We start from the raw sequence: 56607 nt of genomic DNA on the forward strand, positions 1-56607 counted from the left end.
GGAGCAAGGTGGGGGCGGGGGTGGAGGCGTTGATTCGGGGGGTGGGGGCGGTGCGGTAGGGGGCGCCTGCGGCGGGCGTGTTCCCCTACCCGCCCCTTCCCGAAACCGGGGCGCTACCCCGGACCCTGGGGAGGATGCCCTCAATCGCCGGGCGGGCTGGGGTTTGGTGGCGTTGCCCCGGGCCGTGGGGAGGATGCCCTCAATCGCCGGGCGGGCTGGGGTTTGGTGGCGTTGCCCCGGACCCGGGAAGGGTGCCCTCAATCGCCGGGCGGGCTGGGGTTTGGTGGCGTTGCCCCGGACCCGGGAAGGGTGCCCTCAATCGCCGGGCAGGCTGGATGTGGCCGCCTGGTCGGGTGGGTATGGCCGGCGGGTGGGGTGGGGTTTGGTGGCGTTGCCCCGGGTCCTGGGAAGGGTGCCCTCAATCGCCGGGCGGGCTGGGTTTGGCCGGGGCGGGCTGGGTATGGCCGGCGGGTGGGGTGGGGTTGGTGGCTCGGCCCGGGTCCCGGGGGAGGGTGCCCTCAATCGCCGGGCGGGCTGGATGTGGCCGCCTGGTCGGGTGGGGTGGGTTGGGGCATCGGGGCTGGGTTCCGATGGACGGTGTGGTGTGTAGCGGGGATGCTGCTCTTATGCCTGATGCCGAGCCGGGGAGCATTCGCGTTGCGTCGCCTGTCGGGCGTTGGGTCGTGCTGACCACGGTGCTCGGCTCCAGCATGGCGATGCTGGACTCCACGGTCATCAACGTCGCCCTGCCCCGCATCGGCGAGGACCTCGGTACCGATCTGGCTGCGTTGCAGTGGACCGTCAACGCGTACATGCTCACCCTCGCCGGGCTGATCCTGCTCGGTGGGGCGCTCGGGGACCGGTACGGGCGGCGGCGGGTCTTCGTCGTCGGGGTCGTGTGGTTCGCGCTCGCCTCGCTGCTGTGCGGGGTGGCGCCGAACGCCGCGGTGCTGATCGCCGCACGGGCCCTCCAGGGCGTCGGCGGGGCGCTGCTCACCCCCGGATCGCTGGCCCTCATCCAGGCGAGCTTCCACCCGGACGACCGGGCCCGCGCCGTCGGCCTGTGGTCGGGGCTCGGCGGGGTCGGTGCCGCTGTCGGGCCCTTCGTCGGCGGCTGGCTCGTCGACGGGCCCGGCTGGCGATGGGTGTTCCTGCTCAATCTGCCGCTCGCCGCGATCTGTGTGCCCGTCGCGCTGCGTCACGTACCGGAGTCCCGGGACCCGGCGGCGCACGGCCGGTTCGATGTCCTGGGGGCCGTGCTCGGGGCGCTCGCGCTCGCCGGGGTGACCTATGCGCTGATCGAGGCGCCGGGGCGCGGTGCGTCGCCGCTCGTCATCGGCTCGGCCGTGGCCGGGGTGCTGCTCGGCGTGGCGTTCGTGCAGGTGGAGCGGCGGCGGCCGGATCCGATGCTGCCGCCGTCGATCTTCAGGTCCCGGCTGTTCACCTCGGTCAACATCGTGACGCTCTGTGTGTACGCGGCTCTGGGTGGTTTCTTCTTCCTCTCCGCGATCCAGCTCCAGGTGGTCGCCGGGTACTCGGCGCTGGGCGCGGGCACCGCGCTGCTGCCCACCACCGTCCTGATGCTGCTGTTCTCCGCCTCGGCGGGGGACCTGGGGCGGCGCATCGGCCCCCGTATCCCGCTCACCGTCGGCCCGCTGCTGGCCGCCACCGGGATGCTGCTGATGCTGCGGGTGGGACCCGGGGCCTCGGTGACCTCGTACCTGAGCGACGTGCTGCCCGCCGTGCTGGTGCTCGGCCTGGGCCTGGTCACGCTCGTCGCGCCGCTCACCGCGACCGTCCTGGCCGCCGTGGACGCCGGGCGGGCGGGGCTGGCCAGCGGCATCAACAACGCGGCGGCCCGTGCCGCCGGGCTGATCGCGGTCGCCGCGCTGCCGCTGCTCGCGGGCATGGGACCGGAGGCGTACCGGGACGCGGGCGAGTTCGCCGCGACCTTCCGCCGGGCCATGCCGATGTGCGCCGGGCTGCTGGTGGCCGGCTCGGTGATCGCCTGCTGGACGGTGCGTACCCCGCCCGCGGCGGGCCGCGACACCCGGCCCGAGTGCGCCGTGCACTGCGGGGTCGCGGCGCCGCCCCTGGAGCCGGAGCACGAGCCGCACACACGTGCCGGAACGTGAACCGGGGTGCGGCCCCACCGGCTCCCCGTGCCAGGCACACTTGATCCCATGTCCATCCACGAGAACCTTCTCGGGGGCCCTGCCCCGACCCATCTGCCCGACGACCCCGAACCCCGCGAGCTGCTCGCGGGCGGTACGCCGCCCGCCGAGGTCGCGGCGAAGTACCCCACCTCGTCGCTGGCCTGGGCTCAGCTCGCCGACGAGGCGTTCGAGGGCGGCCGGGTCGTCGAGTCGTACGCGTACGCCCGTACCGGCTACCACCGCGGCCTCGACTCCCTGCGCCGCGCGGGCTGGAAGGGCCACGGCCCCGTCCCGTTCGAGCACGAGCCGAACCGCGGCTTCCTGCGCGCGCTGCACGCCCTCGCCCGCGCCGCCCAGGCGATCGGCGAGCAGGACGAGTACGAGCGCTGCTCGACGTTCCTGCGGGACTCCTCGCCGACCGCCGCCGACATCCTGGGCTGAGCCGCCCCCCGCTCGTACGCAGCACAGATCACCGGGCCCCGCGGGCCGCACCACCGCCCGCGGGGCCCGGTGCCGTCCCGGTGTTCCGCCCCCGCGGTGCGCCGGGAGGGCGGCCGGTTCCGGCGTACGCCCGACGTACGCCCGGCGCGCGCCAGGATTAGGATGCGAACAGGGGACCGGAGCTCCACCACCTCACGGAAGGGGCGGACCGCTACCCGGAAGCTCGTGTCGAGGAGACAGAAATGTCGACCAACCACCCCGACCCCGAAGCCACCGGTGCGCAGGCCCCGCACCTGGACTTCGCGGGAACGACTCCGTACGAGGACTATGTCCAGGCGGATGTCCTGACCCATCTCCAGCAGCTTCGCTCCGACGACCCCGGGGAAATGGTCTTCCTGGTCACCACCCAGGTCATGGAGCTGTGGTTCACCGTCATCGTCCATGAGTGGGAGACCGCGGCGCACGCCCTGCGCGAGGACCGCATACCGGTCGCCCGGGACGCACTGAAGCGCTCCCTGCGGGAACTGGAGGCGCTCAACGCCTCCTGGACGCCGCTCGCCGCACTCACCCCCGGCCAGTTCAACTCCTACCGCAGCGCGCTCGGCGAGGGCTCCGGCTTCCAGTCGGCGATGTACCGGCGGATGGAGTTCCTGCTCGGCGACAAGTCCGCGTCCATGCTCGTGCCGCACCGGGGCGCGCCCCGTGTCCACGCCGAGCTGGAGAAGGCGCTGGGCGAGCCCAGCCTGTACGACGAGGTTCTCGCCCTGCTCGCCCGGCGCGGCCACGCCGTGCCGCAGGACGTGCTCGGCCGGGACCTGACCCTGAAGTACGAGCCGTCCCCCGAGATCGAGGCCGTCTGGGCGGAGATCTACGGCGATCCGGAGCGGTACGACGACCTCGTCCGGCTCGGTGAGCTGATGACCGACGTCGGCGAACTGGTCTGGCGCTGGCGCAACGACCATCTCGTCGCCACCCGGCGGGCGATGGGCTCCAAGACCGGCACCGGCGGTTCCGCCGGAGTGGCCTGGCTGGAGAAGCGGGCCACGAAGAACGTGTTCCCCGAGCTGTGGACGGCGCGCAGCCATGTCTGACACCACCACGGCCACGACGGGACTCGCCGCGCGGGCCGCCGTGCTCGACGCAGCCGATGAACTCGCCTCCCGGCGCGCCCTGTTCACCCTCGACGACACCGTCTACCTGGACGGCAACTCACTGGGTGCGCTGCCGGCCCACGTACCCGCCCGCGTCCAGGACGTCCTCACCCGCCAGTGGGGCGAGCTGCGCATCCGGTCCTGGGACGAGAGCGGCTGGTGGACCGCGCCCGAACGGATCGGCGACCGGATCGCGCCGCTCGTCGGGGCCGCCGCCGGGCAGATCGTCGTCGGCGACTCGACCAGCGTGAACGTCTTCAAGGCGGTCGTCGCCGCGAGCCGGCTGGCGGCGGACGGACGCGACGAGATCCTTGTTGACGCGACGACGTTTCCCACGGACGGGTACATCGCCGAGTCCGCCGCCCGAATGACCGGCCACCGGATCGTCCCGGTCGCACCCGCCGAGGTGACGGAAGCGATGGGCCCCCGTACGGCCCTCGTCCTGCTCAACCACGTCGACTACCGCACCGGCAGGCTCCACGACCTCCCCGGGCTGACCGCCGCCGTGCACGCGGCGGGCGGCCTCGCGGTCTGGGACCTGTGCCACAGCGCGGGCGCCCTGCCGGTCGGCCTGGACGCGCACGGGGTGGACCTGGCCATCGGCTGCACGTACAAGTACCTGAACGGCGGCCCCGGTTCGCCCGCCTACCTGTACGTCGCCGAGCGTCATCAGGCCGCCTTCGACTCGCCCCTGCCGGGGTGGACGTCGCATGCGGACCCGTTCGCCATGACGCCGGGGTACGCCCCGGCGGACGGTGCGGTACGGGGCCGGGTCGGCACCCCGGACATCCTGTCCATGCTGGCGCTGGAGGCCTCGCTGGACGTGTGGGACGGGGTCTCCGTCGAGTCCGTACGGGCCAAGTCCCTCGCGCTGACGGACTTCTTCCTGGAGTGCGTCGCCGCGTATGTGCCGGACGGCCGGGTCGGCTCGGTCACCCCCCTCGCGCACGCGGAGCGCGGCAGCCAGGTCGCGCTGCGCTGCGCGGAGGCCGAGCCGGTGATGCGGGCGCTGATCGAGCGGGGCGTCGTCGGTGACCTGCGGCGGCCGGACGTCCTGCGGTTCGGGTTCACTCCGCTGTACGTGGGGTTCGCGGACGCGGAACGGGCCGCGCGCGTCCTGGCCGAGGTGCTGGCCGAGGTGCCGAAGGGGAAGTGAGGGGAAGCGGGCGGACCGGGCGGACGGGGGCGGTCCGGACGGCCCGCCCCCGACTGGTACCGTCCCCGCAGGTCACGCCAGTTGGGCACATGGCCCCGGCATAGGCCCGGCCACGCCGTGAGGGTGCACACTGGCGTCGGGACCACGCACTGGCACAGGCACACGCACTGGCACAGGCATTGGCACAGGCATTGGCATTGGACGGTTGGAGCAGCATGTCGGATTCTGCCGCGCGTGAGCGTGACGCCGCCGAGACCGAGTCGGCGTTCGCGCATCCGGTGGTCGCCCCCGATCGGTCCGCCGCCTACGGCAGCCACCCCGACCAGGTGATCGACTTCTTCGCGCCGCGCGACGGCCGGACCGGGGTGCCGCTCGTCGTCCTGTTCCACGGCGGGGCCTGGCGGGCCCCGTACGACCGGGCCCATGTGTCGCCGCTCGCGGACTTCCTGGCCCGGCGCGGCTTCGCCGTCGCCAACGTGGAGTACCGGCGCGGCAGCGAGATCCCGCAGCAGGGCGGTGCGGGGCCGGTCGCGGGCCGCTGGCCCGAGACGTTCGACGATGTCGCCGCCGCGATGGACGCCCTGCCGGTGCTGGCCGCCCGGGAACTGCCGCAGGCCGATCTGCGGCGGACCGTGGTGACCGGACACTCGGCGGGCGGCACCCTGGCGCTGTGGGCGGCGGCCCGGCACGAGCTTCCCGAAGGGTCGCCGTGGCGGCTGCCCTCGCCGCCGCCGCTGCGCGGGGTCGTCGCCCTGGCGCCGATCGCCGACTTCACGGCCGCCGTCGAGCTGGGGATCTGCTCCGGGGCCGTGGGGCAACTCCTGGGTGGGAAGGACGGGTTCGAGGGCCGTCGGGCGTTCAGCGATCCGGCCGCGCTGCTGCCGACCGGCATCGCGACGGCCGTGGTGCAGGGCACCGACGACCTGACCGTGCCGCAGGCGGTGTCGGAGGCGTTCGTCGACGCGGCGGCGAAGGCGGGCGAGATGGTGGGGCTGACCCTGCTGGAGGGCGTCGGCCACTTCCCGCTGATCGACCCCTCGGCGGACGCGTGCGCGGTGGTGGCGGAGGAGCTGGCCCAGCTGGCGTGGTGAGGGCGGGCGTGCGCGGGGGCGGTGTCGTGCTGCTGTGCGGTGGGGCGTGTGCGGGGCTCGCGGGGCGGTGTGCGGGGCTCGCGGCGGTGTGCGGGTGCGCCGTGCGGGGATGTGCGCCGGGCGCGCGGCTGCGCCTCGTAGTACTTGAGGGGGACGCTCCGGAATCCGTATCACTGCGGACGACCGGCGCCGCGCCGCCGCCTACCGTGGAGGCGTGACCCAGACCCAGACCCAGACGAAGACCAGAAGCCCGGAGCTGCGGGCCGTCAAGGGCGCGATAGCCGGCCTGCGACAGGACCTCTTCCACGACATCTTCGCCTACCGCCCGCTGGCCCCGCTGAGCGGCGAGGGGCGGTTCTTCCGGCTGGTGCCCTCACGGTTGCGGAAGCACGCCGTCTGGACCCCGCACGCCCTGGTACTGCTGGCCGCGTTCTTCACCGTGATGCTCGCGATCGGCACATGGCACCGGCAGTTCTTCCTCGGTGCGCTGCCCGCGGTTCCGGTCGCGCTGACCCTGGTCAGGCCGGTCGCCGCGTTCTGGGTGTCGATGGCCGTCTCCTTCATCACCGCTGTGACCAGCAATGACTGGCTGTGGGGGCCCAGCAGCTTCTTCGCGCACCTGGTGGTCCTGGTGGTCGTGGCGGCCAGGACACGGCCGCGTACCGCCACCTGGATGTGGACGGCCAGCCTGCTGCTCGCCCTGCTGATGGAGAACAGCGGGCCCATGCGGTACTCCTCCAGCATCGGGCCGATGCTCGTGCTCTCCGCCATGGCGCTGCTCGTGGTGGGCATCGTCCACGTCCGGCGCGACGCCCAGCGTGAGGTGACCGTGCAGCGCACCGTCACCGCCGTCGAGCGCGACCGGCGCACGCTGCTGGAGGAGCGCACCACCATCGCCCGTGAGCTGCACGACGTCGTCGCGCACCACATGTCGGTCGTCGCGATCCAGGCGGAGGCCGCCCCCTACCGGGTGGAGAACCCGCCGCCCGAGCTGGAGCAGGCGTTCGTCACCATCCGGGAGAACGCGGTGGCCGCCCTCACCGAGCTGCGCCGGGTCCTCGGGGTGGTCCGCGCGGACGACTACGAGGCGCCGGACGCCCCGCAGCCCACCCTCGACGGGCTCGACGGGCTCCTCGCCAATGTGCGGGAGGCGGGTCTGGAGTCGGAGAAGACGATCACCGGTGCGGTGCGCGAGCTTCCGCAGGGCGTCGAGCTGTCGGCGTACCGGATCATCCAGGAAGCCCTCAGCAACACGCTGCGGCACGCGCCGGGCGCCACCGCACAGGTCGAGCTCGGCTATGTGCTCGGCGGACTGGGGCTGCGCGTCGTCAACGGGCCGCCCACCGGCCTGGTGAAGCCCTCGCCGGGGGCCGGGCACGGGATCACCGGAATGCGGGAGCGGGTCGCCATGCTGAACGGGGAGATGACGGCGGGGGCGACCGAGGACGGCGGATACGAGATCGCCGCCTTCATCCCCGTACAGACCACGTACGACACGCATGACACGCATGACACGCATGACAGATACGACACCGAGCGGGACGGCAAGGCATGAAAGACATCCGGGTCCTGATCGTCGACGACCAGATGATGGTGCGCGAGGGCTTCTCCGTGCTGCTCAACGCGATGCCGGGGATCGCGGTCGCCGGTGAGGCGGTCGACGGGCGGCAGGCCGTCTCGCAGGTCGCGGCCCTGCGCCCCGACGTGGTGCTGATGGACATCCGGATGCCGGTGATGAACGGCATCGAGGCGACCCGCGAGATCGTGGCGCAGGACGCGGACGCGAAGGTGCTGGTACTGACGACGTTCGACCTCGACGAGTACGTGTACCAGGCGCTGCGGGCCGGGGCCTCCGGCTTCCTGCTCAAGGACGCCTCGGCGCGGCAACTCGCCGATGGTGTACGGGTGGTGGCGTCCGGCGAGGCATTGCTCGCGCCGACCGTGACCCGGCGGCTGATCACCGAGTTCGCCAAGGTCGCCGAGACGCCCCGGCCGCCCGCCCTCGCCCGGATCGGTGATCTCACGGAACGGGAGACGGAGGTGCTCGTGCTCATCGCGCAGGGCCTGTCGAACGCGGAGATCGCCTCCCATCTGGTGGTCGCCGAATCCACCATCAAGACGCATGTCAGCCGCATCCTGGTGAAGCTCGGGCTGCGCGACCGGACCCAGGCGGCGGTGTTCGCGTACGAGGCCCGGCTGGTCACGCCCGGCTGAGGGCCGGACGGGCGGGGCGCCGGGCAGGGGCCCGTGGCGCCGGGCTCCGCGTGATGCCGGGCTCCGCGTGGCGCCGGGCCGCGCGTGATGCCGGCCTCGCGTGATGCCGGCCCCCGTGTGGCGCCGGGCCCCCGTGTGGCGCCGGCCTCCCGGGACGGCGTGAAGCCTCTGCGTACGGCGCCGGCCGGCCCCGTACGCACCGGAGCCCTTGCGGAAGCGCCCGGCGCCGGTAGCGTCGGGTCATGCACGTGTCCTTCGACCCCTGGTCCCCGGCGTTCGTCGCCGATCCGTACCCCGCCTACGCCGCTCTGCGTGCCACCGGCCGGGCGCACTACTTCGAGCCGACCCGGCAGTGGCTGATCCCGCACTACTCCGATGTGTCGGGCCTGCTGCGTGACCGGCGCCTGGGCCGCACGTATCTGCACCGCTTCACCCACGAGGAGTTCGGCCGCCCGGCGCCGCCCGACGCGCACGAGCCGTTCCACACCCTCAACGGGCAGGGGATCCTCGATCTGGAGGCCCCCGACCACACCCGGATCCGGCGGCTCGTCTCCAAGGCGTTCACCCCGCGCACGGTCGAGGGGCTGGCGCCGACCGTGCGGCGGCTGGCGGCCGAACTGGTGGACGCGCTCGTCGCCGAGGGCGGCGGCGATCTGCTGGCCGCGGTCGCCGAACCCCTGCCGGTCGCCGTCATCGCCGAAATGCTCGGGGTCCCGGAGTCCGACCGGGCGCTGCTGCGGCCCTGGTCGGCGGCCATCTGCGGGATGTACGAGCTGAACCCGTCCGAGGAGACCGCACGGGCCGCCGTCCGCGCCTCGGTCGACTTCTCCGCGTATCTGCGCGAACTGATCGCCGAGCGCCGCGGGAAGCCGGGGGACGACCTGATCTCCGCGCTCATCGCCGCCCACGACGAGGGGGAGCGGCTGAGCGAGCAGGAGATGATCTCCACCTGTGTGCTGCTGCTGAACGCGGGGCACGAGGCGACGGTCAACACCACCGTCAACGGGTGGCGCACGCTCTTCGCGCACCCGGACCGGCTGGCGGCGCTGCGCGCGGACCACGGGCTGCTGCCGACGGCCGTGGAGGAGCTGATGCGGTACGACACCCCGTTGCAGATGTTCGAGCGCTGGGTGCTGGACGACATCGAGATCGGCGGCACGGTCATTCCGCGCGGGTCGGAGGTGGCGCTGCTGTTCGGCTCGGCCAACCGGGACCCGGAACGGTTCGCGGAGCCGGATGTGCTCGATCTGTCCCGGCAGGACAACCCGCACGTCACGTTCGGGGCGGGTATCCACTACTGTCTGGGCGCGCCGCTGGCCCGTATCGAACTCGCCGCCTCGTTCGGTGAGTTGCTGCGCAAGGCACCGACGATGCGGGTGACGGCGGAGCCCGAGTGGCATCCCGGGTATGTGATCCGGGGGCTGAAGGAGCTGCGCGTGGAGCTGTGAGCCGACGCGGCGGGGGCGGGAGCGGGGGCGGAGTGCGGCCGGCTCAGCAGGGGTCGCACATCCGGGGTTCCGGGCCGGCCAGGACGTCGAAGCCGTAGCCGAGGACCGCCAGGGCCGTGACGGCTGCCATCAGGCCCAGTGCGGGGCGCCACCGGCCCCGGACGAGGGCGAAGACGCCCAGCGCGGCGGCGGTTCCGCCGAGCGTCATGATGGGGAGGCCGAGCCAGACCACGGTCCAGTTGGAGGCGGATTCGAAGCCGCCGAACAGCCCGTCCCGGCCGTACGGGGTCCAGGCCGCGAGACCCGCGACGGCGCCGACGGCGGCGACCAGGCATCCGGCGATTCCGGTGACGGCTTCTCGTCGAGTGTCCATGTGCGGGGGGACGCGGCGGGGCGGAGTCCGGTTCCGGCCGCGTCGGACGCACCCGGAGCGCGAACGCGCGGCGGTCCCGGACGCACCCGGAGTGCGAACTTCCGGCGGTTCGGGTCGTCCCGGTCGGCCCGGAGTGCGGTCGCCCCGGAGCGCGGCGCGTTTCAGGTCAGCAGCGTGCGGTACCAGTCGGCCGAGGCGGCCAGCCGGTCGAGGGGGCCGGGGCCCGGTTCCACTCCGGTGCGCTGCCAGACCGCGTCGGACCGGTACCAGTGGTCCTGCGCGAGGAGATGGAACTGCCTCTCGCTCACGATCCCCGGACGGTCGGCGTGCTCCTGGAGGCAACGGTCCCAGGACCAGTCCTCGTCGGCGGGAGGGGGCACGATCCCGTGCTCGGCGAGGGCCGCGACCAGGTCGCCGATCCGTACCGGCCGGGGATGCGCCGCGTGGAACACCGCGGGCCCCGGCGGTGCGGGTGCCAGGGCGACGGCGGTGATCAGCCGCCCCAGGTCCGACGCGTCCACGACCGACAGCGAGGCGGCTCCGCCCGCCCACCGGCCGGGCACGCGCTTCAGCAGCTCGGCCAGCGCGGTGACGACCCAGAGGTCGCCCGTTCCCAGGACCAGCCCGGCGCGGAGCACCACCGCTCCGGCCCGCAGCGCGTGCTGTTCACCCGCGAGCCGCGTCGCGCTGGCGGCCGACACCGGGGCGGGGGTGAGGTCGGCGATGTCCTGGCCGGTGTGCGGGCCCCGGCCGTAGACCGCCGTGGTGGACAGATGCACGACGCGCGGTGTCCCGGCGCGTACCGCCTCCGCCATGAGGGCCGCGGTGCCCGCCTCGTTCACGGCGCGGCAGCTCTCCTCGGTCCCGGAGACCTTGGACGCCAGGTGGACCAGTACGTCGGCGTCCTCGCAGATCCCGTGCAGCGAGCCGGAGTCGGTGAGTTCGGCCCGTACCCACTCCACGCCCGGTGCGTCGGCGTGGACCGGGCGCCGGCCGGCGAAGCGGACCGTCACCCCGTCACGGGCGAGCAGCTCCTTGGCGACATGCGCGCCGATGAACCCGGTGCCACCGGTGACGACGATCCGGGCGCCGGTCACCCCGTCTCCATCACGGGCACGCCGTTCAGGTCGAGTGCGGCGAGCATCTCCGGTGTGGCGATGCCGGGCAGCAGGAAGCGCCACAGGTTCGTGATGCGCAGGGTCAGGTCCGAGCGGCCCGTCGTTATCTCCGACATCAGCTGCGTCCCGGTGTACGCGCCGACGAGCGTCTGCGAAAAGCTCTTCTCGTCGACGTCGTCCCGGAGTTCACCCGCTGCCCTGGCCACCACCAGCTCCTTGTGGAAGAGCGCCGCCCACCAGGAGTAGATCGAGTCGTCGTGCCGGGCCGGTCCCGCGGGGTCCACGGCGAGCCGCACTCCGGCGCGCAGCAGAACGTTGTTCTGCATCTCCACGGCCAGCATGAGGGTGACGTTCACCAGTTGTTGCAACCCCCGTGGCTCTGCTGGCAGTTCCAGGTCGGCCGCCTGCTCCAGCATGACCGCGTGCGCCAGTTCCTCCTTCGATTTGAAGTGGAAGTACATGGCGCCCTGCGTCATGCCCGCGCGGGCGAGGATTTTGTTGGTACCCGCCCCGTAATATCCGCATTCGTCGAAACACTCGGCCGCGGCCCTGAGGAGGGCCCTCCGGGTCCGGACGGCACGTTCCTGTGGTGGTTTGGACTTCATCAGGATGACCCATGCTTTCTCGACAAACAAAGAGACCTCCCTCTATGTTAATGAAATGATGATCGCCGCTCAACTCGGCGGCGAGTGCTCTTACACGGAGGGGGGCGGTCCTCGTGCCCGCACACGACGCTGCCGGAAACTGCATCCTCGACCCAGTCATCGACCTAGTGCCGCAGCACTACGTGCACAAGTCGAACGCCGCTGAGGTCTACCTCAAGAACTGGACCAGGACAGGGCCCGACGCCTTCCGCGTCGGCGCCGACTGGCCCGCCACGCACGCCTTCTACCGTGTGGGGACGGCGTTCGATCCTCTGCTGCTCTGCGAGACGATCCGTCAGACCTTTCCGCTGCTGTGCCACGCCGCGTACGAGGTGCCGATCGGGCATCAGCTCATCTGGGAGAGCTTCGCCTTCCAGGTCGACAGCGCCGCGTACGGTGCGGACCTCGGCAGTGAGGTCGAACTCCACGTCGAGTGCTTCGACCTGTCGTACCGGGGCAGCCGTCCGGCCGCCCTTTCCATGCGCATGGTCATCACGCGGGGCGGCGTCGAAGTGGCGACCGCCCACACCAGATTCACCACGCACACCCCGGGGGTCTACCGGCGACTGCGCGGGGCCCACGCCGACGCGTCAGCGGCCATGGCCCGTTCGGTGCCCGCCCCCGTGCCGGCCGCCGCCGACGATGTCCGGCGGTCGCACGTGGACGATGTCGTGATCAGCCCCGGCACCCCGGGCGAGGACAGGCAGCTCAGAGTCCTCCCCCCGCACCCCGTCCATTTCGACCACCCCGTGGACCATGTGCCGGGCATGCTGCTGCTGGAGTCGGCGCACCAACTGACGTACGACCTGATGCGCGGAAGCGGCCGGCCGGTCGAGATAACCGCCCTGGACTGCACGTTCACCCAGTACGTCGAGCTGGACGCGCCCTGTGCGCTCCGCTCCGAGCCTCTCGGCCCCGATGACGCGGGCCGTGCCCGGCTCCGGGTCGAAGCCGTGCAGGCAGGCCGTGTCGCCTTCGCCGCCACGGTCACCACGACGGCGGCGACGGTGGCGGAGACCGGGGCCGACGGACCCGCCGGGAAAGGCAGAGAGGCATGACACAACAACCCGAGGACACTCCCCGAATACCCGCCGCCCCCGTCCCGACCGCACGCATCACGGGGGTCAACCTCCGGCATCTGCACGCCTTCCTCGCCGTTGCCGACACCCTGAGCTTCACCCATGCCGCCGCCAGGATGTCGAGCAACCAGCCCGCCCTGACCCGGTCCATCCGCCGTCTCGAAGAGCACATGGGCGTACGGCTCTTCCAGCGCACCACCCGCCAGGTCTCCCTGACCCCGGCGGGCGCGGCCCTGCGCGACGAACTCCAAGTGCTGCTGCCCCGCTTCGAGAAGGCCCTGTTCCCCGAGGGCGCCGCGCCCGTTCTGCGGCTCGGGTTCTCCTGGCTGCTCCCCGACGAGTGGGTCCACGAGGCCATCCGGCGCTTCGAGGAGGAGACCGGCGCCCGCGTCGAACTGCGGCGCCGCGACGACGCGTGCGCCGGGGTCGACCAGGCGGCCGTCGACGTGGCGATCCTGCGGGGCCGACCGCGGCGCAGCGGGGTGAAGGAGACGCTGCTCGGCACCGAGCGGTACGTCGCCGCCGTCCCGCGCCGGCATCCGCTGGCCGTACGGGAGCAGCTGGACTGGTTCGAACTGGCCGAGTACCCCCTCGTACTCAACGAGGTCACCGGCCCTGTCCAGCAGAAGGACTGGGGCATCGCCCGTCGCCCCGGCACCGTGCTGTGCTGCCTCAACTTCGATGAGTGCATCGAGTCGGTGGCCGCGGGCAAGGGCATCAGCGTGGTGCCCGACCTGGTACTGCGACGCAATGTCCACCCCTCCGTGGCCTTCGTGCCACTGCGGGGAGGGCCGAGCATCGCCATCTCGCTGATCCGGCCGGTCCAGGGCAGTCACCCCCTGTCGGATCGGTTCGTCCGCGTGGTCCAGCAGGTCCTGGCACCGGCCGCGCGGCGCGGCGGCACCCGCGAGTCCGCCCTCGCCGCCCCGTCGGCGGGGGACTGACGGCGGGCCCTGACGGCGGGTCCTGGCGGCGCGGTCGGTGTCCGGGCCCGGCGGCGGGCCCGACGGCCGGGGGCCGATGGTGCGCATGGGGTGTCCGTCCGGTACGACGGTCACCCCATGCGCCCACGGCAATCGGCGGCGGGGTCACACGGGTACCCGGCGCAGCGTGCGGGGCAGTCCCTCGCACTCCCAGACCGAGTCCAGGGCATGGGCGAAGCCCACGATCTCGTCATCGCTGTGGTGCGGTGCGGGCGTGACGCGCAGCCGCTCCGAACCCACCGGCACACTGGGCGCGTTGACGGGTTGGACATAGCAGCCGTACTGGTCCAGGAGCCGGCGGGCGACGTTGCGGCACCTGACGGCGTCGCCGACGAGCACCGGCACGATGTGCGCGGCCTCGGACGCCACGGGGATGCCGTCGGCGCGCAGCAGGCCCTGGAGGAGCGCCGCCTTCCGGTGCAGCGCGGCCCGCTCCCCGTCCGAACGCTTGAGATGGCGGACGGCGGCGAGCGCTCCTGCCGCGGCCGCCGGGGGCAGCGAGGCGGTGAAGAGGAACGCGGACGCGAAGCTCCGGACCGCGTCGATCACCGCACCGGACCCGGCGACGTAGCCGCCCGCCGTGCCGAACGCCATCTCCAGCGTTCCCCGGACGACGTCGAAGTGTCCGCCCAGCCCCCGTTCGGCGGCCAGGCCCGCACCGCGCGGCCCGTACACGCCCACCGCGTGCACCTCGTCGAGATAGGTGAACGCGCCGTGCCGTCCAGCGAGTTCGGCGATGCGCTCCAGTGGCGCGGGGTCGCTCCCCATGGCGTAGATGCTCTCCAGGGCGATGATCTTCGGCGCCGACGGATCCGTACCGGCCAGCAGCTCTTCCAGATGGTCGGTGTCGTTGTGCCGGAAGACATGCCTCTCGGCCCCGCTGTGCCGGATACCGGCGGTCATCGAGGCGTGGTTGAGGGCGTCCGAGAACACGACGCATCCGGGCGGTCGCCCCGCGAGCACCGTCAGCGCGGCGTCGTTCGCCGAGTATCCGGAAGGGAAGATGAGCGCGGACTCCATGCCGTGGAGATCCGCCAACTCCTCCTCCAGCGCTACATGGTGACGGTTTTCGCCCGCGATGTCCCGGGAACCTCCGCTTCCGGCGCCCGCCTCGTCGGCGGCCTTCTTCCTCGCGGCCAGGACGAGCGGGTGCTGCCCCATCCCGAGGCAGTCGTTGCCGCACCACACGCTGATCCGCCTGCCGTCGCCGGGGCCGTACTTCAGCGTGGTGGGGAGGGCGCCGGCCCTGCGCTCGATCTCCAGGAACGTGCGGTAGGCGCCCCGCTTCTGGAGTGTGTCGGTCGGGGGTAAGAAGAATTCATCGTGGTGAAACACTGGCCCTCCGATGAACACGGCTTTCCGGACGTGACGCCAGGAATGTATAGGCACCTGTCGGGCAAGGGAAATGCCGAATCCGTGGGGTCATGCGAAAGCTGCATAAATCGAGGTCGGAGCGGCTCCGGAACCACTCATTCCCCACGTGCATAGATGATGTACAGGTCCCATTTCTCATGCTGCGGGTATCGCCCTAAAGTCCTTCGGTATGAGTTCCCAGGAGAAACCGCAGCCGCGGTCGGCCGACATGGGCGACGTAGAAGAGCTCGTGCGCCTGCGCGGCTATCTGCTCAGCTCCGGGAGCGGCGCCCATGTGGCCCGTACACCGGAGGAGGACGACCTCTGGAAGCGCGCCTACCGGGCCTGGCTCGGCCGTGTCCTCGCCGGGGACGAGGAGACCGTGCATGTCTCGGTGGTCGGCGGTGCGCAGGCTCTGGTCGCCTGCGCCGTCGCCGTCGTGGACCAGCGTGCCCCGACCGTGCGATGTCCCAGCGGCCGGTCCGGCTGGGTGCAGACCGTGGTGGTCGATCCGGCGTCGCGGCATCGCGGGCTCGGGGCACATGTGATGGACCACGCCCTCGGTTGGCTCCGGGCGGCGGGCGCCGAAGCGGTCGTCCTGCAGACCACCGAGGCCGGCTCCCCGCTCTACCGCGGGCTCGGATTCCAGCCGTCAGGCGAAGAGCTGCTTTCCCTGAGCCTGGAGGCGTCCGACTCCTCAAGGTCATGATCGTCGAAAGCGGGTATGCCGGAATCGGGTATGCCGGGGAATCGCTTTCGCGCCCCTTCACCGGCCCCCGGGTGCCGAGGGAATTCATGTATGAGGGGCGAGGGGCGCACGCGCAAGGACGTGGACATTCCCTGATTCCCGCTACGAGATCGAACTGGATGTCTGACCTCGCCCCCGCCCCGCCCCCGCCCCGCCCCCGCCCCCGCCGCTGTCCCGGCTCCCGTCGCCGACCGACAGGGATGATCCGCGAACGGGGGCAGGGGCGAGGGGACGTGGAGTGTCCGGGCCGGGAGGGTCCGGGGCGACCCGGGAACCTCCGGGGCGACCCGGGAACTCCGGCTCGACCCGGGAACTCTGAGGCGGGCGGTGAGGCCCCGGTCGGGTGGTGAGATCCGGGTCAGGTCGCGATGTCGCGGCGTCGCAGCGCCGCCAGGCCCGCCGCCACCACGACCGCCGCGACCGCGGTCAGCAGCAGCACCGGGGTCCAGGCCATCTCCCCGCCCGGCAGCTTCGGCAGGTGGCTGAACGGTGAGAGGTTCATCGCGGTCTGCGGCAGGTCCACCGCCGGGCCGATCCAGCCGATCGCCAGGCTGAGCCCGGCGATGCCCCACGAGGCGGATGCCAGCTTCGGTGCGGCCCCGTGGAGCAGGACCGCGATGCTGCCGAGCAGCCAGACCGCGGGGAGCTGGATCAGGGTCGCGCCCAGGATCGCCGGAAGGTGATGGCCGTATCCGAGGGCCAGACCGAGGCCGCCGACGGCCATGATGAGCGCGGCGCCGCCGAAGGCGATGACCAGGTGCCCGGCGGCCCAGCCGATGCGGCCGACCCCGCCCGCGAGGACGGGTTCGGCGCGCTGGCCGGTCTCCTCGCCGTGCAGCCGGAGCACCGAGGCGACGATGTACAGCGCGGCCACCATCCCCAGCATCCCGACCATCGCCGCCAGGAACGCGTCGGTCAGCCCGGACTGACCGCCCATCCGCTCGAAGATCTCCTTCGTCTTCTCGTTGTCGCCGACCAGCTCCGCCGCTCCACCGGTCAGTCCGCCGAAGATCACGCCGACGGCGGCGAAGGAGAGCGTCCAGCCGATCAGCGAACCGCGCTGGAGCCGCAGCGCCAGCCCGGCCGCTGTGGAGAGCCGCCCCGTGGCTGGGCCCGGACGGGTCGCCAGGAAGCTCATGCCGACATCGCGCCGCCCGGCCAGGGTGTAGGCGAGCACGGCCTGGACCCCGATCGCGGCGGCCAGGATCAGCAGGACCCACCAGCGCTCGACGGCGTAGGCCCGGACACGCTCGGCCCAGCCGATGGGGGAGAGCCAGGTCAGTGCGGAGGAGCCGTCGGCCGTTGCGGAGTCGCCCGCCGCCTTCAGGACGTACGCGGCCCCGATCACCGCCGCCGTCAGCCCCTTCGCCAGCCGGGCGCTCTCGGTGAACTGGGCGACGATGCCCGCCGTACAGGCGAAGAGCACACCCGTACCGGCCACCGACAGGGCCAGCGCCACCGCTCCCGCGCCGCCCGCACCGGCGCCCGCCAGCGCGGCAACGATCACCAGGGCCAGCGCGGCGTTGGCGATCACGGCGGCCAGGAGGGCGGCGGTCAGCGGAGCGCGCCGGCCCACCATCGCGGAGGAGAGCATCTCCTGACGCCCGGTCTCCTCCTCCTCGCGGGTGTGCCGGATCACGATGATCAGGCTCATCACGGCGGCCAGCGCGGCTCCGAAGCCGACCATGCGCCAGGTCACGAGCCCGCCGAGCGAGTCGTCGAAGATCGGCCCGTACAGCGCGCGGATCGAGCTGTTGCCGTTCATCGAGGCGGCCAGTTCGGCGCGCTGGGCGGCCGTCTCGTACAGCGAGGAGTAGGACTTGGCCACGGAGGAGAAGGAACCTCCGAGCACCAGGACCCAGATCGGCATCATCAGCCGGTCCCGGCGCAGGGCGAGCCGCAGCAGGCTTCCGGTCCCGGCGAACGGGCTGTGACGCGGCGCCGGGCGGCGTACGGCGGTGGGGACGGTCATGGTCGCGGTCATCGCGCCGTCATCTCCTCGGGCACCTGGTCGGCGGCGTAGTGCCGCATGAACAGCTCCTCCAGCGTGGGCGGGGTGCTGGTCAGCGAACGGACCCCGGAGGCGGTGAGCGACGCGAGCACCGCGTTCAGCTTGTCCGTGTCCACCTGGAGCCTGACCCGGCCGCCCTGGATGTCGAGATCGTGCACCCCGGGCAGCCGCGTGAGCCCGTCGGGCGCGCGGGAGAGCTCTGCGGTGATGCTCGTACGGGTCAGGTGGCGCATGTCCGCGAGCGAACCCGTCTCCACCGTCCGGCCCTGCCGGATGATGCTGACCCGGTCGCAGAGCGCTTCGACCTCGCTGAGGATGTGGCTGGAGAGCAGCACGGTCCGGCCGCGGTCCCGCTCCTCCTCGACGCAGCTCTGGAAGACCTCCTCCATCAGCGGGTCCAGCCCGCTGGTCGGCTCGTCCAGGATCAGGAGGTCGACGTCGGAGGCGAAGGCGGCGACGAGGGCGACCTTCTGCCGGTTGCCCTTGGAGTACGTACGCCCCTTCTTCGTCGGGTCCAGCTCGAACCGTTCGATCAGGTCGGCGCGGCGGGCGAGGTCCAGCCCGCCGCGCAGCCGCCCGTAGAGGTCGATGACCTCGCCGCCGGAGAGATTGCGCCACAGGGTGACGTCACCGGGGACGTACGCCACGCGCCGGTGCAGGGCTACCGCGTCGTGCCACGGGTCCCGGCCGAGCAGCTGCGTGGCGCCCGAGTCGGCCCGCAGCAGCCCCAGCAGAACCCGGATGGTGGTGGACTTCCCGGCACCGTTGGGCCCGAGGAAGCCGTGAACCTCGCCGGTCTCGACCGTGAGATCGAGGCCGTCCAGCGCATGTGTCCGCCCGAACGACTTGTGCAGTCCGGCCACGGTGATTGCCTTCGTCATGTTCTGAACGTACGCTACTTTCACAAACTTGTGAAGTTAAGGAAGCGTATAAAATTGAGCGTGATCCGGGCAGGGGAGACGATGGGGCGATGAACAGCGAAAACGGCGCGGACGCGCGTGACGGACGGGACGAGCGGGACGCTGCGGCCGTGTCGCGGTTCATCGAGCGGTTCGCCGCCGACATGACGGACGCGGGCATGCAGCGGATGGCTTCCCGCGTCTTCGCGGCGCTCCTCGCCGACGACGACGCGTCGATGACCTCGGCAGAGCTGGCCCTCGCGCTCCAGATCAGCCCGGCCGCCGTGTCCGGCGCGGTCAGCTATCTCACCCAGGTCGACATGGTGAGCCGCGAGCGCGAGCCCGGCTCCCGCCGCGACCGCTACCGCCTGCACAACGAGATCTGGTACACCACGTTCGCCAGCCGGGACCGGGTGCTCACCCGCTGGGAGGACACCCTCAGGGAGGGCGCCCGCACGCTGGGCGACGACTCCCCGGCCGGGGCCAGGATGGTGGAGACGGCGGCGTTCTTCGAGTTCCTCCAGTCGGAGGTGGCGGGGATGATGGACCGCTGGAAGGCCCACCGCGAGACACTGCGTTTCCCGCCGGAGCAGGAGTGAGCGGTCAGGAGTGAGCGGGCAGGTGTGAGCGGTCAGCGGTGATCCGGCGGGATCAGGTGGGATCCCGCCGGATCGGTGTGCTCCTGCGGATCGGGTGTGAACCCGCGGATCGGGTGTGATCCCGCAGTGGACAACTCGGCGGACGCAGGGGTGGCAGCAGTGGCCGGCCGGCCACTGCTCGGCGGGTACGACGTCCGGCTACGTCAGCGGGTACGACGTCCTGCCGGATGCCTCATCGATCTCCTCGTGTGCCTTGGTCAGCAGACTCATCGCCAGTTCGTTGAGCGCACGCGCTCCCGCGATCTCCTCGCCGACCCTCTGCTGATCCGCGTCGGAGGGGTGGCGGCTGGCGTATCCGTGCGCCCGCACCTCGCTCCCGTCGGAGAGCCTCACCATCGCCGCCGCACGGGTGCGGTGGGTGTCCTCCTCGAATTCCAGCTCGATGTGCCAGCCGACAGCGGTCCGGGTCATGACAGTCACCTCCGAAACCTCCAGAGCCCCCGCAACCCCCTGGCCCCCGCACCCCTCTCCTCTCAGAGTGCGCCCGTTCCCCCGTCCGCGCTCGCCGGGCACGGCAGCATCAGCCCCCAGGCACCGGCCCGCACCGTCCACGTCCGGGTCCGGACCGGGCCGCCGACCTGTATGTCCGCCCGATAGCGGAAGTCCGCGCCGGAGACCGTGACGGCCTTCGCCTCCGCCATGACCGTCCCGCCCGACGATGTGTGCACCACCACATCGGCGAGGCCGCCGTCGCCCTGCCAGGTCACCGAGACGCACTCGACCGGCCGGTCCAGGTCATTGAGCAGGATCCCGTCGGCCTCGACCCGCAGCCGGTGTTTCCGCAGCGGCGTGGCATGGGAGGGCAGCCCCGGGCGCACCAGGGACGCCATCAGTGAGCGGCAGGTGTCCCAGACCGCCGTGACACCCGTGTGCGGCTCACCCGAACCCGACCCCGAGCCGGAACCCGACCCCGAGCCGAAGCCGAAGCCGGAGCTGAAGCCGTATCCCGACCCGGAACCCGAGCCGGCCCCCGACCCCGAGCCCCCTTCCTGCCCCGGACCCGCGCCCGTCCCCGGGCCCGGAAGCGGGCCGGGGATGCGCAGGTGGCCCAGGACGACGCCGTCGCTGTCGTCCACCAGCAGGTCCAGTCTCCGTACGGCTCCGTCGAGCGCCGTTCTCGCGGCGGCCACCGCGCCCCGGGGCACGCCGAGTGCGCGGGCCAGTTCCAGCGCGTGCGCGGCGCCGACCGGGATCAGGGAGAGCACGCCGTCGGCCAGCTCCCGCTCGCGGTGCAACTGGGCCACCGCGCGCAGCAGCGCATGGTCGTCGCCGACGACCACCGGCCTTCGGTTGCCCCGGCGGGCCAGGGCCCGCGCGAACTCCTCCGGACTGTCCGGAAGGCAGATTTTGGCGTGCGAACCGGCGCTCAGCACGTCCTTGGCGATACGTACGGACTCGCCGTCGGTCCGGCGGGCAACCGGGTCGATGAGCACCAGAAGCTGGTGGTCGCCGTCGTCGGGGGGCTCTGCAGCCGACACCTCGGTCCTTCCTCGGGTAGCATCTTGGTGCAAGAGCCCCTTGCGCTATTGCGCCAGGGGCTTCGTCTATTCCGGGGCACCCGGTTCGACGGCTCAGGCTTTGCCGTACATCGTCGTGCGGCAGGTACGACCTTTACGTACGCCCCCTGACCTTGGACATGCCCCGCCCGGAAGGGGTGTACGCCTGTGCCCGCACTTGTGCTGCTCGGTGCTCAGTGGGGTGACGAGGGCAAGGGGAAGGCCACCGACCTCCTCGGTGGATCCGTGGACTATGTGGTGCGTTACCAAGGCGGCAACAACGCCGGTCACACGGTCGTCGTAGGCGACCAGAAGTACGCACTGCATCTCCTCCCCTCCGGAATCCTGTCGCCGGGGTGTACCCCGGTCATCGGAAACGGTGTCGTGGTCGACCCGGCGGTCCTGCTCTCCGAGCTGAGCGGTCTGAACGAGCGAGGCGTCGACACGTCCAAGCTTCTGATCAGCGGCAACGCTCATTTGATCACTCCGTACAACGTCACGCTCGACAAGGTGACGGAACGCTTCCTCGGTAAGCGGAAGATCGGCACGACCGGCCGCGGTATCGGCCCGACGTACGCCGACAAGATCAACCGGGTGGGCATCCGCGTCCAGGACCTCTACGACGAGTCGATCCTGGAGCAGAAGGTCGAAGCGGCCCTGGAGCAGAAGAACCAGCTCCTGGCCAAGGTCTTCAACCGGCGCGCGATCGAGGCCGGAAAGATTGTCGAGGAGATGCTCCAGTACGCGGAGCAGATCAAGCCCTACGTCGCCGACACGACGCTGATCCTGAACGACGCCATCGACGAGGGCAAGGTCGTCCTCTTCGAGGGCGGCCAGGGCACCCTGCTCGACGTCGACCACGGCACGTACCCCTTCGTCACCTCCTCGAACCCGACCGCGGGCGGCGCCTGCACCGGTTCCGGCGTGGGCCCGACGAAGATCAGCCGGGTCATCGGCATCCTCAAGGCGTACACGACGCGCGTCGGCGCCGGGCCGTTCCCCACGGAGCTGCTCGACGAGGACGGCGAGGCGCTGCGGCGCATCGGTGGCGAGCGCGGTGTCACCACCGGCCGTGACCGTCGCTGCGGCTGGTTCGACGCCCCGATCGCGCGGTACGCGACCCGGGTCAACGGCCTCACCGACTTCTTCCTCACCAAGCTGGACGTGCTCACCGGCTGGGAGCAGATCCCGGTCTGCGTCGCGTACGAGATCGACGGCAAGCGCGTCGAGGAACTCCCGTACAACCAGACCGACTTCCACCACGCGAAGCCGATCTACGAGAACCTGCCGGGCTGGTCCGAGGACATCACCAAGGCCAAGACCTTCGACGACCTGCCGAAGAACGCGCGGGCGTACGTGAAGGCCCTGGAGGAGATGTCGGGCGCACCGATCTCCGCGATCGGTGTCGGCCCCGGCCGTACCGAGACCATCGAGATCAACTCGTTCCTTTAGGGACCACGCCAGGGACCGAACAGGAACACCGCGGTACGTACGGAAGGGCCCCGGATCGGCGTGAGAGCGCCGGTCGGGGGCCTTTCCCCGTTGCGGCGGGTCAGCCGACGCGGCGGTAGCTGGAGGGTTCGGCGTCCAGGCCGAGCCGGGTGAGGGAGAGTCCGTCGCGCCCTTCATCCGCAGGGTGTGCGTGTTGCACCCCTCGCACTTCTCCTCGGGCTCGGCGGCCGTCACCGTCACCGGGCCCAGGCCCCCGCTGTCCGCGTCGACCAGGACGCTCTCCATCTCGCAGTGGAACGAGGGGCCGTCGTCGGTGTACTTGGCGACGACCTCGCCGTACGCGCCCTGCTCGACACTGAGCAGGTACGTCTCCTGCGAGTCGCCGTCCGGGTCCACGTACTTCCACTTGCCGAGGAAACCGGCCGGGATCGGTGCGGAGTTCTCCGCGGCCCTGCTGAGGGCCACGGTCTCGTCGCCGTCGCCGCTGGTCCAGATCAGGGTGCCGTTGTCGTGGGCGCGCAGGGTCTGCTTCCCGCCGTCGGAGCAGCCCTCCTCGGGGATGCTGCTGACGGCGCGGGACTCCAGCACCATCAGGTTGTCGAACGAGACGAGTGGGACGACATCCCCGTCGCCGTTCTTGCCCGAGCCCTGTCAGGTGCCCAGGTGCTCCTTGCCGATCACGCCCTCCACGGCGGCGGAGACGGACGGGTCGGGCGAGGCGGTCACGGGGGTCTTGCCGTCCTCGGAGGGGTCGGCGGAGGGATCGGTCCTGCCGGACGCGGAGCCGCCCTTGCCGTCGCCCGCGCAGTTGCGTTTGTCCTTGTCGTCGTCCGTGCCCCCGTTCATCGCGGCGTAGGTGATGCCGCCCGCGAGCAGTGCGACGGCGGCGACGACCGCGGCGACGGGGCGGCGTGTGGGGCTTGAGGGGCCTGTGCGGCGCCGGGAACCGGCGCCTCCGGGGTCGACGGTGCTTCCGGAGCCGGGGTGCCGGGCGGCACCGGAGCCGGGCTCACCGGGGGCGGTGGCGTCGGAGCGGCGGACGGTGCCGGCGGCTGGTTCCGGAGCCGGGCCTTCGGCGCCTCGGAGTCCAGCAACTCGGCTGCCCGGCAGCCCAGTTCGGCGGTCAGCGCGTCCAGCGCACGGGCGATCCCGAAGTCGATGACGCGGGGCCCGTCGATGGTCACCAGGATGTTCGCGGCCGGGCCGGGCCGGGGCGGGGCGGGGCGGGGCGGCAGGATATGTCCCTCTTCGGACGGGCCGGTGGAGACCGGCCGCCGGGGCCCCACGCCGGGAGCGCCACCCCGGGAGCGCCACGCCGGGAGCGCCACGCCGGGAGCGCCACGCCGGGAGCGCCACCCCGGAGGCGGCACCCGGGCGTCGGCGCAGGGCCCTCAGTCCTCGCCGCAGATCCGCAGCCCCTTCGGGGTCGCGCACGGCAGATGCCCGTGCGTGCTGATCACGTCCTGGCCGCTGCCCCGGCTCAGATAGCCGAGGAAGCTGGAGGCCAGTGAGTCGGCGGGCGGCCGGCCGTAGGTGTACGCGTACTCGATCTCCCGGTACGGGTAGGAGCTGTCGCCGATCGTGTCGACGGACGGGGTGGCCCCGTCGATCGCGATCCGGTGCAGCCCGGCCGGCTCGCTGCCCGCGCGCAGTTCGCTGTAGCCGATGGCGCCGTCCAGCCGGGCGACCGCGTCCAGGACCTGGTCGGTGCCGTCGAGTTCGCAGCGCACGACCCGGGCCCGCGCGTCGTCCTTCGTGGCGCAGTCGCGGGAGGACTGGGCGGGCTCGTTGCGGTCCAGCACCCGGCGCTGGAACACCTCGCGGGTACCGGAGTTGGCGTCCCGGCTGACCAGCAGGATGTCCAGGTCCGGGCCGCCGATCTGCCGCCAGTTGCGGACCTCTCCCCGGTAGATCCGCCGTACGTCACTCAGGCTGAGGTCGCGGACCGGCACCTTGTCGTTGACGACCAGCGAGAAGAGGGAGACGGCGACGCGGGTCTCGCGCAGCTGCGGATAGCCGGCCGGTTTCGGGCCGTCGGAGAGTGCGACCAGTGCGGGGGCGCCGGACTTCCCGGCCTTCGCGCCCCTGGCCGCCAGCTCCCGTATCCCGGAGGTGCTGCCGTGTGTCTCCACGCGGACGGTGGAGCCCTCGCACTGCTTCATGTACCTGTCCGCCAGCTCCCTGACGACCGGGTCGAAGGCGGTCGAGCCGGTCACCCGCAGCTCTCCCCGGGCGCAGTCGAGGGGCGGCGGGGTGTCGTCCCGGATCAGGATGATCGAGGCGAGCGTGATCACACAGATGGTCAGGGCCACGGTGATCAGCCGGGCGGCCCGGCCGAAGAGCGGGGGCTTGTCGTCGGGGCGGGCGGCGCTGTTCGGGGTCACCTCGCCGTCGCGGATGCCGCCGGTGATCCGGATGGGGCTGCCGATGTTCGCCCCGGTGAGCAGGACCAGCAGCTTGAAGTGCTCGCCCCGGTTGAGCGGTACCCGGGGCAGCCGGATGAACGGGCCGGTGTGCCGCATCCCGGCCGCCGGGGTGAAGTGCTCCATCAGGTGATCGGCGCCCGGCGACTGGGTGACGGCGATGCCGCGTACGACCCGTCCGGTGAACTCGACCGTCAGGCCGTGCGGTTCACGGCCGGTGTAGTCGCTGTCGGCGATGGACTGCGAGCCGTCGTTCTCGACGCGCAGCAGGACGAGCGTGGCATCGGACATGTCCGGGGTCTCGCTGAAGAGCCCGAGCCGTACGTTGGCCCGCCCCAGGCTGACGTCGCTGCCGATCGGCGTGTCCATCTGGACGCGGTACCCGATGCGCTTGCGGCGCGGTACGCGGCGCTCGTACCAGAGCACCCCTATCGAGGCCAGGACGCCCAGGACGGCGGTGAGTACGGCCACGACGTTCTCGGCGCTGAACCACTCCACGGTTTCCCCCGCACTCCCCCTGCGCGCATGGGCGTGCGCGCGGTGCGAACCATCAGTCCGTGTCACCGTACGGGCGTGCGGGAGGGGCGGGGAGCGAGGGCGGCAGGGCGTCGTGCGATGTTCGCCCGCCGTTCAGTGAGGGGGCGTCATGTGCCGTCGCGGCGAAGGCGCTTCATGGTCTAGACCTTGACAGGTCCAGACCAGCAGGGCTTGAGTGTTCGGCACGTCAAGTCGGCACGTCAACTCCGCCCGCCGTGGCGTTCGGCGCGCCGCGCCGCGCCGAAGGAGTGAGCAGCGCTGAACCGCATCAAGAGCTTCCTGACCATCCTGACTGTCCTGAGCGCCGTCGTCGCGACGGCCGCCTTCGTCCCCGCGGCCCCCGCGACGGCCGCCGCCACCGGGCCCGCCGACACCTCCGCGTGCGCGCCGCTCTGGAGTTCCTCGACCGCCTACACGGCCGGTGGCACCGTCTCCCACCACGGGCGCAACTGGAGCGCCAAGTGGTGGACGCGGAACGAGAATCCGGGCGCCACCACCGTCTGGTCCGTCCGGGGAGCCTGTACGGGCGGGGTCTCGGACTTCGTGATCAGCGAGGCGCGGTTCGACGAGATCTTCCCGGACCGCGACGCCTTCTACACGTACCAGGGGCTGATCGACGCCCTGCACGCCTATCCGCGCTTCGCCAATACCGGGACGCCCGGGACGCGGGCCCGCGAGGCCGCCGCCTTCCTGACGCACGCGCACTTCGAGTCGGTCGGGCTGAAGTACGTGAAGGAGATCAACGAGGCCAACTACTGGCGCAAGTGCGACTACAGCCGGCCCTACGGCTGCCCGGCGGGCCAGAAGGCGTACTACGGTCGCGGCCCGATCATGTTCAGCTGGAACTTCAACTACAAGGCCGCCGGTGACGCGCTCGGCCTCGATCTGCTGAACAACCCGTGGCTCGTCGAGCAGGACCCGTCGGTCGCCTGGCAGACCGCCCTTTGGTACTGGAACACCCAGAACGGCCCCGGCACCATGACCTCGCACGAGGCCATGGTCGGCGGTGCGGGCTTCGGCGAGACCATCCGTTCGCTCAACGGCTCGCTGGAGTGCAACGGCGGCAACCCCGAGTCGGTGGCGGCGCGGGTGGCCACGTACGAGCGGATCACCGGGATCATCGGTACGGCGCCGGGCTCCGGCCTCACCTGCTGAGCCGGGCTCCGGGATTCGAACGTTCCACATGCTGGACGGGCCCGCAGGATTTTCCTCCGGGCCCGTCGGCGGCCGATGCCATGATCCGGGCCGACTGCCCCCGGAATCATCGCTGTTGAGAGCGCTCCCAGCCGCGCCGGGCGGGGCGATCCGGTGTCCGTGCGTGCCGAAGAACGTGTGAAGGGAACATGTCTTCGGGATGGTCTAGACCTTGACAGGTCCAGACCATCATCGCTTGAGTGACGGTCACCCCCATGGCGGCGTGCACGGTCGAACGTGGCGCCGCACCTAAGGAGTGATCACGTGATCAGACGCGTCATGAGTCTTCTGGCCGCGCTCGGCGCGGTCGTCGCGACGATCGTCGTTCTCCCCGCCACCACGGCCGCGGCGGCCGACTGCGCCCCGGCCTGGAACTCCTCGTCCGTCTACACGGGCGGTGGCTCCGCCTCGTACAACGGGCACAACTGGTCCGCCAAGTGGTGGACACAGAACGAGACTCCGGGCACCTCGGACGTCTGGGCGGACAAGGGCTCCTGCGGCGGCGGGACCGATCCGGGTGAGCCCAACCCGTCGGGCTTCGTCGTCAGCGAGTCGCAGTTCAACCAGATGTTCCCGAACCGGAACTCGTTCTACACGTACAGCGGTCTGACCGCCGCGCTGAGCGCCTACCCGGGCTTCGCCAACACCGGCAGCGACACGGTCAAGCGCCAGGAGGCGGCGGCGTTCCTCGCCAACGTCAGCCATGAGACCGGCGGTCTCGTGTACATCGTCGAGCAGAACCAGAGCAACTACCCGCACTACTGCGACGCGACCCAGCCCTACGGCTGCCCGGCGGGACAGGCCGCGTACTACGGCCGCGGTCCCATCCAGCTCAGCTGGAACTTCAACTACAAGGCCGCGGGCGACGCGCTCGGCATCGACCTGCTGGGCAACCCGTACCTGGTGGAGCAGAACGCTTCCGTGGCCTGGAAGACCGGCCTGTGGTACTGGAACACCCAGAACGGCCCCGGCACCATGACGCCCCACAACGCCATGGTCAACGGCGCCGGTTTCGGTGAGACGATCCGCTCGATCAACGGCAGCCTGGAGTGCAACGGCGGCAACCCCGGCCAGGTCCAGAGCCGCATCAACAAGTACACGGCGTTCACCCAGATCCTCGGCACCACCACCGGCTCGAACCTGAGCTGCTGACCGCCGATCCCCCACCCGAAACGGGGGGTGTGTCCGGCCGCGGCCGGACACACCCCCCGTTTCTGCGTTCAACTCGCCTGGGAGCCGGGCGGATTCGGGGGAGTCGGCGGCGTCGCAGCCCTGGTTGCCCCCGGTCGCCCCCGGTGGCGCGGATGCGGTTGAGCGACTTGTGCGGCACATCGAGCTCGTCCGCGTCCAGGGCCGGGAACAGTTCGGCCTCGGCGGCGGCGATGCCGTCGTAGATGTCCGTGACGAGGCGCGTTCCGCGCGGCGAGATCTCCACGATGTGACGGCGGCGGTCGGCCTGGTCATCGGTATCTGGTGGGCGCCGCTGGGCATAGCCGCCGGCGTCGGCGTGGTGCTCCACTTCGTCGGTGCGGTCGGCGCCCACCTGCGCAGGAGCGACTTCACGGGCACGCCCAACGCGGCCGTGCTGCTGCTCGTCGCGGTCGCCGTGCTGATCCTGCGCGTCCTGTCGGCCTGATCCCGCGCCGGCCGGTCGGAGGCTTCCGCGGGCCGGTGCTAGATCAGGGGCGGCTTCACCGACATGAGCAGGTGGCGGTGCGTCTCCATACCCGTCTCGTCCGTGATCATCGCGCGCTGCCCCGGTCCCAGCAGGAGCAGCCGGATCACCGGTTCCTCGAACGAGGACAGGGCGTCCATCAGATACGAGGGGTTGAACGCGACCGTCATCCCCTCGGAGCCCTCCAGCGTCGCCGGCAGCCGCTGGGACGCCACATCGTCCTCGTAACCGGCTTGCAGCAGTACGGAGTTGTCGTCGGCCGAAAAGGTCATCTGGAGCGGGCTGTCCCCGTCCGCGACCACCGAGACGCGTTTGACGGCTTCCACCAGCCGGGCACGGTCCACCACCGCGACGGCGGGGTCCGGCATCGCGAACAGCTGGTCGTGGCGCGGCAGCCGGCCGTCCAGGAGGCGCACCGTCGTCCGCATCCCGGCATGTTCGAAGCCGACGGACCCCGTGTCCAGCGCGACGCTCACGAGACCGGACCGGCCCAGCGAGCGGGCGATCTCGGTCAGCCTGCGCGCCGAGACCACGACATCGGCCGACGCGTCGGGCCCGGCCGCCTTCCACGGCAGCGTACGCACCGCGAACCGGTACCGGTCGGTGGCGGCGAGCGTCATCGTCGTCCCGTCGAGCCCCAGCCGGATTCCGGTGAGCGTCGGCAGGGTGTCGTCCCGCCCCGCGGCCACCGTCACATGGGCGACCGCCGCCGCGAACTCCGCCGCGTCCACCGCCCCGCGGACCTCCGGCAGCGGCGGCAGCGCCGGATAGTCGTCCAGCGGCAGCACCGAGAGCCCGAACCGGGCCCCGTCCCCCGACACCGTGAACCGCGAGCCCTCCACCGCGCACTCCACGGCCCCCTCGGGGAGCACCTTGCAGATGTCCAGCAGCCGCCGCCCCATGACCAGCACCTTCCCGGGACGTACGGTCTCCGCCTCCACGTCGATGCGCGCGGACGCCTCGTAGTCCAGCCCGGAGACGCGCAGCCGCCCGCCGTCCGTGTCCAGCAGCAGCCCGCCCAGTACGGGGACGGGCGACCGGGTCGGCAGTACGCGGGCCGCCCAGGCCACGGCGTCGGTCAGTGCGCCTCGCTCGATGCGGAACTCCATGGCGGCAGGCCCTCTTCTCGTCGGTCGTCCGGACTCCGGATGTCCGGCACGGCTCCCGACGACGCTATGCGCCACCACTGACAGTCCCGCGTCCGGTCGGCCGGGGGCTGCCGGACGCGGGTCCCGTCAGGTGCCGGTGACCAGGTCCGCGTACGGCGGCGGCAGGGCGATGCCGAACTGCCGGTGCAGGGCCAGCACATCGCGGATGTCGTCGTCATCGATGGCGTAACCGGTGTGCGAGTGGACCTGGAACTCGGCGGTCCCGCAGGCCACCGTCCGCCCGAGGACCGTGCCGGTGCCGTCGAGCGAACCCACGGGGTACGGAATCCCGTCGGGGCCGTGGACATGTGTGCCCCGCTCGTCGAGGCGGGTCGTGGAGAGGTTCACGAGGTGGACGTCCACCCGTCGGTCCGCCGTGTCGCTCAGCACCCAGTTCCAGGGGCCGTCGTCACGCCAGAGGGTGAAGGAGGCGGCTGCCATGACCTCGGAGTACCGGGCACGGTCCCGGGTGCGCACCGCGATGTCGAGATCGTCGTGCGCGCGGGTCTGTCTGCCGAGCAGCGCGTCGACGCCCCAGCCGCCGTCGAGCCACACGTCCACCCCGGCGCCGCCGAGGAGATCGAGGATGTCCAGCACGTCTTCGGCGCTCATCATGGCGCTCATGATCACAGGAACCGACGACAGCGACCACCCCCGTGAGCCGCTGCCGTCGCGCTCCCCCGACTGTTCCGGCGCTGTTCCCCGTCGTCCCCCGACGACCTCCGCGGTCCCCCGTCGTCGCCGACGGGCCGGAACACGTTTCGCACCTTAGGCCGGTGGGCACCGGAGCGGCAGATTCAATTCGCCCGGTGTGGCGACGCGGGGGTATCAGTCCGCACAGCCAAACCGGTACTCTGCATTCCGGTTTCGGGGCGGTGGGTGATGAGGCCGGTCGGACCGTGAGCAGTCGGGCAGTGAGCACAGCGGGACAGTGAGTACAGCCGGACAGTGAGTACAGCCGGACAGTGAGCACGGGAGGACGCGTGCACATGCGGGAGCGGGCCGACGACCTGGTGCGGATGCACCGGCTGGCCCGCACCGGCGGTACGCAGGAGCTGTTGCGCTGGCTCTCCGGGCGCGCGGACGGCTGGGCCGGGCTGCTCGACGGCGACGGCACCGTGCTGCACGCGGCGGCCCGCACCCCGGCGGCGGCCACCCCGCAGGCCGCCGCACTCGCGGCCGAGGGAGCGAAGGCCCTGACGGCGCGCGGCGCGCAGGCGCACTCCCTGGACTCGGACACGCACACCGCACTGCTGTTCCCGCTCGACGGGGAGGGTGCCCCGGTGCTGGCCGTCGTCGCGCCCCGGCCCGTGCCCGCCGGGCTCACGGTCCTGCTGGGTGATGTGCTGATGCCGCTGTCCCTCTGCCGGCGGGCCGAGACCGTCGAGCGCAAGCGGCGCCGGGTCGACCTCGCCGAGTCACGTGGCCGGGAAGCGGTGCTCCACCTGCTGATGACGGGCCGGCTGTCCATCGCCCACCAGGTGGCCGGTGCCCTGCGCCCCAGGCTCCCCGACCCGGTGCGGGTGTGCGTCGTGGAGTGTTCGGGCGGGCAGCGCGACAAGGTGGCGCGGGTCTGCGCGGAGGCGGACGGCGGCCGTTCCTGGATCGTGCGGTGCCCGGTGTACGCCCGCCACCTCATCCTCGTCATGCCGGCGGGCCGGGGGAAGAACGGGCCGCTGGACGAGAAGGTCGCCGCGCTCGTGGACGACTGCGTCGTGGGCACCAGCGAACAGATTCCGCTCTCCGACACCGCGACCGGCTACCGCCAGGCGTTCCACGCCCTCGCCGTCGCCCGTGGACTCCCCGGCCGGCACGCCGGGTTCGGGACCTCCCCGGAACCGGCGCTCGTCGTCGGCGAGACGGGTACGCGGTGGGCGGACGCCCTGCTCGCCCCGCTCCTGCACCATCTGCCGCGCCGCTCCCAGGACCCGGGAAGCCAGGAACTGGCCGCCACCGCCGCGTCCTGGCCGGCCTTCTCGACCCACGCCACACAGCATCTGAAGATCCACCGCAACACCCTGGCCGCCCGGCTCAAGCTCATCGGCGATCTGCTCGGCCTCGACCTCGGCACGCTGGCCGACCTGGCGGCGCTGGACCTGGCCCTCCGCATCCGGGCCACCCCCGCCCCCCGCCCGGCGGAACCGGCGGCGAAAGCGGCGCACGACCTCGACGAGATCCTGCGCCGCCCCGCCCTACAGGCGTGGGTGTCCCGGCAACTGCGCCCGATCGACACGCTCACCACGTCGGGCACCACGCCGGGCACCGCCTCGGGCGCGGCCTCCCGTGCGGCAGAACGGACTCTGCGCACCTGGCTGGCCTGCGAGGCCCAGCTCGGCCCGACCGCGGCCGAGCTGGGCATCTCCCTTCCCGGAACCCGCAAGCGCCTCGCCCGGCTCGAAACCGTGCTCCGGCGCTCGCTGCTCCAGGCCCCGAGCGCCCGCTACGACCTGTGGCTGGCGTTCAGGGCACGGGACCTTACCGCTCCCGACCTCACTACTTCGTGAAGATGAAGTACTTCCAGCTGCCGTGGGTGGTCGAGTTGACGCTGTCACCCGAGGAGCCGTTCACGTACGAGGCGCGGACACGCATCTTGTAGCCGGTCTCGTGGGGGCCGGTCAGCGTCACGATCGACTTCCCGTTGGTGCCGAGCCCGAAGTACTGCTGGCCCGCGTCGTACCACTTGCCCTGGTAGTACAGCTCCAGGGACAGCTTGTGGGAGCGGCCCGGGTAGTAGCTCATCGTGGTGGTGAAGACCGGGTTCTTCTTCTTGTGGAAGTACGCGTACGACGTCTTGCCGATCTTCGCCGTCTTGTACTGCTTGGAGATGGAGGTCGAGACCTTCACCTGCGCGTACGCGGTCGACTTGACCGACTTCGACGCGTTCCGGGCGTCCCCCGCGAACACGGCGGTGACCGTCGTGTCGCGCTTCATGTCGACCGTGACGGACAGGTTCCCCTTGGAGTTGACCTTGCCCTTCTTGGCCAGCTTCTTCGGCTTGTCCGATCCGAAGGGGTCCACCCACAGCTCGACGACCCGGTTCTTGTACGTCTTGCCGAGGTGCGCGGTGAACGAGACGTCCTTGCCGTACGAGTAGACGGCCTTGTTCCGGTTCAGCGTCAGCGAGGTCGAGGCGCGCGAGACGGCGACCGAGCCGGACCCGGACGCCGCGGAGTGCGTCGCGTCACCGGCGTACCGCACGGTGTACGTGACCTTGCCGCCCGCGGGCGGAGTGTCCTTGAAGGTGAACCCGCCCTTCGCGTCCAGCTTCACGGTGCCGAGGGACTTGCCCTTGGGTGACTCGACGTCCGTACGGGTCACAGCGAGCGGTGTGCCCGCCGCGAACGGCGTGGACGCCTTGAGGGTGCCCTTGACGGTGAGTGCCTTGGCGCGCGTGGCCTTCGCCGGAGCGCTGACGGCCAGCGTCGAGACCGACCTGTTCGGGTCGGTCAGGACGCGCAGGGAGCGCACGCCCCGGTTGTTCTCGGTGACGGCGAACAGCCTGCTCCTGTCCGGCGCCCAGGCCAGCCCGGAGTCCATCAGGAGGTCGGAGGCGCTGCTGTTACCGGTGTTGGGGAAGTCGTAGTTCCGGACCGGCGTGGTGGAGCCCCGCTTGTAGATGTACACATCCGGCGCGTAATGACCGGAGAGCCCTGCGGCGACCGTGCCGTCGGGCGCGATGTCGACGGCGTTGGGATACGCGTCGGACGGGTAACCGGTCTCGGCGGCGAGGTCCGAGGTCCGGTAGACCTGGTGGACGTACGGATACGCGCTCGCCACGACGACCTGCTTGCCGTCCGGGCTCAGCGCGATGTCCGCCATGTTGCCCGCGTCGGCCCGGATATGGGCGGTGCGGGTGGCCGTTCCCGAGGAGACGTCGTAGACGGCGACCTCGGTCGGGCTCTGCGTGTTGATCCCCGCCGCCAGCGTGCCGGGAGCGCCGGGCGCGGAGGCCAGGGTCGGGGCGCCGGACCAGGTGCGGTTCGTGTCCTGGTTCAGGGTGACCACGGGCTCGGGGCCGGACAGGTCGAGCGAACCGATGTCGCCCTTGTAGCCGAACCAGAGCTTTCCGCCCGCCAGCGCCGGATACGTGGGTCCGGTGCCGGTACCGGTCCCGTAGCGAGCGGACTCCGTCAACGTGGCGGTGTCGATGGCCACGATGGCATCGGCGCCCGGCACCCCGGCGTACAGCGTGCCGAAGTCGGCCGACAGTTCCAGACCGGTCACCCCCGGCAGTGCGGCGATCGTCGCGACGACGGTGCCACTGAAGTTGGTGGCGAGGATCTTGCCACCCTTCGGGTCACTGATGAAGACCCGCTGGTGCAGCCCGTCCGCCACCACATCGCCGGTGGAGGCGAGAGGCAGGTTCCTGCTGCTGTCGGCGGCGGCAGGGTTCGCGGCGCCGCCGACCAGTACTACTGAGCTGAAGAGGACCGCGAGCGCTGTCGCGGTCGAGATTCTGCGCGTACGCACAGTGACGTATACCCCCACGGTAAGCGGGCCTTGTGGCACCCGGAGATGAGAGAGGGGTGCGGCCCGATCGCAGGGTATGGCATGACAATGACACCCAGGGTGCAATTAAGGTGACGATAGGGGAGCGAGGGCTGTTCCCGCGCTCCCCGTCGTACCGTCGCGGGCGTCGGTGTACGGAGTCGGGTGTACGGCCTCTGCGCCGCCGGTAAGCCGTGCGAGCCCTTACCCTCGCTGGTCGCTTGGGGCTGGGTCAGGTCGTGTATTCCAGCTCGGACATGGCGGCATCACGAAGGGACTTGACGAGGTCTCCTGCGACCACGGTGTCCAGGTATTCCAGGAGCTGTTTGCGAACCTCCTCGGCCACGGCGCCGAGTCCCGCCCCGGTGATGAAGCGAGGCAGGATGAGGCGCCGAAACTCCGGATCCTGGATTGCGCCGGCGAGTAGCTTCTCCGCGAGCCAAAAGCGTGTGCGCTCACGGATGGCGAAGGTGAGGTGGATGCTCTCCTGGTCGGTCTCGCGGCAGTGGGGGTTGTGGACCCAGCCGCGAGGCAGGACGAGGGCCTGGCCTGGTTTGAGGTGGACTTCCAGGTCGGGCCCCGCGGCTTCCCACTCGGGTATGAACTCGGCTCGCCAGACGCGGAATGACTCGTTGTACTCGCGCATGGGGGCCTCGACGGGCGGGCGCCAGAGCTGCCACGTTTTCACGCCTTGAAGCTGCACGATGACCGCGAGCTGTTGGTCCCAGTGGTGTCGGAGGCCCTGTTCGCCGCCGGGGGTGATGAAGGCGTGAACGTAGTTCGAGTAGCCCGTCTCGTTCTGGATGGCGCGGGAGAGCGTGGCCATGAAGGGGATGACGCGCTGGAGGTTGCCCAGACGCAGGGTGAAGCCGTTCTCCTTCAGGTGGTTCAGCTTCTGGGCGTCGGTGCGGCCGTTGATCATGAAAGCGTCGCGGTTCAGCGACGGATTCGGGGCCTTGATCGCGGCGATCTCAGCGGCCGGGATGCAGCCGAGATTCACGTACTCGTCGAGGGCGGCGGGGGTGATCGCCTCGTCCAGTTCGGTCGGGGTGCGGTCGACGACGTACGCCTCCGTCGGCCAGCCGGTCAGGAAGGCGTCGGCATCGGCGTCGGGCAGGAGCATCCGTAAGGACATGCGCGTCTCCGGTCAGGCGGGAGGGAGGGGGCAGGGGATGTCCGGGTGGAAATGGTTGGGGCAGCAGACGGCCGAGAGGGAGATCAGGCTCTTGGAAGGCAGGTAGTACACCCAGCTCACGTCTACCCCGCGCGGGAGCACATCGATGGCGTACTCCAACTTCGTGTCGAGGCTGGAGTACGCTACTTTCCCGTCAGCTCGTTCGAACGGCGGGTTGGCTTGGTAGGACTTCTCCAGCCAGGCCATTGCGGTGCCAAGGTCGGTCCAGGTGCGGTCGGCTGAGACCTGGCTCCGCTTGAGGAGCCAGTAGCCGGACATGGTGGGCGGGACACTGCCTGTCTGAAACTCGGCGGCAGCCTCCCGATACCGGTCGAGGACGGACTGCTGCTTCTTGTCCTCGGGGTTCATCACGGAAGGCGCGCCGTTCGGGTGCGGGGGGCGTCGCCCGCCCTCCTGCGCGTACGTCGCCATAGGGCCGATCCACGGCCCGTATCCGTGCCAGTGCCCTGACCAGCTCATCTGTTCCTTCTGGGGTGCGGGGCCGCCCCGCCAACTCAGGGCGGCCCGTGGAGATTCCGGACGAAAGGCGCTCAGCCTAGAGCGCGAGACCCCTCTGCTGGGCCCATCCGAGGGCGAAGTCGTCCATCTCCTGAGCGGTGAAGCGCAGCTCCTTGCCGGAGCCTTCGGGCTTGGAGTCTCGGACGGCGAATGCCTCCGCCGCGCCGGGGATCGCGGCCACGTCGATGCACGACTCGTGCTCGCTCTGGAGGTTGCCGCCGCAGAAGTTCGCGAACGCGGAGTCGTCGGCGGCCGGGAGCCTGTAGAGGTTTTTCACGTGTAGATCTCCTTACGCGCGTGCCGTGCGGAGACGCGTTCTCCGCGCCGTGGTGCATGTGTGACCCACCCCGGCCCAACCTGTCCTTCTTCGGGGTACCGGTCAGCCAGGGTGGGGCTTCCTACGACAACCAGTGAACGGCTGATACGACGTCTGCGACAGGTGAAACAAGGTGGAACTCCAGCGCACGAACCCGGTGATTTCCTACCGTCGCCCTGTCGCGACGTGATTGCGCAGCGCTACCGTCGTGGGGTGCACGCGAACACCAAACTGAAAGCGCGAATTGATCAACTTGGCTTCTCCCAAGCGGGGTTAGCCAGAGAGATCAACCTTGCGATCGAACGGTTGACCGGCTCCCTTGGCTCGGTCACGGACGCGGACGTGCGGCGCTGGCTGCGTTACGAGACGAAATGGCCGCAGGACCGAATCCGGCTTTGCATCGAAGAGGTACTGGACGCCTCATCCGAGGCTTTGGGGTTCATCCCCCGGCGTACGAAGAGTCGCGCTCCGTCGGAGGACGGGCCCGTGCAGCAGCGTCGCGAATTCCTCTCCACAGTAGGCGGTACAAGCCTGTCCCTCGTTGTTCCGCAAGCGGTCCCGCGCGGGCGTCCGGGGATCGCTGATGTGCAGCGGTTTCATCAGGACTACGCGGGCATCCTCGACAAGGACCGCACAGTCGGAGGCTCCCGTCAGGTGGAGAACCTGGGCATCGAACTCGCGCTGCGGATTCAGTCCGCGCTGACTGCCGGTGTGTTGTCGAGCCGCGTACGCAACATGCTGCACCGTCAGGCTGCTGACGCATTGGCCTCCGCGGCCTTCGCCGCCATCGACGCCAGCTCGCCTCAGCGTGCACGCGCCCATCTCGACCAGGCCATGACGTTCGCCGGTCTCTCCCGCGACAGTGGAACCACCTTCCGCGTGTGGGATCACCTCATGCTCGCGTCGAGCCAACGAGACAACCACAGCGAGGCCGCTGCCGGCGCTGAAGTGATGAAGCGCTCGACCGCCGCTCGGCGCGACCCTCTCTACGCGTCCCTGGGACACATGCGCACTGCCAATGCTCTGGCCTACCTCCGGTCGCCCACCGATGCGCTACGCGCCCACAGCCTCGCTGAAAAGAACTTCGACCGCAGCGCTGAGGCGCCGGGCTCAGCGTGGATCAAGTTCTACAGCCGGGCCGAATTCGATGCCCTGTCGTCGTACATGTGGACAGCGATGGGCGACTTTTACCGGGCCGAGTATTGCCTGCACCGCACTCTGGCAGCGCTCCCGGAAGGCCGGGTACGGGACAAGGCCCTCTTCACGGCGCACCTGTCACTCGCCCAGGCCCGGCAGGGTGAGCTGGAACTGGCCTGCGCAACGGGTACACAGGCCTACACCATGCTGCCGGCCGGATCGAAGAGGGCTGCGAATACCTTGGCCAGGACGCGTGACGTGCTTGTCGCCTACGGGTCGAACGCGCCCGAAGTAGCCGATTGGATCGAGGAGTCCCGTCAATGGATCTGAAGCGGTACCGACACTCTGACGCCCAGGACGTACGTCCCCTGCTGCTGGACATCCACGACGAGGTCTACGCGCAAAACCTCGATCCGTTCCACTCGCGCGAGCGCTTCACGTATTTCCTGGATCTGTGGTCGTCCCGGAAAGACTGGAGGTGCGTCGCGGGATGGGAGGACGGCGGCCCAGTTGGATACGCCTACGGCTCCGCATTCAAACCCGGTGGCTGGTGGAAGGGGAGCGACAGGCCCCGCGACCTGCGAGGGCCTGTGTTCGCATTGTCGGAATTCATGGTGCTGCCCAAGTGGCGCGGAACCGGCCGGGCGAAGAGGATCCATGACCTCCTGATCGCTCCCGTCGAAGCGCGCGTCGTGTCCCTACAGGTGGAGAGCGGGCACACGAAAGTCGTTCGCCTGTATGAGAGTTGGGGGTACCGGCAGGTGGATGAGTCCAAGCCGTCCGACGACTCACCGAGGTACGCGGTGATGGTGAAGGATCTCCCTCCGACAGGCGTCAGGCCGCAGGCGTCACCACAACCAGGATCGGACCTGCGGCCTTGGTCCCCTCGCGCCCGGCCGACAGGGTCGCCCGGCCCTCGACCGTGACGCTTGCGGCCATGACCGTGCAGCCGAACTCGTCCCGCTCCTCGGCCCCGCCCGGCACCCCGGCGGTGTGCGGCCCGGTTCGCTCAGTTCGCCCAGGTGAGGAACGCCGACCAGGCCTCGGGAGCGACGGTGAACGTGGGTCCCTCGTGCACCTTGGAGTCCCGGACGTGGACGGTGTGGGGGCAGGCGGCCACTTCGACGCACTCGCCGCCGCTGCCGCTGCTGTACGAGGACTTGTGCCAGGCGTAGGCGACTTCGATGCACTCGCCGCCACTGTCGCTGCTGTAGCTGGACGTGAACCACCGCAGGGACTTTCTCATACCTCTACTCCTGCCAACCGCATGATGAGGTCCAGCGATTCACGAGGACCCAGGGCCTGTGATCGGATCTTCGCATAACGCTGGGCATATGTACTCACCTTTGCCGGGTCGCTGATCAGCAGACTCTCGTCCTGGGGCTCCAGGTAAACGAGGTGCTGGTGCTCCGGTGTTTCCACCAGGGGCATCTCGCCGCGATCACCCGCGTACTCCCCGAACGTCCCGGCGTTCAGCGGCAGCACGTAGAGCGTGACGTTGCGACGCCGTGCGCACTCCGCCAGGTACCGCATCTGTTCGCGCATGATCGTCCCGTTGCCGATGACCCGGGTGAGCACGGACTCTTCGAGGATCAGCTCGATCATTGGCATCGGGTCCCGGTCGAACAGCTCCTTGCGGATGACGCGGCCGTTCACCAGTTGCTCCACCCGCTGCTCGGGCAGCGGCGGGAAGCTGCCGCCGATCAGTGCCCTCGCGTACTCCTCGGTCTGGAACAGGCCGTGCACGACCTGCATCGAGCACAGGTGGAGGCTTACGGCTGTCTGCTCCAGCGGCGCGTAGTTCTTGAACTGTGGCGGGTACGCCTCCATCCGCATGTAGATCCGCGCCTGATCGAACGTTCCCATGCCGTCCCCGACCACCTCCTCCAGCTTCATCAGCATGTGGTCGCTCGCGGGCTGGGCGCAGGTCTCCATCGCGCTGATCGCCGCCGCCGAGTAGCCGATCATCTTGCCCAACTGCTCCTGCGTCAGCCCCTTTCGGATACGGGCCATCTTCGCGAGATCAGCTACCAACCTCACCGTTGGGCTGGCCGTTTCCCTGTTCTGCGCACTCGCCACTTCGATCTCTTTTCGACTCAACCGAACTCAACCGGTCATTACTGGATTCCCATGAACTCGACTGGTTCTCAGGCGAGTTCACGCAGGTCAACCGGTGTGTGACGCCCCTCGCCAGCCGTAGAGAACGCTAGGTGATTCGCGTCACAATCGTCCCGTGAACGCATCGAATCGTGAGCTGAATATCGAGTGGATCCCCGACCACGGTTTCCAACTCCGTAAGGCGGGCGTGCAATTCGACGCAGTCCGTGTCAACGGCGACGACGGGCGGCGGCTGGCCGACCTGATGGAGTCGATCGTCGGGGGTGAGCCGGGGCCGGTCGTGGCCGAGACGAACGGGCGGCGGTCGGTGTACTTCCTCGTGCCCGCCGGTTCGACGGTGAGCCGGGCGTGGCCGGAGGGGGCGTTGCCGTTCAACGCGGCGTCCGGGTGCATCAGTTACGTGCCCATTCCGGCGCTGATCGGCCGGACCTGGCCCCTGACGTGGCGCTACCCGCCGACGTACCCCGGTCGCTTCGTCCACACGCTGATCCTGCTGAACGCGGCGTGTCTGCTGCTCGGGTAGGAGGGTGGCGGGACCGGTCTCAGTCGATCAGGTTGCTGAGGCTGAGGTAGAGCACCGGGTACTGGCCGTTGTCGGTGACTCCGACGCACAGGTCGCGGCGGTCCAGGAGCCAGCCGTTGGGGCGGCAGGTCTCGTGCGGGCGGTTCAGCCGGCGGATGATCTCCTGGCGGGACAGATGGTCCGTGCTGCCTATCCGCACCGTGCGGTAGCAGCCGCCCGACCCGCAGCCGGTGCCCTGCGAGACGACCGTGAGGCCGGGCGGCAGATCCGGGACCGCACTGGCGGGCGGCGCGTCCGAGCCCTCGCTGTTGAGCAGGACGTACAGCAGGGAGGCCACCAGGGTGAGGGCGAACTGTGTCCCCAGGAAGCCGATGGCACCGTTGCGCCGGGGAATCCACTCCGCCGGGCCGGGGCCCTTCTCGCCGTGTTCCAGGACCGCGCCGGACGCGACGATGAGCGGTGCGAGGACCGAGTGGATGAGGTGCGCGTCGGCCCGGGGCACGGACAGCCAGCCCTGCTGGGCGGCGACCAGCAGGCATGCCTCGGCCAGCAGGAATCCGCCGATCGTCAGACCGACCCCCCGGCTGCGGGCGATCATCCTCCAGACGACGAGCGGAGCGGCGGCGAAGAGTATCCCCAGGACAGACCACATGTGGCGCACACCCCCCACTGGACGACAAACGGCAGCACGACGAGGGACGTCGTACTGCCGTTGTCCGGTTCCGCCGGGGGGTGGTGACTACTTGGTGGGGACGTAGTCGAAGTTCGGCGTCAGGGTGCCGAACAGCGAGCCGACGCGCGGAGCCTCACCGCCGGTGAGGGAGGCGAAGATGCTCGCCGTCTCCTCCGTCAGGTAGAACGGCGCCTGCTTGATGCGGAAGCCGGTGAGGCTGGGGCGGGCCCCGGCCATCACCTCCGCGTAGGTGGACTCCGCGATCGTGACCTCGTCGTCGTACGGCACGCCGTCGACCAGGACGCCCGCCGAGTAGGCCGGGGTCGGCATCACGCGGATGTAGGTCGGCTTGAGGGTGATGGTCTTGCCGGAGGCCGCGTGGTGGAAGTTCAGGCCGCCCGGGTAGAAGATCCGGCCCTGGGAGTCGAGGCCGTCACCGGCGGTCGAGCCGATCGGCATGGAGAAGCCGCGGGCGTCCGCGTCCATGGTGAACGGGCCGATGGCGTCCAGCGTGATGCCCTCGCGCTTCATCCAGGCCAGCGCCTCGTCGCTGAGGGCGACCTGCGCGTCTCCCCACGGGGAGATGTAGGCGCCCGGGAACGGTGCGGCGACGGCGGTCCTGGGGGCGGCTGCCGCCTGCTGCGGGGCGGAGGCCCCGGCGGAGGTCATGCCCAGCGGGAGCGCGAGCGCGGCCACGGCGGCGAGGACGGTCAGGCGACGGAATCCGTGCATGGTCATGAACCTTCTTCTGTGTGGGGGAAGGGGTGGAACCAGGTGTCCGGTTTTACCGAGGAGCCCAACAGGGGGAGGGGACAGCCGAGTTCGTCGGCGGTCGGAGTGGCCGAGGAAGAGCGACTTCCTGTCGGGGCATGTCCATCCATGCATAGTTGAGCGCAAGATCAAACTGCGCCTCACCCCTTCGACGGAAAACTGCACGCGTCCGGGTGCCTTTCGTGTGCTGAGGTCGCATGAAGATCGACTTCGCTTCACTCTGGTGCGGCTCCCCCCACACACAAAGCACTGGAGATCCGCATGTCCGAAGCGGGCAAAGCACCCGGTTTCACTAGACTTTCGCGTCTCACGCCGCGCTCTTCACGCCGCAGGCTCTGTGCGCTCGCCGCTTCCGTCGCCGCCCTCGCCGCCGCCTCCGTGGCCGGCCCGCTCACCGGGGTCGGGGAGGCGGGCGGCCACATCGACGCCCCGTCGTCCGTGCTCGACGCCCCGGCGGACATCACCGACGTCTATGCCTTCACCAGCCCCGACAACGCCGACATGGTGACCCTGATCGCCAACGTCCGGCCGTTCCAGTTGCCGGGGACCGCCGCCAACGCGCTGGTGGACTACCCGTTCGCGACCGGCGCGCGGTACGAGATCCACACGGACGCCGACGGGGACGGGGCGCCGGACGCCACGTACCGCTGGACGTTCCGTGACGAGGACCGGCGGCCGTTCGGGATGGGCCCGAAGGTCGGTCCGGCGCCGGTGACGTCACTGGACGACCGTTCGCTGGGAGTACGGCAGAAGTACACCCTGGAGAAGGTCGCGGCGGACGGGACCAGCCGGACGCTGCTGCGTGACGCCATCGCCTCGCCGACCGACACCGGCCGCCTCCTGATGCCCGACTACGGCAGGCTGCGCACCCGGGCGACCCGCGATCTGCCGGGCGGTGGCCGTACGGTCGCCACCCAGGCGGCGGAATCCTTCAAGGCGGACACCCAGGTGTTCGGCCTGTTCACGCTCGGCACCTCCGGCCCGGTGCCCGGCTGGCTGCCCGACGCCCAGCCGCTGTCCGCGCTGAACGTCAACAGCCTGGTGCTGCAAGTGCCCAAGAGCGAGGTGGCGTTGAACGGCGACGCCCGGCGCAACCCGGTCATCGGCGTCTGGTCGACCGTCTCGCGCCAGGGTGCGGACCTCAAGAGCCCTCTGGCGTCCCAGGCGGCGACGTACCGGCAGGTCGCCCGCAACGGCACCCCGCACCTCGCGTTCGCGGTCTACGGTTCCACGGTCGGGCTGGCCGAGCCCGGCGGGCCCGAGGACCGGTTCCAGGCGCGCGCCCCGGAGGACGACCACCTCGACGCCGCCTTCCTGGCCGCGATGCTCGACCCCGCACCGCCGCGTCGGATCGAGGCGGCCCAGGGGCGCAAGGCTCCGGCCACCCCGCGCCGTGACATCCAGGCGCTGTTCATGAAGGGGATCGGCAAGGACAACGGTTCGCTGTTCGGCTTCGACCTCAACAGCCACGCCATGAACGCCGACGCGGACGCCTCGCGCATCGTGCTCGCCGAGCAGCTCCGGCTCAACCTCACCACCCCCGTCACCGCCGCCCCCAAGGCGCACGGGGTCCTCGACGGAGACCTCCAGGGTTTCCCCAACGGGCGGCGCCTGAACGACAACATCGACGGACCGCTGATCCGGCTGCTGGAGGGCGAGCCCGCGGGACCGTCCGCGAGGGGCCTGCTGCCCGACCCGATCGTGCGGCTCGAACCGGCTGACGCGAAGACCGCGTTCCCGTATCTCAACCTCCCGCACGCGGGACCGTGAAGCGACTGATCACCGCCACGGGCGGAGCGGTGGCCGTGGCCGGCTGTGTGGCGGGACTCCTGTACCTGGGTCCCGGCACCGGCGGGCCGGCGGCCACCGCTCCGGCCGCCGCCCCTCCCGTCGCCGCGGCGGGAGGAGCGGCGGCGGGCGACGCGGTCGAGGCCGCGCGCAAGCGCACGCGGGCGTACCCCGAGGATCCCACCGTCTGGGCGGGGCTCGCCCGCGCCGAGATCGAGGCGGCCCGCACCACGCTGGACGCGGCCCTGCTGGACGCCGCCGAGCAGGCTCTGCGCCGTTCGCTGGCACTCGACGGCACCGACAACTACGCCGCGCTCACCGGGCGGGGACTGCTGGCCAACGCCCGGCACGAGTTCACCGAGGGCCGCGCACACGGGCTGCGGGCCACCCGGATGGCCCCGGACCGGGCCGACGGGTACGCGATCCTGGCCGACGCGGAGATCCAGCTCGGCCACTACCCGGCGGCCCGCACCGCCGTACAGCGGCTGCTCGACCTCGCCCCGGCCGCGGCCGCGTACAGCAGGGCGGCCTACGACCTGGAGACGAACGGCCGCCCCGAGGACGCCGAGATCGCTCTCGGGCGGGCCGTGGACAGCTCCGCGACCAGCGACGAACGCGCCTTCGCCCAGGCCCGGTCGGGCGACCTCGCCTGGTCGCGGGGCGCGGTCGGCCCTGCGGAGAAGCACTACCGGCTCGCCCTGGACGCCGTACCGGAGCACCCCTACGCGCAGGCCGGCCTCGCCAGGGTGCTCGCCGCGCGCGGCAGGACGGACGAGGCGCTGGCCGCGTACGAACGACTGCTGGACCGGACCCCGCTGCCCCAATTTCTCTTGGAGGCCGTGGAGTTGCGGGGCTCGGTGGGAGCGAGGGGCGGCGAGCGGGCGGCCCTGGACGCCCAGGTGGCGCTGGTGCGGGCGGGCGGCGGTCCCGTCGACCCGGCCGTCGCCCTGTTCGCCGCCGACCACGGGGACCCGGCCGTCGCGGTGGAGCTGATGCGCCGCGAGTGGCAGCACACCCGCAGTGTGATCGCCGCCGACGCGCTGGCATGGGCGCTGCACCGGGACGGGCGGAACGCGGAGGCGATGGAGTACGCGCGCAGGGCGACCGCGACCGGGTGGAAGAACGCGCTGTTCCGCTACCACCTGGGCGCGATCGAGAAGGCGCTCGGGCTGCCCGGAGCCACGCGCCATCTGCGCGAGGCGCTGGCGCTGAACCCGCACTTCTCCCCGTACCACGCCCCGCGCGCCGAGGAGATGACCCGGACATGAGGCACGTACGCCGGGCGGCGGCCACCCTGCCCGCCGTGATCCTGCTGGCCCTCGCGGCGGCCCCACCGGCCCTCGCGCACCCGCTGGGCAACTTCAGCGTCAACCACCACGACGGGCTGCGCCTGACCCGGGACGGAATCGAGGACACGGCGGTCGTCGACAGCGCGGAGATCCCCACCGCGCAGGACGAGAACGCCACGGACACCGACCACGACGGGACCGTCTCGCACTCCGAGGCCACCGCACGGGCCGCGCAGCGCTGCACCGACCTGGCGCGCCGGACCCGGGCGACGGCGGGCGGGAAGCAGCTCAACTGGCGTACCGGGCAGGCGAATCTGACGTACGTCAAGGGTGCGGCGGGTCTGTCCGTCGCGCGGTTGACCTGTGCACTGCGGGCCGACGCGGATCTGTCGGGGCCCGCCGACATCACGTTCGCCTCGGCGGCGGACGTGTCACGGACGGGCTGGAAGGAGATCACGGCGGTCGCCGTCGCGGGGGCGGGGGTACGGCTGGCCGACTCCTCGGTGCCCGCGACGAGCCCGAGCGGTGTGCTGCGCCGCTACCCGGCGAACGGTGGCGAACAGCCGCTGGACGTGGTGGCCGCCACCCTGCGCGCGGAGCCGGGGAGCGGCGGGGCGGGCGCGGCCGGTTCCGGCGTCGCGGGGGAGGAGCCGGGCGGGGCACCGGATGCGCAGGCGGTGGACCGGGGCGCGGTGCTCTTCCCCGCGCTGGAGAACCGGCTCACCGATCTCACCGCGGGCCGCGACCTCACCCTGCCCGTGGGCCTGCTCGCGGTGCTGCTGACCCTGCTGCTCGGCGCCGGGCACGCGGCGCTCCCGGGCCACGCCAAGCTCGCGGTGGCCGCCTGTCTGGCCCGCCGGGAGGGCGGCGTACGGGCGGCCCTCGCGGTGGGAGCGACGGTGACGGTGACACACACGGCCGGGGTGCTCGTGATGGGCCTGGTGCTGACGGCGGGCGGCGGACTGCTGGGGGAACGGCTGCTGGGGTGGCTCGGCGCGGTGAGCGGGGCGGTGATCGCGGTGCTGGGGACGGTGCTGGTGGTGACGGCGGTACGGGGGGTGAGAGCGGGGGGCGGTTCGGGCCTGCTGCACGGGCACCATCACCACGGGCACGGGCATTCCCATGATGAGCACGGGCACGGGCACGGGCACAGCCACAGCCATTCGCATGATGAGCACGGCCACGGTCACGCGCACGGCGGCGTGGGCCGTCGCCAAGGGCTCCCCGCGCTGCTCGGCGTCGGGCTGGCGGGCGGTCTGGTGCCCAGCCCCTCCGCGCTCGTCGTCCTGCTGGGCGCCATCGCGCTGAGCCGGACGTACTTCGGCGTGCTGCTCGTCGTCGGGTATGGCGTCGGCATGGCGCTCACCCTGACCTCGGCCGGACTGCTGCTCGCCGGGGGCGGGAGCCGGCTCGCGGCGCTGGGCGAGCGGCGGCTTCCGGCGCTGCGCCGCTACACCCCGTACGGCGCGGTCCTGACGGCGCTGGCGGTCCTCGCGGTGGGCATCGGACTCACGGCGCGCAGCCTGTTGTGAGGACCGGTGCGGGGCGGGGTCCGGTCGCGGTGGGCAGGCCGGGGCGGGGTCTCACTCCGACTTCTCGTAGACCAGGCTCTCGTCGGTGCCCGCGGTCGTCCGGCGCAGGCTGCCGTCGGGGAGCAGGGTCAGATCGGTGGCCTTCCCCGGGCTGCACGAGGTCGCGGGCTCGCCCACGGAGACGGTGGAGGGACCGATGTGGACCGGGTCGCCGTTGGTGGGCCGGTCGGCCAGGGGAGCGGCGAACACACAGCGGTACGTGCCGCCGGAGGCCAGGGGGCCTTTCACGGTGAGGGAGAGGACCGTGTCGCCCACCCCGCCCTGCCGGATGACGAGGCGCCGGGTGGACGCGCCTGCCGAGCCGTCGACGGTCCAGGTGCCGAGGTAGCCGTCGGGGACGGCGCTGCCCTTCCCCTTCTCCCCGTCTTCGGAGGGGGAGTCGGTGGGCGAGTCGGTGGTGCCCTTGCCGTTCTCGTTCATGAAGGCGTAGACCGATCCGCCCGCACCGATGGCGACGAGTACGGCGATGGTGACGAGCGCGATGGTGGACCCGGTGGACCGGCGCGCGGGGGCGGGGGTCGGGTAGGGCGCCAGGTAGGGCTGACTGAACGTCTGGCGCACCTGTTGAGGCCGCTGGGGCTGGTGCTGGGGCTGGGCCCGGGGTTGGTGCTGCTGGTGTGGAGGCTGCTGCTGTGCCGGGTGCTGTTGCCGGGGGTACGGCGGCGGGGTGGGGGCCGTGACGTGCGGTGGGGGCGTGGGAGCCGCTGCGGGGGCGGGCCGTCGGGGCGGGGAGAGCGGTCCGTGCGTCCCGGAAGGCGGCTGCTCCGGATCTTCGGCGTTGAGCAGCTCCACCGCGTGGCGCCCGAGTTCGGCTATGAGCGTGCTGGGCAGCCATGGCTCGGTGGCCTCGGGCTCGCCCAGCCGCTCCAGGATCTCGACGGTGGACGGGCGGGCGGCCGGGTCCTTGGCGAGGCAGTCCGCTATCAGTTCGACCAGATCCACCGGGACGCCGGTCAGATCCGGTTCCTCCTGAGCGATGCGGAACATCAGGGCGTGGACGCCACCGCTGTCCGCGGTGCCGAACGGGAGGCGGCCCGTCGCCGCGTACGCGAGGACGGAGCCCAGACAGAAGATGTCGCACGCGGTGGTCACGCGTTGACCGCGCACCTGCTCCGGGGCCATGAACCCCGGTGATCCGACCAGTGCGCCGGTGCGGGTGAGACCGGCGTCGGCCGCTTCCATGGCGCGGGCTATCCCGAAGTCGATGACGCGGGGGCCGTCGATGGTCATCAGGACGTTCGACGGCTTCAGGTCGCGGTGGACGAGCCCGGCGCCGTGGATGTGCTGGAGGGCGTGGGCGAGCCCGGAGCCCAGGAGCTGGACGGAACGTTCGGGCAGGGGGCCGTACGCGCCCGAGGCCGGGCCGGGGGCGCCCGTGCGGCCGGAGACGATGCCCTGGAGCGAGGGCCCGGCGACGTAGCCGGTGGCTACCCAGGGGACGGGGGCCTCGGTGTCGGCGTCCAGGACCGGGGCGGTCCAGGCGCCGCCGACCTGCTGCGCGGCGCGGACCTCCTGGCGGAACCGGGCGCGGAACTCGGGCTGTTCGGCCAGTTCGCGGCGGACGAGCTTGAGGGCGACGGTGCGTCCGCGGTCGGAGCGGGCGAGGAAGACCTGTCCCATGCCGCCCTCTCCCAGGCGGCTCAGGAGCCGGTACGCGCCGATGCGGTGCGGGTCGTCGGGCCCGAGCTTCTCCATGGTGCGCTTCCTCCCGTACGGCCGTGGCGGACCGTGGTCGAGAATAGCGGCGGCCCCCGCCCCCGGGGTCCGGGGGCCGACAGGCGCCCGCGGCCCTCGGTGGCCCTTGGCGGGGCGGGCTTCCCCACAGCGGCCCGAAGGGGGTCCCGGCGCGGTTCCGGAGGGGTGGTCCCGGAGGTGCGCTTTCGGAATTCATCCCATGAGTTACCGGTGGTAGCGCATATTATTTCCGGTCGCCGAAGTGCCGCGCGCACCGAAAGCGCGCGGCGAGTGCCCGTGGAATAGTCCTCTACCCACGGGTAATTGATCGTTCATCGAATGGCGCTTCACCGTCCGCGCGTGGAACACGGTATTTGCGAACGGGGAACCGGATTGCGGGTGTCAGGTGGGGGGCTGCCGGATTTGCTCGTGCGATCGGTGGTGGTGGAGGACGGTCACATCTGTGCGGACGCCGTGCGGCAGGGCAACGGTTGCAATCCAGTCCGGCGGCAGGCTCAGCCCGCGCACGGACCAGGTGTCCGGGGTGCCCGGAACGCCCGCCGTGACCGTGACCGGGTCCGGGAGGCCCGGGTGGGTCTCGATGCGCGTCAGATCGGCGGCCAGGCCGATGCCGACCGCCTTGAGCACGGCCTCCTTCCGGGTCCAGCAGCGCAGGAAGGCCCTGCTGCGGGGCAGGCCCGCCGGGGCGTCGCGGACATGGCGGAGCTCGGCCGCCGTGAGTGCGACCCGCGCCAGTTCCTCGGTGTCCAGCGTGCGTACGCCTTCGACGTCCACGCCCACCGGAACCCGTGCGACGGCGAGAACACAGCAGCCCGCGGAGTGGGAGAGGCTGATCCGGAGGGGGCTGGAAGGGCGGACGACGGCGGGGGGTCCATGCCTCTGGTCCCCGCATCCGGGGCAGGGCAGCCGCCCCAGTTCGATGTCCGCCGGGCCGACGTCGAGAAGGTCCGACAGCACGCGCCGGGTGCCCGCGCGGCTGCCGGCGAACTCGGCCGCCCTGGCGGGGTGGCCGATGTCGCTCAGGCGCTCGCGCTCGCCGTTGTCCAGAAGGGCGAGATCGGCCGGATCGGGCCTTTCGCCATCCAGGCGCCACCATCTGACGGTCACTTCGGTCGCCGTATGCGGAGGGGATTCGGTCACGGGAGGAGGGTAGGTCGGCCGGTGGTGCCCAGGGGGCCGATGGCCTCTATGGGACAGAGGTGACTCCGGTGCGTGAGGGAATGGTCACGTACGGCACAGTAAGTGGAATGCGAAGGGTTCGAATGGGCGACCCGGATGCAGCTTGGTGACATTTTCGCGTGGGAGGGCGGCGCGGGGGCCGGTTGCGGACGGACTTGCGGAGTTGGTTGGTCCGGTTGCAACGGTGAGCCGTTGACTGGTTCACGTCCGCGATCTAATGTCTGGTCACGTTGAGCGATGGCTTGTAAGTGTCCCAGGGATCTCGTCACTTGGATTTCGGATAACCTCACATGGCTGATGCGCCCTGAGGAATAAATCCAGCACAAGTAATTGGTTTTCCGGGGCAGCTGAATAATTATCGGGGGAGCGGAATGGGTTCGGGGGTGGCGGATGCACCGGAGGACGTGCACCGAGTTGATTCCGTGGAGGGCGCGCTTCTGCAGGCGCGGGCTCTGATCGAGTCCTCGATGTCGATGCACCGCAGGCAGCCGGGTGGCGCCTCGCTGCTGGTACGCGCGGACGACGGCTCGGTGGTCGAGGCCGTGAAGCGCGTCATGGCGGGCGCGAGGTATTCGGCGCATCTGGCGGTGACGGGCAACTGGAAGCACTCGGCCGTGGTGATCGCGGCGGTCGCCGCGGCCGTGGCCCCGCCCCCGGCGCCGAACGGCCGGGGGCAGCTCGCCGTGCGACTGCTCGCGGCGGGCCGGGCGCTGGAGCTGTCCGCCGACTGCCGCCAGGCGTTCGGCGACACCATGCTGGAAGTGCGGATGTCGAAGGGCGAGCTGCGCGAGGCGCTGATCGTCGACGGCCGGACCGCCCTGGTCCAGTCGGGCAACGGGTCGGCGGGCCGGCACGCCGCGGTCATCAGCGACCCGGCAGCGGTGGGCGCGCTCGACCTGCTCTTCGCCGGGGCGTGGGCCAACGCCCGCCCCGTCGCCGATGAACTCCGCCTCGACCGCAGTCTGCGCGGCACGCTGGCGCGGCGCATCCTGGAGCAGCTCCGTGCGGGGCGTACGGACGACGTGGCCGCGCGGGAGATCGACGTCTCGCTGCGTACCTACCGGCGGCATGTCGCGGAGATCATGCGGGTACTCGGAGCGAACTCCCGGTTCCAGGCCGGGGTGCGCGCGGTCGAGCTGGGGTTGCTGGAACGGTCCTGAGACGCCGGCCCGTGCAGTGACACCGACTGTGGAGCAACGGGGGCAGCAAGAAATGACCAAGTCACCTGCGAGAGGCCCGAACGAGCCGGGCGGCGACGGGCGGAGACCCGACGGATCGGGCGACGAGGGGCGGAGACCCGGGGAGCCGGGGGAGGACCACCCCGGCCCGGCGCCGGACGGCGGCCCCGAGCGACCGGGGCCGGGTGAGGGGCAGGACGCCATCGAGCGGGCCCTGATCGAAGTCCGGGCCCTGATCGAGACGACGATGGAGCGCCATCGCAACCGGGTCTCGTCGGACCGGCAGATCGTCGCCATGGACGGCCACCGGACGGAAGTCCTCGGCGAGGCGCGCAAACTCGTGCTGCAAGCCGTACGCAGCATCGATGTGGTGCTGGCCTCGGGGCCGAGCTGCGGCACCGAGACCAAGACCCATCTGCGCGCACTGATCCATCTGGTGCCGGAAGGGGTGCGGCTGCGTCTGCTGTGCTCCCCGGCCATGATCGACGAGGACTTCGTCCGCGAACAGCGGAAGGCGGATTCCCTCGTCGACATCCGGGTGGCACGGGTCCCACCGCTCCAGGGCGTCATCGTGGACGAGGAGGTGGGGCTGGTCTCGACCGAGTCGCCGACCGGCCGCCGGGCGTCGCTCATCAGGGTGCCCGATGTCATCCACACGCTCTGCACGCTCTACAACGGGGTGTGGCGCAACGCCGTGCCCGCCGACGCCCGCGTCACCTTCGGCGACCACTGCCGCACCGAGCTGGCACGGCAGATTCTCGGTGCCCTGCGCGCCGGAGTCACCGACGAGGTCGCCGCCCGTGAACTCGTGGTCTCGGTCAGGACCTACCGGCGCTACGTCGCGGAGATCATGACGCTGCTCGATGCCAGCTCACGTTTCCAGGCGGGGGTGCGGGCGGCGGAACTGGGCCTGCTGGGGCCGATGGAGGCTCCGGGGCAGTCCGGTCCGTCACCGCGCGGCGCGGACTGATCGGGGGCGGCGCCGGTGCCGTCCTGGCAGCTTCCTGAAGTTCCCGTTGTCGGGGCGGGAGCAGGCCGCTAGAACTGGCGGAGTCGATCGGAGTCCGCCGGGGCGGGCCCGTCGCCGTACCGCTACGAAGTACCGCTGACGCGAGGTGCGAAGAGATGAAGGCCGGCATCGGCGTCGGACGGTTCCGTGGTCACCGGGACCGGGCGACCGCTTCCCGCAGCCCCGGAGCGACCGGGTGCGGCGGGAGCGGCGGGAGCGGCGGGGAGGCGCGGGCCGGGGCCGCTCCGGCCGGCGTACCGGCGTCGTGCCCGGAGCGGACCGGCGTACCGGCGTCGTGCCTGGAGGAAACCCGCGTACCGGCGTCGCGCCCGGAGCGGACCGGCGTACCGGCGGATTCCCTGGAGGGCACCCGATGACCACCTGGCCCCACCCCGCCCTTCCGTCCCGCCACGACAGCGGGGTCGCCGTGCTGGACAAGGCATCCCTGCTGCTGAGCGTGCTGGAGGACGGCCCCGCCTCGGTGTCCCGGATCGTCCGGGTCACCGGGCTGACCCGCCCCACCGCCTACCGGCTGGCCCTGGCTCTGCAACGGCTCCGGCTGGTCTCCCGCGACGCCAGGGGCCGGTATCTGCTCGGCCCCCGGCTGAGCGAGATGGCGGTCCTGGAGCACGGCGACCGGATGCTGGCCCTGGCCGCGACCGTACTGTCTGAACTGCGTGACAGGACCGGTGCCGGGGTCCGGCTCCACCGGCGCTGCGACGGTGGCCAGTTGTGCGTGGCGGCGGCCGAGTCCTCGCCGCGGGTGGCGGACGCCGTGCCGGTGGGGACCGCCTTCTCGATGCGGACCGGGGCGGTGGCACAGGTGCTGCTCGCCTGGGAGGAGCCCGAGATCCTGTACCGGGGGCTCGCCAGGGCCCGTTTCACCGCCGCCGCGCTCGCCCAGGTGCGTCGCCGGGGCTGGGCGCAGGGCGTCGGTGCCTTGGACGGCGACGCGGTCACGCTGGCCGCGCCGGTACGGGGACCCGGCGGCCGGGTGGTCGCGGCGCTCTCCCTCTCCGGGTCGGCCGCGCTGCTGGTCGGGGGCCCCGCGAGAGAGTTCGGCGGTGCCATGATCGATGCCGCGCTGCGCCTGGGTGAAGCGTCGGACGGATGACCCTTCGCCCCGAGGCCGGGCGGCGGCCCGTATGACACGTCGGGAAGATCCGGCGGCACAGATGGAGTTCAGGATTCTCGGCCCCACCGAGATCTGGGCCCGGGGGGCCCGTATCCCGCTCACCGCGGCCAAGCAGCGCACGGTGCTCGCGGCGCTCCTCGTCTCCCCCGGTCACTTCGTCTCCGATCAGTGGCTCGCCGAACTGCTGTGGGGGCCGGCGCCGCCCGCGACGATGTCCGCCCAGCTCTACACCTACGTCTCGCGGCTGCGGCGCAGCTGCGGTCCGGGGCTCCGGCTGGTGCGCAGGCACCGCGGCTACGGTCTGGTCCTGGGGGACGCGTGGTTCGACTGGGAGGTGTTCCAGCAACTCGCCGAGCAGGGGCGCGAGGACCTGGTGAAGCACCGCTACGCCGCGGCCGCGGCCTGTCTGGAGCCCGCACTGGCGCTGTGGAACGGCCCGGCGCTGTCGGACGTCACCGAGTTCCTGAGCCGGACCGAGCTTCCGCTGCTGGAGGAGGCCCGGCTGCGCGCGGTGGACAACCGGATGGCGGCCGTCCTTGCCCTGGGCCGGCACGACAGCGCCCTGCCCGAGCTGACCCGGCTGGTGGCGGAGCACCCCACGCGGGAGTCGCTGCGCGGCCAGCTGATGACCGCCCTGTACCGCTGCGACCGGCAGATGGACGCCCTGCGCGTGTACGAACAGGGGCGCCGCGTTCTCCACAAGGAGCTGGGCGTGGCCCCGGGGGCGTCGCTGCGGCAGTTGCACCGCGCGGTGCTGCTGGAGGCGCTGCCCGGCCCGGCCGCCGCCGAGCCACTGATCCTGACCGGGCCGTCCGCACCGGCCACCGCCGCACCCGTGGCCGGTGCGGCGGCCGGTCCGCGGTTCCACGGCCCGCACAGTCCGTGGACCGGCCTGGTACCGGCCATGCTGCCGATGGACACCGTGGGATTCGTCGGCCGCCGCGCCGAACTGGCCGATGTGCTGCGGGAGTTGCGCAGCACTAGGAGCGCGTACCGGGGCGTCGTGCTGACCGGTGCGGCCGGGATGGGCAAGACGGCGCTGGCCGTGCGCGCGGGGCATGCCTGCCGGGACGACTTCCGGCAGGGCCAGCTCTACATCGACCTGCGGGACGAGAACGGCGGCGCCAAGAATCCGCTGGATGTGCTCGGCAGCTTCCTGCGCGCGCTGACGTCCGTACGGGACGAGGACCTGCCCGGCACGCTGGACGAGCGCGTCCAGCTGTACCGCAGCGCGCTGTCCCGGCGCCGGGTCCTCGTCGTGCTCGACAACGCGGTGGACGACCGTCAGGTGCGGCCGCTGCTGGCGAGCGGCCCCGGCTGCCGGGTGCTGATCAGCGGCTGCCGTCCGCTGGCCTCGCTGGAGGGCGTCCGGGCGGTGCCGGTCGGGCGGCTCGACGACGCGGAGGCGCGGGAGCTGATCGTGGCGGGGGTCGGGCGTCGGCGCCTGGACGCCGAACCCGTCGCGGCCCGACGGATGCTGGAGCTGTGCGACGGGCTGCCGCTGGCCCTGCGGTTCTGCGCGGCCCGGCTGGTCGCCCGGCCGCACTGTCCGGTGGCCCGGCTGGTGGAGCGGCTGGAGCGCGGGGAGGTGCGGTCGGACGAGTGGGGGGAGGGGGCCCACGATCTGCGTACGGTGCTCCGCGCGAGCGTCATGCAACTGGAACCCCCGCTGCGTCCGGTCCTGCGCACGCTGGCCCGTACCGAGCCGGGCGTCTTCTCGCCGGCCGGTGTCGCGCGACGGCTGAACTGGTCCGAGGAGCGGGCCCGGGGGGCTCTGGACGCGCTGGTGGAGGGCGGGCTGCTGGAACTCGCCACGGCACCGGGCGGGTTCCTTCTCCACCCGTCGGGCGGCCCGTCCGCCCTGGCCCCGGCACAGGAGCGCTACCGGTGCACGCCCCTGGTCAGGCTCCTGGTGCACTGAGGGGCCCCGCGCGCTCACCCGCCGGTCGGGGTGCGGGCGCCTTCGTGAGGGCCGAGGGGTGTGGGGTGCGCCCGGTCGTGGTTACGGGGGTGGGGGGCTCGGGCCCGTTCCGTCAGTCGGTCGTCTGCCCGTCCCGTCAGTCGGTCGTCGGTGGGGTGCGGTGCTTGGGCCCGTCCGTCAGTCGGTCGTCGGGCCGGGCCGTTCGGACGTGGGGCCGGGCGGGGGGACACTCCCGCCGGGGGCGGCGGGCAGGGGGGCCTGCATGTCGTTGATGAACGCCGCCAGCAGCGCGGCCCAGCGCAGACCCTGGTCGTCCGCCGCCGAGCCGTCCTCCATGTCCAGTCCCCCGAGCTCGTCCGGGCCGAAGTCCGGGCCGAAGTCCCGGTCGGACGGGAACGGGCCCGGCCACGGTGCCGGGCGGGGCGCCTCCCCGGCTTCCCTGGCCTCCCCGGCTTTCCTGGCCTCCCCGGCCGACATGTGCCACCGCGCCCCTGTCGGGGTCTCCCGCCGCGGGTGTTCCGGACCGCCGCCCTCCGCCACTGCCGCCGGATCCGGTGCAGCCTCCTGGCTCATGTTCCCCTCCTCCTCGGGCCGCCCCTGCCGGGCGTTCCTTCCAGGGTTGGGTACGTGCCTATGCGCTTTCTATACTCCGGGTCCCCCGGATGCACACCGGCGCGCCACCCCCCGGCCCCCTGGCAGCTTCCTGTAGCGGGCATTGCCGTTGAGGGCGCGGGCGCAGTTCCATGGGCGCGTCAGGTGCAGTGCTCGCCCCTATAGCGGAGCCTCCCTGTCCGGCGGGCGATCCCCCCCCATGTTCCGCCGGGATGTCGGAGGCCCGGCCCCTTCGGGGGCCGGGCCGTCGGCCCGATGCGTGAGCGACCGCACCCTGCGCCTTTCCCCTGTGCGGAGAAGGAGGTTCCGGTGCCGGCCGCCCAGGCTCCCGACGAGGTCCGTCGGCCGAACACCCGGTGCCTCGCCGGCGCCGCCCGCGGCCGGCTGGCAGGAAGAGGCCAGTGCCGTTGCCGGGTGCGAAGGGCGGAGCCGATCCTCGGACCGCCGTCGTCGCCGGTGGACCCGGCTCCGGTACGTACCCGCCCCGTGCACACGTCACGACCCGCTGAAGAAGAGGACGAGGACATGACCGTCACGGCCCCGCCCGGCTCCGAACTGCTGGCCCATATCGCCGCGCAGGACCCGTCGTTCGAGCGACGGACGGCCGAGTCGCTGCTCGCCGTCGAGAAGCGCCTGCTGGACTGCGCGTCGGGCGCCCCCGATCCCCGGGTGGCGGAGCTGACGTGTCACCTCGCCGCGGCGGGCGGCAAGCGGCTGCGCCCGCTGCTCGTCCTGCTCGGCGCGGAGTTCGGCGAATCGTGGCGGGACGGGATCGTCGATGCCGCCGTGATCGCCGAACTCGTCCATATCTCCTCGCTCTACCACGACGACGTGATGGACGGGGCGGCCCTGCGGCACGGCGTGGACAGCGCCAACGCCCGCTGGGGCGAGCGCCTCGCCGTGGCGGGCGGCAACTGGCTGCTCGCCCGCGCCGCCCGGCTCGCCGCCGAACTGGGCCCGGACATGGTGCGGTTCCAGGCGGACGTGGCGAGCGAACTGGTCGTGGGCCAGCTGCGCGAGATGACCGGACCCGCCGAGGGCGAGGACCCCGTCAGCCACTTCTTCCAGGTCACCTCGGGCAAGACCGCGGCCCTGCTCTCCATGTCGCTGGGCGCCGGGGCGCTCCGGGCGGGGGCCCCGGCCGCGCACCGCGCCGCCCTCGCCGAGTACGGCGTCCAGCTGGGCATCGCCTTCCAGATATCCGACGACCTCCTCGACCTGGCCGCGCCCGCCGAGCTCACCGGCAAGGAGCAGGGCACGGACCTGGCCGCCGGGGTGCCGAGCCTGCCGGTGCTGCTGGCCACCGCCGATCCGGGCCCGGCCGGTGCCGAGCTGCGGGAGCTGCTGGCGGCCGGGCCGCTGGAGGACCCCGGTGACCGGCGGCGCGCGCTGGAGCTGTTCGCCGCCTCACCCGCTCCGGCGGGCGCACGCGCCCATCTGCGGCAGCGGCTGGACCGGGCGGGGGCCGTGCTGGAAACGCTGCCGCCCGGCCCGGCGCGCCGGGCCCTGTACGCCCTGTGCGACTACGTCGACACCCGTGTCGCCCGCACGGTGGCGGCGGCCCGCTGACTTGACCGGCAGACACGACAAGGGGGTTGGACATGCCACAGGAAACGATGGATGAACTCGCCGTTATCCGCGCCGAAGCGCTGCGTGGACCGAGCGACCGTGCGACCGAGGCGCAGCACGCGAAGGGGAAGCTGACGGCGCGTGAGCGTATCGGGCTGCTGCTGGACCCGGATTCGTTCAGGGAGGTCGAGCAGTTGCGTCGCCACCGGGCGACGGGGTTCGGTCTGGAGGCGAAGAGGCCTTATACGGACGGTGTGATCACGGGGTGGGGCACGGTCGAGGGCCGGACGGTCTTCGTGTACGCGCACGATTTCCGGATCTTCGGCGGGGCGCTGGGTGAGGCTCATGCGACGAAGATCCACAAGATCATGGACATGGCGATCTCGGCGGGTGCGCCGCTGGTGTCGCTGAACGACGGTGCGGGTGCGCGTATCCAGGAGGGCGTCTCGGCGCTGGCGGGGTACGGGGGGAT

At 71.5% G+C, this 56607-nt stretch carries 54 protein-coding genes and 1 pseudogene (2 of these 55 running past the window's edge); 30 read left to right on the forward strand and 25 right to left on the reverse strand.

Annotated elements, in window-relative coordinates; genetic code table 11:
• From A6A29_RS08645 to A6A29_RS08685, 9 genes are all read left to right on the forward strand, one after another.
• Positions 1-59, forward strand: the 3' portion of a protein-coding gene (locus A6A29_RS08645; RefSeq protein WP_073719419.1) for a MalY/PatB family protein. It extends 1105 nt beyond the left edge of the window; the window shows 59 of its 1164 coding nt (coding positions 1106-1164); the start codon falls outside the window, past its left edge; the stop codon is at positions 57-59.
• 567 nt (positions 60-626) lie between these two features.
• Positions 627-2135: a DHA2 family efflux MFS transporter permease subunit gene (locus A6A29_RS08650; protein ID WP_073719420.1), complete on the forward strand. Its 1509-nt coding sequence runs from the start codon at positions 627-629 to the stop codon at positions 2133-2135.
• 48 nt (positions 2136-2183) lie between these two features.
• Complete coding sequence (locus A6A29_RS08655; protein WP_073719421.1) at positions 2184-2597, forward strand: DUF3151 domain-containing protein; 414 nt, start codon at positions 2184-2186, stop codon at positions 2595-2597.
• Positions 2598-2839: 242 nt separating this feature from the next.
• A complete protein-coding gene (locus tag A6A29_RS08660) occupies positions 2840-3688 on the forward strand; it encodes a tryptophan 2,3-dioxygenase family protein (protein WP_073719422.1) in 849 nt (282 codons plus the stop codon).
• The gene (gene kynU, locus A6A29_RS08665) at positions 3681-4904 is read left to right on the forward strand and encodes a kynureninase (protein WP_073719423.1); all 1224 of its coding nucleotides are present in this window, start codon (positions 3681-3683) and stop codon (positions 4902-4904) included. The genes A6A29_RS08660 and kynU overlap by 8 nt, the downstream gene beginning before the upstream one ends.
• 215 nt (positions 4905-5119) lie before the next feature.
• A complete protein-coding gene (locus tag A6A29_RS08670; RefSeq protein ID WP_073719424.1) occupies positions 5120-5995 on the forward strand; it encodes an alpha/beta hydrolase in 876 nt (291 codons plus the stop codon).
• Between the two features lie 214 nt (positions 5996-6209).
• Positions 6210-7550, forward strand: a complete 1341-nt coding sequence (locus A6A29_RS08675; RefSeq protein WP_241838389.1) for a sensor histidine kinase — start codon at positions 6210-6212, stop codon at positions 7548-7550.
• Complete coding sequence (locus A6A29_RS08680; RefSeq protein ID WP_073719425.1) at positions 7547-8209, forward strand: response regulator; 663 nt, start codon at positions 7547-7549, stop codon at positions 8207-8209. Before A6A29_RS08675 ends, A6A29_RS08680 begins: the two co-directional genes overlap by 4 nt.
• Positions 8210-8451: 242 nt before the next feature.
• Positions 8452-9657 (forward strand): cytochrome P450, encoded by a 1206-nt coding sequence (locus tag A6A29_RS08685; RefSeq protein ID WP_073719426.1) that lies wholly within the window; start codon positions 8452-8454, stop codon positions 9655-9657.
• Between the two features lie 43 nt (positions 9658-9700).
• Here A6A29_RS08685 and A6A29_RS08690 read toward each other — a convergent pair whose 3' ends face one another.
• The 3 genes from A6A29_RS08690 to A6A29_RS08700 all read right to left on the reverse strand — a co-directional run bounded on the left by A6A29_RS08690 (position 9701) and on the right by A6A29_RS08700 (position 11753).
• Positions 9701-10030 carry a hypothetical protein gene (locus A6A29_RS08690; protein ID WP_073719427.1) on the reverse strand — a complete coding sequence of 110 codons (330 nt, stop codon included), beginning with the start codon at positions 10028-10030 and terminating at the stop codon, positions 9701-9703.
• A 161-nt stretch (positions 10031-10191) separates the two neighbouring features.
• Positions 10192-11127, reverse strand: coding sequence for an NAD-dependent epimerase/dehydratase family protein (locus A6A29_RS08695; protein WP_073719428.1), 936 nt, complete (start codon positions 11125-11127; stop codon positions 10192-10194).
• Positions 11124-11753 (reverse strand): ScbR family autoregulator-binding transcription factor, encoded by a 630-nt coding sequence (locus tag A6A29_RS08700; protein ID WP_073719644.1) that lies wholly within the window; start codon positions 11751-11753, stop codon positions 11124-11126. The genes A6A29_RS08695 and A6A29_RS08700 overlap by 4 nt, the downstream gene beginning before the upstream one ends.
• Before the next feature lie 113 nt (positions 11754-11866).
• Between A6A29_RS08700 and A6A29_RS08705 the strand changes: the two genes are divergently transcribed.
• Together A6A29_RS08705 and A6A29_RS08710 are read left to right on the forward strand one after the other, a co-directional pair.
• On the forward strand, positions 11867-12850 hold the full coding sequence (locus A6A29_RS08705) for a ScbA/BarX family gamma-butyrolactone biosynthesis protein (RefSeq protein ID WP_079182648.1): 984 nt from the start codon (positions 11867-11869) through the stop codon (positions 12848-12850).
• The gene (locus tag A6A29_RS08710; RefSeq protein ID WP_073719430.1) at positions 12847-13815 is read left to right on the forward strand and encodes a LysR family transcriptional regulator; all 969 of its coding nucleotides are present in this window, start codon (positions 12847-12849) and stop codon (positions 13813-13815) included. Before A6A29_RS08705 ends, A6A29_RS08710 begins: the two co-directional genes overlap by 4 nt.
• A 144-nt stretch (positions 13816-13959) precedes the next feature.
• On the opposite strand, the gene hemA is transcribed toward A6A29_RS08710, so the two are convergent.
• A complete protein-coding gene (gene hemA, locus A6A29_RS08715) occupies positions 13960-15189 on the reverse strand; it encodes a 5-aminolevulinate synthase (RefSeq protein WP_073719431.1) in 1230 nt (409 codons plus the stop codon).
• A gap of 208 nt (positions 15190-15397) precedes the next feature.
• On the opposite strand from hemA, the gene A6A29_RS08720 reads away from it, so the two are divergent.
• Positions 15398-15916 carry a GNAT family N-acetyltransferase gene (locus tag A6A29_RS08720; RefSeq protein WP_073719432.1) on the forward strand — a complete coding sequence of 173 codons (519 nt, stop codon included), beginning with the start codon at positions 15398-15400 and terminating at the stop codon, positions 15914-15916.
• A 397-nt stretch (positions 15917-16313) separates the two neighbouring features.
• On the opposite strand, the gene A6A29_RS08725 is transcribed toward A6A29_RS08720, so the two are convergent.
• Together A6A29_RS08725 and A6A29_RS08730 are read right to left on the reverse strand one after the other, a co-directional pair.
• Complete coding sequence (locus A6A29_RS08725; RefSeq protein WP_079182649.1) at positions 16314-17939, reverse strand: ABC transporter permease; 1626 nt, start codon at positions 17937-17939, stop codon at positions 16314-16316.
• Positions 17936-18847: an ABC transporter ATP-binding protein gene (locus A6A29_RS08730; RefSeq protein WP_073719433.1), complete on the reverse strand. Its 912-nt coding sequence runs from the start codon at positions 18845-18847 to the stop codon at positions 17936-17938. Before A6A29_RS08730 ends, A6A29_RS08725 begins: the two co-directional genes overlap by 4 nt.
• 89 nt (positions 18848-18936) lie before the next feature.
• On the opposite strand from A6A29_RS08730, the gene A6A29_RS08735 reads away from it, so the two are divergent.
• Positions 18937-19464, forward strand: a complete 528-nt coding sequence (locus A6A29_RS08735) for a GbsR/MarR family transcriptional regulator (RefSeq protein ID WP_073719434.1) — start codon at positions 18937-18939, stop codon at positions 19462-19464.
• Between the two features lie 198 nt (positions 19465-19662).
• On the opposite strand, the gene A6A29_RS08740 is transcribed toward A6A29_RS08735, so the two are convergent.
• A complete protein-coding gene (locus A6A29_RS08740) occupies positions 19663-19935 on the reverse strand; it encodes a DUF1876 domain-containing protein (RefSeq protein ID WP_073719435.1) in 273 nt (90 codons plus the stop codon).
• Positions 19936-19997: 62 nt separating this feature from the next.
• Positions 19998-21002: a diacylglycerol kinase gene (locus A6A29_RS46330; protein WP_241838390.1), complete on the reverse strand. Its 1005-nt coding sequence runs from the start codon at positions 21000-21002 to the stop codon at positions 19998-20000.
• Between the two features lie 186 nt (positions 21003-21188).
• On the opposite strand from A6A29_RS46330, the gene A6A29_RS08760 reads away from it, so the two are divergent.
• Positions 21189-22472, forward strand: a complete 1284-nt coding sequence (locus A6A29_RS08760) for an adenylosuccinate synthase (protein WP_073719436.1) — start codon at positions 21189-21191, stop codon at positions 22470-22472.
• A gap of 651 nt (positions 22473-23123) precedes the next feature.
• Here the strand turns inward: A6A29_RS08760 and A6A29_RS44700 are convergent.
• Together A6A29_RS44700 and A6A29_RS08770 are read right to left on the reverse strand one after the other, a co-directional pair.
• Positions 23124-23318: a hypothetical protein gene (locus tag A6A29_RS44700; protein ID WP_143196962.1), complete on the reverse strand. Its 195-nt coding sequence runs from the start codon at positions 23316-23318 to the stop codon at positions 23124-23126.
• Between the two features lie 545 nt (positions 23319-23863).
• Positions 23864-25393, reverse strand: a complete 1530-nt coding sequence (locus A6A29_RS08770) for a substrate-binding domain-containing protein (protein WP_073719438.1) — start codon at positions 25391-25393, stop codon at positions 23864-23866.
• A gap of 297 nt (positions 25394-25690) precedes the next feature.
• Here A6A29_RS08770 and A6A29_RS08775 point away from each other — a divergent pair, with 297 nt between their 5' ends.
• From A6A29_RS08775 to A6A29_RS08785, 3 genes are all read left to right on the forward strand, one after another.
• A complete protein-coding gene (locus A6A29_RS08775) occupies positions 25691-26587 on the forward strand; it encodes a glycoside hydrolase family 19 protein (RefSeq protein WP_198953032.1) in 897 nt (298 codons plus the stop codon).
• 303 nt (positions 26588-26890) lie between these two features.
• Positions 26891-27778 carry a glycoside hydrolase family 19 protein gene (locus tag A6A29_RS08780; RefSeq protein ID WP_073719440.1) on the forward strand — a complete coding sequence of 296 codons (888 nt, stop codon included), beginning with the start codon at positions 26891-26893 and terminating at the stop codon, positions 27776-27778.
• A gap of 169 nt (positions 27779-27947) precedes the next feature.
• The gene (locus A6A29_RS08785; protein ID WP_073719441.1) at positions 27948-28262 is read left to right on the forward strand and encodes a DoxX family protein; all 315 of its coding nucleotides are present in this window, start codon (positions 27948-27950) and stop codon (positions 28260-28262) included.
• A 38-nt stretch (positions 28263-28300) separates the two neighbouring features.
• Here A6A29_RS08785 and dnaN read toward each other — a convergent pair whose 3' ends face one another.
• Both dnaN and A6A29_RS08795 read right to left on the reverse strand, forming a co-directional pair.
• Positions 28301-29410 (reverse strand): DNA polymerase III subunit beta, encoded by a 1110-nt coding sequence (gene dnaN / locus A6A29_RS08790; RefSeq protein ID WP_073719442.1) that lies wholly within the window; start codon positions 29408-29410, stop codon positions 28301-28303.
• 126 nt (positions 29411-29536) lie between these two features.
• Positions 29537-30073, reverse strand: coding sequence for a nucleotidyltransferase domain-containing protein (locus A6A29_RS08795; protein WP_143196963.1), 537 nt, complete (start codon positions 30071-30073; stop codon positions 29537-29539).
• 395 nt (positions 30074-30468) lie between these two features.
• Here A6A29_RS08795 and A6A29_RS08800 point away from each other — a divergent pair, with 395 nt between their 5' ends.
• The gene (locus A6A29_RS08800) at positions 30469-31953 is read left to right on the forward strand and encodes a helix-turn-helix domain-containing protein (protein WP_073719646.1); all 1485 of its coding nucleotides are present in this window, start codon (positions 30469-30471) and stop codon (positions 31951-31953) included.
• Here the strand turns inward: A6A29_RS08800 and A6A29_RS08805 are convergent.
• The 4 genes from A6A29_RS08805 to A6A29_RS08820 all read right to left on the reverse strand — a co-directional run bounded on the left by A6A29_RS08805 (position 31943) and on the right by A6A29_RS08820 (position 35907).
• Positions 31943-33919, reverse strand: coding sequence for a hypothetical protein (locus A6A29_RS08805; RefSeq protein WP_073719444.1), 1977 nt, complete (start codon positions 33917-33919; stop codon positions 31943-31945). The two genes, A6A29_RS08800 and A6A29_RS08805, sit on opposite strands and share 11 nt — an antisense overlap.
• Positions 33920-34169: 250 nt before the next feature.
• Positions 34170-35060: a JmjC domain-containing protein gene (locus tag A6A29_RS08810; protein WP_073719445.1), complete on the reverse strand. Its 891-nt coding sequence runs from the start codon at positions 35058-35060 to the stop codon at positions 34170-34172.
• A 24-nt stretch (positions 35061-35084) separates the two neighbouring features.
• On the reverse strand, positions 35085-35480 hold the full coding sequence (locus tag A6A29_RS08815; protein WP_241838391.1) for a hypothetical protein: 396 nt from the start codon (positions 35478-35480) through the stop codon (positions 35085-35087).
• A 187-nt stretch (positions 35481-35667) separates the two neighbouring features.
• A complete protein-coding gene (locus A6A29_RS08820) occupies positions 35668-35907 on the reverse strand; it encodes a DUF397 domain-containing protein (protein WP_073719447.1) in 240 nt (79 codons plus the stop codon).
• A gap of 252 nt (positions 35908-36159) precedes the next feature.
• On the opposite strand from A6A29_RS08820, the gene A6A29_RS42955 reads away from it, so the two are divergent.
• A complete protein-coding gene (locus tag A6A29_RS42955; RefSeq protein WP_241838392.1) occupies positions 36160-37413 on the forward strand; it encodes an XRE family transcriptional regulator in 1254 nt (417 codons plus the stop codon).
• Positions 37404-37826, forward strand: a pseudogene (locus A6A29_RS08830) (GNAT family N-acetyltransferase); the annotation flags it as partial. The gene A6A29_RS42955 and the pseudogene A6A29_RS08830, both read left to right, overlap by 10 nt.
• Before the next feature lie 91 nt (positions 37827-37917).
• Here A6A29_RS08830 and A6A29_RS46335 read toward each other — a convergent pair.
• Genes A6A29_RS46335 through A6A29_RS08840 form a run of 3 tightly spaced genes read right to left on the reverse strand, consistent with a single transcriptional unit; the run spans position 37918 to position 39162 of the window.
• Positions 37918-38067, reverse strand: coding sequence for a hypothetical protein (locus A6A29_RS46335; protein WP_241838406.1), 150 nt, complete (start codon positions 38065-38067; stop codon positions 37918-37920).
• A 25-nt stretch (positions 38068-38092) separates the two neighbouring features.
• Positions 38093-38329, reverse strand: coding sequence for a DUF397 domain-containing protein (locus A6A29_RS08835; RefSeq protein ID WP_073719448.1), 237 nt, complete (start codon positions 38327-38329; stop codon positions 38093-38095).
• Positions 38326-39162 (reverse strand): helix-turn-helix domain-containing protein, encoded by an 837-nt coding sequence (locus A6A29_RS08840; RefSeq protein ID WP_073719449.1) that lies wholly within the window; start codon positions 39160-39162, stop codon positions 38326-38328. Before A6A29_RS08840 ends, A6A29_RS08835 begins: the two co-directional genes overlap by 4 nt.
• Before the next feature lie 154 nt (positions 39163-39316).
• On the opposite strand from A6A29_RS08840, the gene A6A29_RS08845 reads away from it, so the two are divergent.
• Entirely contained in the window at positions 39317-39724 is a 408-nt protein-coding gene (locus tag A6A29_RS08845) for a hypothetical protein (RefSeq protein WP_073719450.1), read from the forward strand.
• 19 nt (positions 39725-39743) lie between these two features.
• Here the strand turns inward: A6A29_RS08845 and A6A29_RS08850 are convergent, their stop codons facing one another.
• Positions 39744-40376: a hypothetical protein gene (locus A6A29_RS08850; RefSeq protein WP_073719451.1), complete on the reverse strand. Its 633-nt coding sequence runs from the start codon at positions 40374-40376 to the stop codon at positions 39744-39746.
• A gap of 87 nt (positions 40377-40463) precedes the next feature.
• On the reverse strand, positions 40464-41135 hold the full coding sequence (locus A6A29_RS08855) for a hypothetical protein (RefSeq protein WP_073719452.1): 672 nt from the start codon (positions 41133-41135) through the stop codon (positions 40464-40466).
• 294 nt (positions 41136-41429) lie between these two features.
• Between A6A29_RS08855 and A6A29_RS08860 the strand changes: the two genes are divergently transcribed.
• Genes A6A29_RS08860 through A6A29_RS08870 form a run of 3 tightly spaced genes read left to right on the forward strand, consistent with a single transcriptional unit; the run spans position 41430 to position 45777 of the window.
• The gene (locus A6A29_RS08860) at positions 41430-42938 is read left to right on the forward strand and encodes a DUF4331 domain-containing protein (RefSeq protein ID WP_073719453.1); all 1509 of its coding nucleotides are present in this window, start codon (positions 41430-41432) and stop codon (positions 42936-42938) included.
• The gene (locus A6A29_RS08865) at positions 42935-44224 is read left to right on the forward strand and encodes a tetratricopeptide repeat protein (protein ID WP_073719454.1); all 1290 of its coding nucleotides are present in this window, start codon (positions 42935-42937) and stop codon (positions 44222-44224) included. The genes A6A29_RS08860 and A6A29_RS08865 overlap by 4 nt, the downstream gene beginning before the upstream one ends.
• A complete protein-coding gene (locus A6A29_RS08870; RefSeq protein WP_079182655.1) occupies positions 44221-45777 on the forward strand; it encodes a hypothetical protein in 1557 nt (518 codons plus the stop codon). Before A6A29_RS08865 ends, A6A29_RS08870 begins: the two co-directional genes overlap by 4 nt.
• Before the next feature lie 51 nt (positions 45778-45828).
• Here the strand turns inward: A6A29_RS08870 and A6A29_RS08875 are convergent, their stop codons facing one another.
• Together A6A29_RS08875 and A6A29_RS08880 are read right to left on the reverse strand one after the other, a co-directional pair.
• Positions 45829-47532 (reverse strand): serine/threonine-protein kinase, encoded by a 1704-nt coding sequence (locus A6A29_RS08875; RefSeq protein WP_073719455.1) that lies wholly within the window; start codon positions 47530-47532, stop codon positions 45829-45831.
• Between the two features lie 381 nt (positions 47533-47913).
• Positions 47914-48672 carry a 4'-phosphopantetheinyl transferase family protein gene (locus A6A29_RS08880; RefSeq protein WP_241838393.1) on the reverse strand — a complete coding sequence of 253 codons (759 nt, stop codon included), beginning with the start codon at positions 48670-48672 and terminating at the stop codon, positions 47914-47916.
• Positions 48673-49094: 422 nt separating this feature from the next.
• On the opposite strand from A6A29_RS08880, the gene A6A29_RS08885 reads away from it, so the two are divergent.
• Together A6A29_RS08885 and A6A29_RS08890 are read left to right on the forward strand one after the other, a co-directional pair.
• Positions 49095-49871 carry a helix-turn-helix transcriptional regulator gene (locus tag A6A29_RS08885; protein ID WP_241838394.1) on the forward strand — a complete coding sequence of 259 codons (777 nt, stop codon included), beginning with the start codon at positions 49095-49097 and terminating at the stop codon, positions 49869-49871.
• A 52-nt stretch (positions 49872-49923) separates the two neighbouring features.
• Positions 49924-50859: a TrmB family transcriptional regulator sugar-binding domain-containing protein gene (locus A6A29_RS08890; RefSeq protein ID WP_107468167.1), complete on the forward strand. Its 936-nt coding sequence runs from the start codon at positions 49924-49926 to the stop codon at positions 50857-50859.
• A 190-nt stretch (positions 50860-51049) separates the two neighbouring features.
• On the opposite strand, the gene A6A29_RS44705 is transcribed toward A6A29_RS08890, so the two are convergent.
• Positions 51050-51268 carry a hypothetical protein gene (locus A6A29_RS44705; RefSeq protein WP_143196964.1) on the reverse strand — a complete coding sequence of 73 codons (219 nt, stop codon included), beginning with the start codon at positions 51266-51268 and terminating at the stop codon, positions 51050-51052.
• 3 nt (positions 51269-51271) lie between these two features.
• On the opposite strand from A6A29_RS44705, the gene A6A29_RS08900 reads away from it, so the two are divergent.
• Both A6A29_RS08900 and A6A29_RS08905 read left to right on the forward strand, forming a co-directional pair.
• The gene (locus A6A29_RS08900; RefSeq protein WP_073719458.1) at positions 51272-52012 is read left to right on the forward strand and encodes an IclR family transcriptional regulator; all 741 of its coding nucleotides are present in this window, start codon (positions 51272-51274) and stop codon (positions 52010-52012) included.
• 31 nt (positions 52013-52043) lie between these two features.
• Positions 52044-53954: an AfsR/SARP family transcriptional regulator gene (locus A6A29_RS08905; protein ID WP_158074376.1), complete on the forward strand. Its 1911-nt coding sequence runs from the start codon at positions 52044-52046 to the stop codon at positions 53952-53954.
• A 177-nt stretch (positions 53955-54131) separates the two neighbouring features.
• Here A6A29_RS08905 and A6A29_RS45190 read toward each other — a convergent pair whose 3' ends face one another.
• On the reverse strand, positions 54132-54527 hold the full coding sequence (locus A6A29_RS45190) for a hypothetical protein (RefSeq protein ID WP_073719460.1): 396 nt from the start codon (positions 54525-54527) through the stop codon (positions 54132-54134).
• Between the two features lie 564 nt (positions 54528-55091).
• Between A6A29_RS45190 and A6A29_RS08915 the strand changes: the two genes are divergently transcribed.
• Positions 55092-56135: a polyprenyl synthetase family protein gene (locus tag A6A29_RS08915; protein WP_073719461.1), complete on the forward strand. Its 1044-nt coding sequence runs from the start codon at positions 55092-55094 to the stop codon at positions 56133-56135.
• Between the two features lie 32 nt (positions 56136-56167).
• On the forward strand, positions 56168-56607 hold the 5' end (the start) of the coding sequence (locus A6A29_RS08920; protein ID WP_073719462.1) for an acyl-CoA carboxylase subunit beta. It continues 1108 nt past the right edge of the window; 440 of the gene's 1548 nt are visible here — the first part of the coding sequence; the start codon lies at positions 56168-56170; the stop codon falls past the right edge of the window.

It is taken from the genome of Streptomyces sp. TSRI0281 (assembly GCF_001905125.1).
Taxonomy (GTDB): Bacteria; Actinomycetota; Actinomycetes; order Streptomycetales; family Streptomycetaceae; genus Streptomyces.

Coding starts and splice junctions, on each gene's coding strand:
- A6A29_RS08650 (WP_073719420.1), top strand. CDS start 627: ATGCCTGATGCCGAGCCGGGGAGCATTCGCGTTGCGTCGCCTGTCGGG.
- A6A29_RS08655 (WP_073719421.1), top strand. CDS start 2,184: ATGTCCATCCACGAGAACCTTCTCGGGGGCCCTGCCCCGACCCATCTG.
- A6A29_RS08660 (WP_073719422.1), top strand. CDS start 2,840: ATGTCGACCAACCACCCCGACCCCGAAGCCACCGGTGCGCAGGCCCCG.
- kynU (WP_073719423.1), top strand. CDS start 3,681: ATGTCTGACACCACCACGGCCACGACGGGACTCGCCGCGCGGGCCGCC.
- A6A29_RS08670 (WP_073719424.1), top strand. CDS start 5,120: ATGTCGGATTCTGCCGCGCGTGAGCGTGACGCCGCCGAGACCGAGTCG.
- A6A29_RS08680 (WP_073719425.1), top strand. CDS start 7,547: ATGAAAGACATCCGGGTCCTGATCGTCGACGACCAGATGATGGTGCGC.
- A6A29_RS08685 (WP_073719426.1), top strand. CDS start 8,452: ATGCACGTGTCCTTCGACCCCTGGTCCCCGGCGTTCGTCGCCGATCCG.
- A6A29_RS08690 (WP_073719427.1), bottom strand. CDS start 10,030: ATGGACACTCGACGAGAAGCCGTCACCGGAATCGCCGGATGCCTGGTC.
- A6A29_RS08700 (WP_073719644.1), bottom strand. CDS start 11,753: ATGAAGTCCAAACCACCACAGGAACGTGCCGTCCGGACCCGGAGGGCC.
- A6A29_RS08710 (WP_073719430.1), top strand. CDS start 12,847: ATGACACAACAACCCGAGGACACTCCCCGAATACCCGCCGCCCCCGTC.
- A6A29_RS08720 (WP_073719432.1), top strand. CDS start 15,398: ATGAGTTCCCAGGAGAAACCGCAGCCGCGGTCGGCCGACATGGGCGAC.
- A6A29_RS08725 (WP_079182649.1), bottom strand. CDS start 17,939: ATGACCGCGACCATGACCGTCCCCACCGCCGTACGCCGCCCGGCGCCG.
- A6A29_RS08730 (WP_073719433.1), bottom strand. CDS start 18,847: ATGACGAAGGCAATCACCGTGGCCGGACTGCACAAGTCGTTCGGGCGG.
- A6A29_RS08735 (WP_073719434.1), top strand. CDS start 18,937: ATGAACAGCGAAAACGGCGCGGACGCGCGTGACGGACGGGACGAGCGG.
- A6A29_RS08740 (WP_073719435.1), bottom strand. CDS start 19,935: ATGACCCGGACCGCTGTCGGCTGGCACATCGAGCTGGAATTCGAGGAG.
- A6A29_RS44700 (WP_143196962.1), bottom strand. CDS start 23,318: ATGAACGGGGGCACGGACGACGACAAGGACAAACGCAACTGCGCGGGC.
- dnaN (WP_073719442.1), bottom strand. CDS start 29,410: ATGGAGTTCCGCATCGAGCGAGGCGCACTGACCGACGCCGTGGCCTGG.
- A6A29_RS08795 (WP_143196963.1), bottom strand. CDS start 30,073: ATGAGCGCCATGATGAGCGCCGAAGACGTGCTGGACATCCTCGATCTC.
- A6A29_RS08800 (WP_073719646.1), top strand. CDS start 30,469: ATGCACCGGCTGGCCCGCACCGGCGGTACGCAGGAGCTGTTGCGCTGG.
- A6A29_RS08810 (WP_073719445.1), bottom strand. CDS start 35,060: ATGCTCCTGCCCGACGCCGATGCCGACGCCTTCCTGACCGGCTGGCCG.
- A6A29_RS08815 (WP_241838391.1), bottom strand. CDS start 35,480: ATGAACCCCGAGGACAAGAAGCAGCAGTCCGTCCTCGACCGGTATCGG.
- A6A29_RS08835 (WP_073719448.1), bottom strand. CDS start 38,329: ATGAGAAAGTCCCTGCGGTGGTTCACGTCCAGCTACAGCAGCGACAGT.
- A6A29_RS08850 (WP_073719451.1), bottom strand. CDS start 40,376: ATGTGGTCTGTCCTGGGGATACTCTTCGCCGCCGCTCCGCTCGTCGTC.
- A6A29_RS08855 (WP_073719452.1), bottom strand. CDS start 41,135: ATGACCATGCACGGATTCCGTCGCCTGACCGTCCTCGCCGCCGTGGCC.
- A6A29_RS08860 (WP_073719453.1), top strand. CDS start 41,430: ATGTCCGAAGCGGGCAAAGCACCCGGTTTCACTAGACTTTCGCGTCTC.
- A6A29_RS08870 (WP_079182655.1), top strand. CDS start 44,221: ATGAGGCACGTACGCCGGGCGGCGGCCACCCTGCCCGCCGTGATCCTG.
- A6A29_RS08875 (WP_073719455.1), bottom strand. CDS start 47,532: ATGGAGAAGCTCGGGCCCGACGACCCGCACCGCATCGGCGCGTACCGG.
- A6A29_RS08890 (WP_107468167.1), top strand. CDS start 49,924: ATGACCAAGTCACCTGCGAGAGGCCCGAACGAGCCGGGCGGCGACGGG.
- A6A29_RS08900 (WP_073719458.1), top strand. CDS start 51,272: ATGACCACCTGGCCCCACCCCGCCCTTCCGTCCCGCCACGACAGCGGG.
- A6A29_RS08905 (WP_158074376.1), top strand. CDS start 52,044: ATGACACGTCGGGAAGATCCGGCGGCACAGATGGAGTTCAGGATTCTC.
- A6A29_RS45190 (WP_073719460.1), bottom strand. CDS start 54,527: ATGAGCCAGGAGGCTGCACCGGATCCGGCGGCAGTGGCGGAGGGCGGC.
- A6A29_RS08915 (WP_073719461.1), top strand. CDS start 55,092: ATGACCGTCACGGCCCCGCCCGGCTCCGAACTGCTGGCCCATATCGCC.